The organism is Luteimonas colneyensis, assembly GCF_014836665.1.
Lineage (GTDB): Bacteria > Pseudomonadota > Gammaproteobacteria > Xanthomonadales > Xanthomonadaceae > Luteimonas > Luteimonas colneyensis.
The window spans coordinates 170229-227046 of sequence record NZ_JACSQJ010000001.1 but is presented as its reverse complement, the minus strand read 5'-3'; the positions used below and the strand labels follow the sequence as shown (position 1 = coordinate 227046).

General features: G+C 70.1%; 52 protein-coding genes and 1 pseudogene (2 of these 53 only partly in view). 22 read left to right on the top strand and 31 right to left on the bottom strand.

The features are described from left to right. From H9645_RS01030 to H9645_RS01010, 5 genes are all read left to right on the top strand, one after another. Positions 1 to 907, top strand: partial view of a hypothetical protein gene (locus tag H9645_RS01030; protein ID WP_191727878.1) — the 3' portion only. The gene continues 425 nt to the left of window position 1, outside the view; only the last 907 of its 1332 coding nucleotides appear in the window; its start codon lies off the left edge, out of view; it ends in the stop codon at positions 905 to 907. 99 nt (positions 908 to 1006) lie between these two features. Next, positions 1007 to 2135 (top strand): peptide chain release factor 2 gene (gene prfB / locus H9645_RS01025; RefSeq protein ID WP_191727877.1). Its coding sequence is split into 2 segments (ribosomal slippage): positions 1007 to 1081 and positions 1083 to 2135, totalling 1128 coding nucleotides; the frame shifts between segments, so codons are not numbered across the junction. Positions 2136 to 2232: 97 nt separating this feature from the next. Further along, positions 2233 to 3756 carry a lysine--tRNA ligase gene (lysS, locus tag H9645_RS01020; protein ID WP_191727876.1) on the top strand — a complete coding sequence of 508 codons (1524 nt, stop codon included), beginning with the start codon at positions 2233 to 2235 and terminating at the stop codon, positions 3754 to 3756. 97 nt (positions 3757 to 3853) lie between these two features. Then, positions 3854 to 4975, top strand: coding sequence for an HD domain-containing phosphohydrolase (locus H9645_RS01015; protein ID WP_191727875.1), 1122 nt, complete (start codon positions 3854 to 3856; stop codon positions 4973 to 4975). Positions 4976 to 4979: 4 nt separating this feature from the next. Continuing rightward, positions 4980 to 7115, top strand: a complete 2136-nt coding sequence (locus H9645_RS01010; RefSeq protein WP_191727874.1) for an ATP-binding protein — start codon at positions 4980 to 4982, stop codon at positions 7113 to 7115. Between the two features lie 12 nt (positions 7116 to 7127). Here H9645_RS01010 and H9645_RS01005 read toward each other — a convergent pair whose 3' ends face one another. After that, positions 7128 to 8045 (bottom strand): crotonase/enoyl-CoA hydratase family protein, encoded by a 918-nt coding sequence (locus tag H9645_RS01005; protein WP_191727873.1) that lies wholly within the window; start codon positions 8043 to 8045, stop codon positions 7128 to 7130. A gap of 178 nt (positions 8046 to 8223) precedes the next feature. After that, on the bottom strand, positions 8224 to 9906 hold the full coding sequence (locus H9645_RS01000; RefSeq protein WP_191727872.1) for a long-chain fatty acid--CoA ligase: 1683 nt from the start codon (positions 9904 to 9906) through the stop codon (positions 8224 to 8226). Between the two features lie 136 nt (positions 9907 to 10042). Here H9645_RS01000 and H9645_RS00995 point away from each other — a divergent pair, with 136 nt between their 5' ends. Then, entirely contained in the window at positions 10043 to 10504 is a 462-nt protein-coding gene (locus tag H9645_RS00995; RefSeq protein WP_225217900.1) for a nuclear transport factor 2 family protein, read from the top strand. 97 nt (positions 10505 to 10601) lie between these two features. Here H9645_RS00995 and acnA read toward each other — a convergent pair whose 3' ends face one another. Further along, positions 10602 to 13361 (bottom strand): aconitate hydratase AcnA, encoded by a 2760-nt coding sequence (gene acnA, locus H9645_RS00990; RefSeq protein ID WP_191727871.1) that lies wholly within the window; start codon positions 13359 to 13361, stop codon positions 10602 to 10604. Positions 13362 to 13527: 166 nt separating this feature from the next. Between acnA and H9645_RS00985 the strand changes: the two genes are divergently transcribed. From H9645_RS00985 to H9645_RS00970, 4 genes are all read left to right on the top strand, one after another. Further along, positions 13528 to 13824 carry an AbrB/MazE/SpoVT family DNA-binding domain-containing protein gene (locus H9645_RS00985; protein ID WP_191727870.1) on the top strand — a complete coding sequence of 99 codons (297 nt, stop codon included), beginning with the start codon at positions 13528 to 13530 and terminating at the stop codon, positions 13822 to 13824. Then, the gene (locus H9645_RS00980; protein ID WP_191727869.1) at positions 13821 to 14228 is read left to right on the top strand and encodes a type II toxin-antitoxin system VapC family toxin; all 408 of its coding nucleotides are present in this window, start codon (positions 13821 to 13823) and stop codon (positions 14226 to 14228) included. The genes H9645_RS00985 and H9645_RS00980 overlap by 4 nt, the downstream gene beginning before the upstream one ends. 50 nt (positions 14229 to 14278) lie before the next feature. After that, positions 14279 to 16873 (top strand): bifunctional aconitate hydratase 2/2-methylisocitrate dehydratase, encoded by a 2595-nt coding sequence (gene acnB, locus H9645_RS00975; RefSeq protein ID WP_191727868.1) that lies wholly within the window; start codon positions 14279 to 14281, stop codon positions 16871 to 16873. A gap of 99 nt (positions 16874 to 16972) precedes the next feature. Further along, complete coding sequence (locus tag H9645_RS00970) at positions 16973 to 17317, top strand: DUF3817 domain-containing protein (RefSeq protein ID WP_191728437.1); 345 nt, start codon at positions 16973 to 16975, stop codon at positions 17315 to 17317. Positions 17318 to 17384: 67 nt separating this feature from the next. On the opposite strand, the gene H9645_RS00965 is transcribed toward H9645_RS00970, so the two are convergent. The 4 genes from H9645_RS00965 to H9645_RS00950 all read right to left on the bottom strand — a co-directional run bounded on the left by H9645_RS00965 (position 17385) and on the right by H9645_RS00950 (position 20594). Further along, complete coding sequence (locus H9645_RS00965; protein WP_191727867.1) at positions 17385 to 18302, bottom strand: AEC family transporter; 918 nt, start codon at positions 18300 to 18302, stop codon at positions 17385 to 17387. A gap of 92 nt (positions 18303 to 18394) precedes the next feature. Next, a complete protein-coding gene (locus H9645_RS00960; protein ID WP_425490194.1) occupies positions 18395 to 18994 on the bottom strand; it encodes a lysogenization protein HflD in 600 nt (199 codons plus the stop codon). A gap of 5 nt (positions 18995 to 18999) precedes the next feature. Then, positions 19000 to 20115 carry a tRNA 2-thiouridine(34) synthase MnmA gene (mnmA, locus tag H9645_RS00955; protein ID WP_191727865.1) on the bottom strand — a complete coding sequence of 372 codons (1116 nt, stop codon included), beginning with the start codon at positions 20113 to 20115 and terminating at the stop codon, positions 19000 to 19002. Next, positions 20115 to 20594 (bottom strand): NUDIX hydrolase, encoded by a 480-nt coding sequence (locus H9645_RS00950; protein WP_191728436.1) that lies wholly within the window; start codon positions 20592 to 20594, stop codon positions 20115 to 20117. The genes mnmA and H9645_RS00950 overlap by 1 nt, the downstream gene beginning before the upstream one ends. A 153-nt stretch (positions 20595 to 20747) precedes the next feature. Between H9645_RS00950 and clpS the strand changes: the two genes are divergently transcribed. Then, the gene (clpS, locus tag H9645_RS00945) at positions 20748 to 21068 is read left to right on the top strand and encodes an ATP-dependent Clp protease adapter ClpS (protein ID WP_191727864.1); all 321 of its coding nucleotides are present in this window, start codon (positions 20748 to 20750) and stop codon (positions 21066 to 21068) included. 272 nt (positions 21069 to 21340) lie between these two features. Further along, positions 21341 to 23620, top strand: a complete 2280-nt coding sequence (gene clpA, locus H9645_RS00940) for an ATP-dependent Clp protease ATP-binding subunit ClpA (RefSeq protein ID WP_191727863.1) — start codon at positions 21341 to 21343, stop codon at positions 23618 to 23620. A gap of 131 nt (positions 23621 to 23751) precedes the next feature. Here the strand turns inward: clpA and infA are convergent, their stop codons facing one another. From infA to trxB, 4 genes are all read right to left on the bottom strand, one after another. Beyond that, a complete protein-coding gene (gene infA / locus H9645_RS00935; RefSeq protein WP_055248081.1) occupies positions 23752 to 23970 on the bottom strand; it encodes a translation initiation factor IF-1 in 219 nt (72 codons plus the stop codon). Between the two features lie 89 nt (positions 23971 to 24059). Continuing rightward, on the bottom strand, positions 24060 to 24827 hold the full coding sequence (gene aat, locus H9645_RS00930) for a leucyl/phenylalanyl-tRNA--protein transferase (protein ID WP_191727862.1): 768 nt from the start codon (positions 24825 to 24827) through the stop codon (positions 24060 to 24062). A 40-nt stretch (positions 24828 to 24867) separates the two neighbouring features. Continuing rightward, entirely contained in the window at positions 24868 to 26001 is a 1134-nt protein-coding gene (locus H9645_RS00925) for a GNAT family N-acetyltransferase (protein WP_318240469.1), read from the bottom strand. Positions 26002 to 26106: 105 nt separating this feature from the next. Further along, positions 26107 to 27060, bottom strand: coding sequence for a thioredoxin-disulfide reductase (gene trxB, locus H9645_RS00920; protein WP_191727861.1), 954 nt, complete (start codon positions 27058 to 27060; stop codon positions 26107 to 26109). 191 nt (positions 27061 to 27251) lie between these two features. On the opposite strand from trxB, the gene ald reads away from it, so the two are divergent. From ald to H9645_RS00895, 5 genes are all read left to right on the top strand, one after another. Continuing rightward, positions 27252 to 28322 carry an alanine dehydrogenase gene (ald, locus tag H9645_RS00915; protein WP_191727860.1) on the top strand — a complete coding sequence of 357 codons (1071 nt, stop codon included), beginning with the start codon at positions 27252 to 27254 and terminating at the stop codon, positions 28320 to 28322. 85 nt (positions 28323 to 28407) lie between these two features. Next, positions 28408 to 30750: a DNA translocase FtsK gene (locus H9645_RS00910; RefSeq protein ID WP_191727859.1), complete on the top strand. Its 2343-nt coding sequence runs from the start codon at positions 28408 to 28410 to the stop codon at positions 30748 to 30750. 168 nt (positions 30751 to 30918) lie between these two features. Beyond that, positions 30919 to 31548 (top strand): outer membrane lipoprotein periplasmic chaperone LolA, encoded by a 630-nt coding sequence (lolA, locus tag H9645_RS00905; protein ID WP_191727858.1) that lies wholly within the window; start codon positions 30919 to 30921, stop codon positions 31546 to 31548. A gap of 129 nt (positions 31549 to 31677) precedes the next feature. Continuing rightward, positions 31678 to 32394, top strand: a complete 717-nt coding sequence (locus H9645_RS00900) for a hypothetical protein (RefSeq protein WP_191727857.1) — start codon at positions 31678 to 31680, stop codon at positions 32392 to 32394. A 149-nt stretch (positions 32395 to 32543) separates the two neighbouring features. Beyond that, entirely contained in the window at positions 32544 to 33806 is a 1263-nt protein-coding gene (locus H9645_RS00895; protein ID WP_191728434.1) for a replication-associated recombination protein A, read from the top strand. 70 nt (positions 33807 to 33876) lie between these two features. Here H9645_RS00895 and H9645_RS00890 read toward each other — a convergent pair whose 3' ends face one another. The 16 genes from H9645_RS00890 to hemN all read right to left on the bottom strand — a co-directional run bounded on the left by H9645_RS00890 (position 33877) and on the right by hemN (position 49960). Next, positions 33877 to 34599: a sulfite exporter TauE/SafE family protein gene (locus tag H9645_RS00890; RefSeq protein ID WP_191727856.1), complete on the bottom strand. Its 723-nt coding sequence runs from the start codon at positions 34597 to 34599 to the stop codon at positions 33877 to 33879. Further along, positions 34589 to 34789, bottom strand: coding sequence for a cbb3-type cytochrome oxidase assembly protein CcoS (gene ccoS / locus H9645_RS00885; protein WP_191727855.1), 201 nt, complete (start codon positions 34787 to 34789; stop codon positions 34589 to 34591). Before ccoS ends, H9645_RS00890 begins: the two co-directional genes overlap by 11 nt. After that, positions 34786 to 37203: a heavy metal translocating P-type ATPase gene (locus H9645_RS00880; RefSeq protein ID WP_318240468.1), complete on the bottom strand. Its 2418-nt coding sequence runs from the start codon at positions 37201 to 37203 to the stop codon at positions 34786 to 34788. The genes ccoS and H9645_RS00880 overlap by 4 nt, the downstream gene beginning before the upstream one ends. Position 37204: 1 nt before the next feature. Further along, positions 37205 to 37711: a FixH family protein gene (locus tag H9645_RS00875; protein ID WP_191727854.1), complete on the bottom strand. Its 507-nt coding sequence runs from the start codon at positions 37709 to 37711 to the stop codon at positions 37205 to 37207. Continuing rightward, entirely contained in the window at positions 37711 to 39264 is a 1554-nt protein-coding gene (locus tag H9645_RS00870) for a 4Fe-4S dicluster domain-containing protein (RefSeq protein ID WP_318240467.1), read from the bottom strand. Before H9645_RS00870 ends, H9645_RS00875 begins: the two co-directional genes overlap by 1 nt. After that, on the bottom strand, positions 39261 to 39518 hold the full coding sequence (locus H9645_RS00865; protein WP_189495323.1) for a hypothetical protein: 258 nt from the start codon (positions 39516 to 39518) through the stop codon (positions 39261 to 39263). Before H9645_RS00865 ends, H9645_RS00870 begins: the two co-directional genes overlap by 4 nt. A 41-nt stretch (positions 39519 to 39559) precedes the next feature. Further along, a complete protein-coding gene (gene ccoP, locus H9645_RS00860; protein WP_191727853.1) occupies positions 39560 to 40495 on the bottom strand; it encodes a cytochrome-c oxidase, cbb3-type subunit III in 936 nt (311 codons plus the stop codon). Then, positions 40492 to 40635 (bottom strand): cbb3-type cytochrome oxidase subunit 3, encoded by a 144-nt coding sequence (locus tag H9645_RS00855; RefSeq protein ID WP_191727852.1) that lies wholly within the window; start codon positions 40633 to 40635, stop codon positions 40492 to 40494. Before H9645_RS00855 ends, ccoP begins: the two co-directional genes overlap by 4 nt. Beyond that, complete coding sequence (gene ccoO / locus H9645_RS00850; RefSeq protein ID WP_191727851.1) at positions 40632 to 41315, bottom strand: cytochrome-c oxidase, cbb3-type subunit II; 684 nt, start codon at positions 41313 to 41315, stop codon at positions 40632 to 40634. Before ccoO ends, H9645_RS00855 begins: the two co-directional genes overlap by 4 nt. A gap of 1 nt (position 41316) precedes the next feature. After that, on the bottom strand, positions 41317 to 42819 hold the full coding sequence (gene ccoN, locus H9645_RS00845) for a cytochrome-c oxidase, cbb3-type subunit I (RefSeq protein ID WP_191727850.1): 1503 nt from the start codon (positions 42817 to 42819) through the stop codon (positions 41317 to 41319). Positions 42820 to 43062: 243 nt separating this feature from the next. Then, on the bottom strand, positions 43063 to 43518 hold the full coding sequence (gene azu, locus H9645_RS00840; RefSeq protein ID WP_191727849.1) for an azurin: 456 nt from the start codon (positions 43516 to 43518) through the stop codon (positions 43063 to 43065). An 88-nt stretch (positions 43519 to 43606) separates the two neighbouring features. Next, positions 43607 to 44014, bottom strand: a complete 408-nt coding sequence (locus H9645_RS00835) for a SirB2 family protein (protein ID WP_191727848.1) — start codon at positions 44012 to 44014, stop codon at positions 43607 to 43609. 4 nt (positions 44015 to 44018) lie between these two features. Beyond that, on the bottom strand, positions 44019 to 45245 hold the full coding sequence (locus H9645_RS00830) for an NnrS family protein (protein WP_225217899.1): 1227 nt from the start codon (positions 45243 to 45245) through the stop codon (positions 44019 to 44021). 150 nt (positions 45246 to 45395) lie between these two features. After that, on the bottom strand, positions 45396 to 47672 hold the full coding sequence (locus tag H9645_RS00825; protein WP_191727846.1) for a nitric-oxide reductase large subunit: 2277 nt from the start codon (positions 47670 to 47672) through the stop codon (positions 45396 to 45398). A gap of 103 nt (positions 47673 to 47775) precedes the next feature. Then, positions 47776 to 48534 (bottom strand): helix-turn-helix domain-containing protein, encoded by a 759-nt coding sequence (locus H9645_RS00820; RefSeq protein WP_318240466.1) that lies wholly within the window; start codon positions 48532 to 48534, stop codon positions 47776 to 47778. Positions 48535 to 48556: 22 nt separating this feature from the next. Beyond that, positions 48557 to 49960 carry an oxygen-independent coproporphyrinogen III oxidase gene (hemN, locus tag H9645_RS00815; protein ID WP_191727845.1) on the bottom strand — a complete coding sequence of 468 codons (1404 nt, stop codon included), beginning with the start codon at positions 49958 to 49960 and terminating at the stop codon, positions 48557 to 48559. A 168-nt stretch (positions 49961 to 50128) separates the two neighbouring features. On the opposite strand from hemN, the gene H9645_RS00810 reads away from it, so the two are divergent. Further along, positions 50129 to 50749, top strand: a complete 621-nt coding sequence (locus H9645_RS00810; protein ID WP_191727844.1) for a hypothetical protein — start codon at positions 50129 to 50131, stop codon at positions 50747 to 50749. A gap of 131 nt (positions 50750 to 50880) precedes the next feature. After that, positions 50881 to 51231 carry a DUF4124 domain-containing protein gene (locus tag H9645_RS00805; RefSeq protein WP_191727843.1) on the top strand — a complete coding sequence of 117 codons (351 nt, stop codon included), beginning with the start codon at positions 50881 to 50883 and terminating at the stop codon, positions 51229 to 51231. Between the two features lie 24 nt (positions 51232 to 51255). Here H9645_RS00805 and H9645_RS00800 read toward each other — a convergent pair. Further along, positions 51256 to 52280 (bottom strand): annotated as a pseudogene (locus H9645_RS00800) (zinc-binding alcohol dehydrogenase family protein). 57 nt (positions 52281 to 52337) lie between these two features. Between H9645_RS00800 and H9645_RS00795 the strand changes: the two are divergent. Then, complete coding sequence (locus H9645_RS00795) at positions 52338 to 53939, top strand: EAL domain-containing protein (protein ID WP_191727842.1); 1602 nt, start codon at positions 52338 to 52340, stop codon at positions 53937 to 53939. A gap of 59 nt (positions 53940 to 53998) precedes the next feature. Further along, a complete protein-coding gene (locus H9645_RS00790) occupies positions 53999 to 54421 on the top strand; it encodes a YqaA family protein (protein WP_225217952.1) in 423 nt (140 codons plus the stop codon). Between the two features lie 52 nt (positions 54422 to 54473). Here the strand turns inward: H9645_RS00790 and H9645_RS00785 are convergent, their stop codons facing one another. The 3 genes from H9645_RS00785 to H9645_RS00775 form a co-directional block, all read right to left on the bottom strand. Further along, positions 54474 to 54644 carry a hypothetical protein gene (locus H9645_RS00785; protein ID WP_191727840.1) on the bottom strand — a complete coding sequence of 57 codons (171 nt, stop codon included), beginning with the start codon at positions 54642 to 54644 and terminating at the stop codon, positions 54474 to 54476. A 73-nt stretch (positions 54645 to 54717) separates the two neighbouring features. Continuing rightward, on the bottom strand, positions 54718 to 55074 hold the full coding sequence (locus H9645_RS00780) for a carboxymuconolactone decarboxylase family protein (protein ID WP_191727839.1): 357 nt from the start codon (positions 55072 to 55074) through the stop codon (positions 54718 to 54720). A 112-nt stretch (positions 55075 to 55186) separates the two neighbouring features. After that, positions 55187 to 55705: an adenine phosphoribosyltransferase gene (locus H9645_RS00775; RefSeq protein WP_191727838.1), complete on the bottom strand. Its 519-nt coding sequence runs from the start codon at positions 55703 to 55705 to the stop codon at positions 55187 to 55189. Positions 55706 to 55996: 291 nt separating this feature from the next. On the opposite strand from H9645_RS00775, the gene H9645_RS00770 reads away from it, so the two are divergent. Next, positions 55997 to 56818, top strand: the 5' portion of a protein-coding gene (locus H9645_RS00770) for a sialidase family protein (RefSeq protein WP_191727837.1). The gene runs 798 nt beyond the window's last position; the window shows 822 of its 1620 coding nt (coding positions 1–822); it begins with the start codon at positions 55997 to 55999; its stop codon lies off the right edge, out of view.

The window sequence follows — 56818 nt, the reverse complement described above, 5'->3', positions numbered from 1 at the left end:
GGCGACGATCACCGACTGGGCGCAGTCGCCGCGCACCATCCCGCTGCGGATCACCGAGCCCGGCATGTACCGCATCCGCATGGCGTCCGACGACTTCGACACCGTACTGTCGCTGGAGGGCGAGGGCGTGTCGCTGCGCAGCGACGATTCCGAAGGCAGCAACTCGATGCTGACCACGCAGCTCGCGCCCGGCACCTACCGCCTGCGCGCCTCCGGGTTCCAGGACAGCATCGACGGGCAGTACGAGCTTTCGGTCGCCAGCCATGCGCTGCCCGAGGGCGTGGGACCGGCCGTCGACGGTGAACTGGTGCCGGGGCGCGCGATCACCGCCCTCTACCAGGGCCAGCCGGTGACCTATCGCCTCCGCCTGGATGGCCGCCAGCTGCTGGAGCTCGACATGCGCAGCAGCGAGATCGATTCCGGCCTGGTGCTCCACGGCAGCGGCGTCGAACTCGAGGACGACGACTCCGGCGAACAGCTCGACGCGCGCATCGCCACCGTGCTGGAGGCAGGCGAGTACACCGTGCGCGCGTCGGCCTTCGATGCCGGCGCCGGCGTGTTCACCCTGTCCGCGACGCTGTCCGACGTGCCGGCGGATGCCGGCGGCGGCGCGCTGCGGGTCGGGCAGCCGCGCGACGCGCGACTGATCGCGGGGGCCTCGGACCGCTACACCTTCAGCATCCCGCGCGCCGGCGACCATCTGGTCGAGATGTCCGGCGGCGAGGGCATCGACAGCCACCTGCGCCTGTTCCGCGACGGCGAGGAGATCGCCTCGGACGACGACGGCGGCGGTGGCCTCGACGCGCGCATCGAACAGCACCTGCCGGCCGGCGACTACGTGCTCGAAGCGTCCTCGCTGGGCGGGGGCGAGGGCGGCCGCTACCGCGTTGGCGTGCGCCGGCGCTGAGCGCAGGACCGGCGACCCGCTGCAGCCGGCCGCGGAAATCCGCGGCCGGCAGGCGGAAATTGCTAGAATCCGCCTCTTTCCAAGCGGATACACAGGCAGATGATGGAGCTCAATCCCATCCGCCAGCGCATCGCCGACCTCAAGGGCCGGCTGGATGCGCTGAGGGGGTTTCTTTGACTACGACACGAAGCGCGAGCGCCTCGAGGAAGTAGAGCGCGAGCTCGAGAACCCGGACATCTGGAACGACCCCGAGCGCGCGCAGGCGCTGGGGCGTGAGCGCTCCCTGCTCGACAAGACCGTCAACGGCATCCGCGACCTGACCGATGGCCTGGTCGGCGCCGCCGAGCTGCTCGACCTGGCCGAAGCCGAGGACGACGCCGAAACCGTGGAGGCGGTCGAGGCCGACGTCGACCGCCTTGCGGGCCAGGTGGAGAAGCTGGAGTTCCAGCGCATGTTCTCCGGCCAGATGGACTCGACCAACGCCTACCTCGACATCCAGGCCGGCGCCGGCGGCACCGAGGCCCAGGACTGGGCCGAGATCCTGCTGCGCATGTACCTGCGCTGGGCCGAGAGCCGCGGCTGGAAGACCGAGATCATGGAAGCCAGCGGCGGCGACGTCGCCGGCATCAAGTCGGCCACCGTGCGCGTCGAGGGCGACTTCGCCTACGGCTGGCTGAAGACCGAAACCGGCGTGCACCGGCTGGTGCGCAAGTCGCCGTTCGACTCGGACAACCGCCGCCATACCAGCTTCACCTCGGTGTTCGTGTCGCCGGAAGTGGACGACTCGATCGACATCCAGATCAACCCGGCCGACCTGAGGACCGACGTCTACCGCTCGTCCGGCGCCGGCGGCCAGCACGTCAACAAGACCGAGTCCGCGGTGCGCATCACCCACGTGCCCACCGGCATCGTGGTGGCCTGCCAGACCGGCCGCAGCCAGCACTCCAACCGCGACACCGCGATGAAGATGCTGGCGGCGAAGCTGTACGAGCTGGAGATGCAGAAGCGCAACGCCGAGCGCGACGCGGTGGAGGCCACCAAGTCCGACATCGGCTGGGGCAGCCAGATCCGCAACTACGTGCTCGACCAGAGCCGGATCAAGGACCTGCGCACCGGCATCGAGCGCTCCGACACCCAGAACGTGCTCGACGGCGACCTCGACGAGTTCATCGAGGCCAGCCTGAAGTCCGGCCTGGAAGTCGGCGCGAAGCGGTCGGACGCGGTTTGATCGCGGAAGCGTTCGCGGCTACAGCTGCGACCCGTACCCGCGACACGCTCCCAGCCCTCCCCGATCCAACAGATCCCCCAGCCCCACCGAGACCCGCATGACCACCCCCGTCCAGCCCCTGCCCTCCGCCGACGACAACAGCCTCATCGCCGAGCGCCGCGGCAAACTGGCCGCGCTGCGCGGGCAGGGCGTCGCCTTCCCGAACGACTTCCGCCGCAGCGACCACGCCGGCGACCTGCAGTCCGAGTACGCCGACGCCGAGGCCTGGAGCGCCGAAGCGCTCGAGGCCAGCGGCCGCCGCGTCGCCGTGGCCGGGCGGCTGATGGCCAAGCGGGTGATGGGCAAGGCGGCCTTCGCGCAGATCCAGGACGTGAGCGGACGCGTCCAGCTGTTCCTGCAGTCCAATGCGCTGGGCGAGGCCTACGACGCCTTCAAGGGCTGGGACGTGGGCGACATCGTCGCCGCCGAGGGCGTGCTCACGCGCACCCGCACCGGCGAGCTGTCGGTGAAGGTCGACGTGCTGCGCCTGCTGACCAAGTCGCTGCGCCCGCTGCCGGACAAGTGGCATGGCCTGGCCGACGTCGAGCAGCGCTACCGCCAGCGCTACGTCGACCTGATCGTGAACCCCGAGGCGCGCGAGGTGTTCGTGGTGCGCTCGAAGGTGGTCGCGGCGATGCGCCGCTGGCTCGACGCGCGCCGCTTCCTCGAAGTGGAAACGCCGATGATGCATTACATCGCCGGCGGGGCCACCGCGCGTCCGTTCACCACCCACCACAACGCGCTCGACCTCGAGCTCTACCTGCGCGTGGCGCCGGAGCTGTACCTCAAGCGCCTGGTCGTGGGCGGCTTCGAGCGCGTCTACGAGATCAACCGCAACTTCCGCAACGAAGGCGTCAGCACCCGGCACAACCCCGAGTTCACGATGCTCGAGCTGTACGAGGCCTACGCCACGTACAACCAGGTCATGGACCTGACCGAGGCGATGATCCGCGACGTCGCGCTGGAGGCCACCGGCGGCACGCGCTTCGCCTGGGACGGGCACGACATCGACCTCGCGCCGGCCTTCCGGCGCTGGAAGATGGAGGACGCGGTGCGCGAGCTCAATCCGGAGATCAGCGCCGCCGACTGCCGCGACCGCGACGCGCTGGCCGCCCACTGCGAGCGCCTCGGTGTGCGCACGAAGCCGGGCTGGGGCTGGGGCAAGCTGCTGCTGGAGATCTTCGAGGCCACCGTCGAGGCAGGCCTGGTGCAGCCGACCTTCATCACCCACTACCCGGTGGAGGTGTCGCCGCTGGCGCGCGAGTCCGACGCCGAACCCGGCATCACCGACCGCTTCGAGCTGTTCATCGGCGGCAAGGAGATGGCCAACGGCTTCTCCGAGCTCAACGATCCCGAGGACCAGGCCGCGCGCTTCCGCGCCCAGGTCGAGGCCAAGGCCGGCGGCGACGACGAGGCCATGCACTACGACGCCGACTACATCCGCGCGCTCGAAGTGGGCATGCCGCCGACCGGCGGGCTCGGCGTCGGCATCGACCGCCTGGTCATGCTGCTGACCGGCTCGGCCTCGATCCGCGACGTGCTGCTGTTCCCCTACATGCGGCCCCAGGCTTCGCCCGAGTGACGCAGGGGGCCAGGAAGTGCGCGGCCGGGCCGGGAACTGACGTATCCTCGGTCGCGTGGGCCCCGCATCCGGGGCCGGGGGCGGGCACGGGGCCTGCATGCAGGGGTTCGGGGTCGCCCTGCGCGATGCGAGGAAACATGAACCGGTGAACATCGTCATCGTCGACGACCAGACCTCGGCACGCACGATGCTGCGGCACATCCTCGAGGACATCAGTCCGGAGCTGGAGGTGCTCGACTTCAGCGACCCGCAGGAGGCCCTGCGCTGGTGCGAGGACAACCGCGCCGACCTGCTGCTGCTCGACTACCGCATGCCGGTGATGGACGGGCTCGAGTTCGCGCGCCGCTTCCGGCGCCCGCTGCGCCACCGCGACGTGCCGATCGTGCTGGTGACCGTGGTCGGCGACGAACCCATCCGCCAGGCCGCGCTGGACGCCGGGGTGATCGATTTCCTGGTCAAGCCGGTGCGCCCGCGCGAGCTGCGCGCGCGCTGCCGCAACCTGCTGCAGCTCAGGCAGCAGGCCGAGTCGGTCAAGCAGCGCGCGCTGTCGCTGGAGCAGCGGCTGCTGTCGAGCATGCACGAGGTCGAGGAGCGCGAGCGGGAGACGCTGACGCGGCTCGCGCGCGCGATCGCCTACCGCGACGCCGGCACCAGCGCCAACCTGGCGCGCCTGGCGGCGATCGCCGGCATCATCGCCGAGGGCCTGGGGCTGGGCGAGGACGAGGTGCGCACCATCGAACTGGCCGCGCCGCTGCACGACATCGGCAAGATCGCCATCCCCGACTCCGTGCTACTCAAGCCGGGCGCGCTGGACGCGGACGAACTCGCGGTGATGCGCAGGCATCCGGAGATCGGCCACGAACTGCTCAAGGACAGCCAGAACCGGTTCGTGCAGATGGGGGCGACGATCGCGCTGCGCCACCAGGAACGCTACGACGGCAGCGGGTATCCGGGTGGGCTGGAGGGCGAGGCCATCCCGCTCGAGGCGCGGATCGTGGCGGTTGCGGACGTGTTCGACGCGCTGCTGTCCGAGCGGCCCTACAAGCGCGCTTGGAGCATGGACGAAACCATGGACTTCATCGTCGGCGAGAGCGGTCGCCTGTTCGATCCGCGCTGCGTGGACGCCCTCGTGGCCAATCGCGCGCGCGTCGAGGAGGCCTGCGAGCGCTATGCGGCCGATATCGTACTCGATGCCGATGCCGGGCCGGCGGGGAGCTGACGCCATGCCGCCGGTCGTGCCGTGGATCAGGGCCCGGCTGGCCAACCGGCCGGACACCGAGCACGGCCAGGCGCTGGTGCGCATGGCGATGCTGGTGCTCATCACCGCCTACCTGCAGCTGGTGGTCAGCGGCCGTCCGGAGGTGGCGCAGGAGCTGCGGCTGTCGCAGATCCTGATGGCGGTGGAGTTCGGCATCGGCCTGGTGATCCTGGGCTGGCTGCTGGCGCGTCCCGGCGTCTCCTATCCGCGCCGCGTGCTCGGCATGGTGGCCGACTACAGCCTGATGGGCGTCGGCCTGTACCTGCTCGGCGACCTGCTGGCGTGGATGTACGTGGTGATCCTGTGGGTCACGGTCGGCAACGGCCTGCGCTTCGGGCCGCGCTGGCTGTACCTGGCGATCGGCTTCGCGGCGGTGTCGTTCGGCAGCGCGCTGGCCACCACCCCGTACTGGCAGCAGAACCTGTGGCTGGGCGCCGGGCTGCTCGTCGGCCTGGCCGCGGTGCCGCTGTACCTGAGCTCGCTGCTGCGCCAGCTGGTCCAGGCCAAGGAGGCGGCGCAGGCGGCCAACCGCGCCAAGAGCCGCTTCTTGGCCAACATCAGCCACGAGCTGCGCACGCCGCTCAACGGCATCCTCGGCATGTCCGAACTGCTCGCGGCCACGCCGCTCAGCGCAGAACAGCGCGACAGCTCGGAGGTGATCCGGACCTCGGCGCGGGCGCTGCAGATGCTCGTGGACGAGGTGCTGGACCTGTCGAGCCTCGAGGCGGGCAAGTTCCGCCGCAGCGACGCCGACTTCTCGCTGCCCGAACTGATCCGCGGCATCGGCCTGATGCTGCAGCCCGGCGCGCATGCCAAGGGCCTGGCCTTCGACACGCGCCTGGGCGACGGCGTTCCGGCCCATCTGCACGGCGACGGCAACCACCTGCGCCACGTGCTGGTGAACCTGCTGTCGAACGCGATCAAGTTCACCGACGCAGGGCGGGTCTCGCTGGAGGTGGAGCGGCTGCCGCGCGACGACGCCCGCACCTGGCTGCGCTTCTCGGTGCGCGATACCGGCATCGGCATCCCCGCGCCGGCGCAGGCTCGGATCTTCGAGGCCTTCGAACAGGCCGACGATGGCCTGGAACGCCGCTACGGCGGCACCGGCCTCGGCACGACCATCGCCAAGGCCCTGGTCGAGCAGCTCGGCGGCAGCATCGGCCTCGAGAGCCACTCCGGCCTGGGCTCGCATTTCTGGGTGGACCTGCCGTTCGCGGCCGCGACGCCCGTAGCCGCGGGCGACGGCGGCAACGTCATCGCCTTCAGCGATCCGTTCGTCCGCCACCGTGCGCGGGTGCGTCCGATGCGGGTCCTGGTGGCCGACGACCAGGCCGCCAACCTGATGGTCATGCGCAAGCTGCTGGAGAAGGCGGGGCATCGTCCGCAGGTCGTCGACGATGGCGAAGAGGTGCTGGCCGCGCTCGAGGCGCAGGCTTTCGACGTGGTGATCATCGACCTGCACATGCCCGGCGGCAGCGGGCTCGAGGTGCTCAAGCAGGCCCGCTTCCTGGAGGCCGGGCGCAGGCGCACGCCCTTCATCGTGCTCACCGCCGACGCCACGCCCGAGGCGCGCGCGGACTGCGAGCGCGCCGGCGCCTACGCCTTCATGACCAAGCCGGTGATCGTGGACCGCCTGCTGGAGCGGCTGGCCGCGATCGCCGACGGCGAGGCTCCTGCGCCCGCCGGCGCCGCAGCGGCGGACGTCGTGGAGCAGGGGGATGGCAGCGTCATTTCCCAGCACATCCTCGACGAGCTGCGCGAGATGGGCCTCGGCGACGAATTCGTGCAGCGCTTCCTGGGCGAGTGCGCGCGCGACGCGCGCAAGTGCCTGGCCGACATGGAGGCCGCGGGCGCCGCCGCTCGGTGGGATGACTTCAGGGATGCCTGCCACGCGCTGAAGGGCGCGGCCGGCAACATGGGCGCGGTGCGGGTATCCGAAACCGCGTCCGACGGCATGCGCATGCCCACCGACGGACTGCTCCGCGAGTGGAATGGCATGGTCCGGCTGATGCGCCAGCAGCTGGAGCAGGCACTGGCGGCGCTGCGCGCGCGCGGCGACCTGGCCCGGGGCGATGCCGCCACCGGGCCCGACAGCGCCTGAAGACCCGCCCGATCAGCGCGCCTTGGCCACCGCGGCGTCGAGCGCGGCGGGCCGCTGCAGCTGGGCGTGCACCAGGCGTTCCATCATCCTGAGCTGGCGGTCGCCCAGCTGCAGCGCGGTGTCCACCCAGATCCGCGTGGTGTCCATCAGTTCGGCGTGCGGGATCGGGTCGATCACATCGCGCACCCGGTGCAGCGCCAGCCGCGCGGCGGCGATGCGGCGGTTCTGCCGGATCACCTCGTTGACCGCGCGCACGCCCTCGCCGGGCTCGGCCAGCACGTCGACGATGCCCATGTCGTGCAGCGCCTCGCTGCTGTACATCACGCCGTCGAGCATCATCTGCTCGGCGCGCTTCGGGCCGACCCGGCGCGACAGGAGCGAGTAGGCACCCATGCCCGGGAAGAGGCCGAACAGGACCTCCGGGAAGCCCATCTGCACGCCGCGCTCGGCCACGATCGTCTGGCACGCCAGCGCGAGCTCGAAGCCGCCGCCCAGCGCGTCGCCCTGGACCAGCGCCACGGTGTGGGCGTCCGGATGCAGGCGGGTGTGCAGCAGGTGGATGCTGTCGACGCATTCGGTGGCGTAGCGGAGCAGGCCTTCGCGGTCGCGCTGGCGGATCAGGCCCGCAAACAGCTCGAGGTCGCCACCGAGGTTGAAGACGTGCGCATCCGAGCCGATGACGATGTGCGACAGGGCCGGAGCCGGGCCCTCGGCCGCCGCGGACGCGGCCTGGCAGCCCTCGATCGCCTCCCGCGCGAACAGTCGGAGTTCACGCAGCAGCCGCGGGGAGAAGCATGGCCGGTACGAGGCGTCGCTGAAGGCCTGGCGGGCGTGCATGTGGCACCAGTGCGAGGCGTTGGACGGGTCGTGGGTGATGCGGAGCGTGGCCAGGTCCGTGGCGGTGTTGCCGTGAAGAAATTCGACGTTCATGTGGAGGTCCCCTGACGTGCAGGACGCCTCCGGCCGGGCCTGCCGGCGGAGTCCTGGAAAGATGGTGAATGCCCGTTGCCGGGCATCTATGCGCCCATTTCCCCGCTTGGGCAAGCGGAGCGGAGCCGTCCGGGCAGGGGAGCCGGACGGTCAGGGCAAAAGCGTGAACGGAGTCACATTAATGCGGGGGTGTTTCATCCCTCAGCTCGCGACGCAGGATCTTGCCCACATTCGTCTTGGGCAGCTCGTCACGGAACTCGATATAGCGCGGCTGCTTGTAGCCGGTGAGCTCGTTGCGGGCGTGGGCCTTGACCTGCTCGGCGGTGAGCGACGGGTCCTTCTTCACGATGACCAGCTTCACCGCCTCGCCCGACTTGTCGTCGGGTACGCCGACGGCGGCGACCTCGAGCACGCCGGGCATCATCGCGATCACGTCCTCGATCTCGTTCGGGTACACATTGAAGCCCGACACCAGGATCATGTCCTTCTTGCGGTCGACGATGTAGAAGAAGCCGCCTTCGTCCATGCGCGCCATGTCGCCGGTGTGCAGCCAGCCGTCGGCATCGATCGCCGCGGCGGTGTCCTCGGGGCGCTGCCAGTAGCCGCGCATGACCTGCGGGCCCTTGATGCACAGCTCGCCCACTTCGCCGACGGGAAGCATGCGGCCTTCCTCGTCCTTGATGCAGGCGTCGGTCGACGGGATCGGCAGGCCGATGGCGCCGTTGTACTCGGCCAGGTCCATCGGGTTGATGCAGGCCGCGGGCGAGGTCTCGGTCAGGCCATAGGCCTCGACCAGGGTCACGCCGGTCACCTTCTTCCAGCGATCGGCCACCGAACGCTGCACGGCCATGCCGCCGCCCAAGGTCAGCCGCAGCTGCGAGAAATCGACGTCCTCGAAGCCGGGCGTGTTGAGCAGGCCGTTGAACAGCGTGTTGACGCCGGTGATGGCGGTGAAGGGCTCACGCTTGAGCTCCTTGACGAAGCCGGGCATGTCGCGCGGGTTGGTGATCAGGATGTTCTTGGCGCCAAACTTGGTGAACACCAGTCCATTCGCCGTCAGGGCGAAGATGTGGTACAGCGGCAGCGCGGTGACGATCACTTCCTGGCCCGGCTTGGCCTGCTTGCCGACCCAGGCCGAGGCCTGCTGCATGTTGGCCACCAGGTTGCGGTGGGTCAGCATGGCGCCCTTGGCCACGCCGGTGGTGCCGCCGGTGTACTGCAGGAAGGCGATGTCGCCGCTGTCGATCGCGACGTCCGGCATCGCGTGCGCCGCGCCCGCCTTCAGCGCGTCGCGGAAGCGGATCGTCCCGGAAATCGCGTAGTCGGGCACCATCTTCTTCACGTGCTTGACGACGAGGTTGACGATCGCGCCCTTGGGGAAGCCGAGCATGTCGCCCAGGCCGGTGGTGATGACCTTCTCGACCTTGCTGTCGGCCAGCACCTTCTGCACCACGTGGCCGAAGTTGTCGAGCACCAGGATCGCGCGCGCGCCGGAGTCGACCAGCTGGTGGCGCAGCTCGCGCGCGGTGTACATCGGATTGGTGTTGACCACCGCCAGCCCCGCGCGCAGCGCGCCGAAGGTGGCGATCGGGTACTGCAGGCAGTTGGGCATCATGATCGCGATGCGATCGCCCTTCTTGAACTTCAGTTCGCCGAGCAGGTAGGCCGCGAACTGCCGGCTCAGCGTGTCCAGCTCACCATAGGTGATGGACACGCCCATGTTGGAGAACGCGGGCTGGTCGCGGTACTTGTCGATCGCCTCCTGCAGCAGCGCCGGGATGGAGGGGTACTCGTCGGCGTCGATCTCGGCGGGAATCCCTTCCGGATAGTTCGCCAGCCACGGCCGTTCAGTGCTGCTCATTCATTCCCCCTCGGACTATTGGCCGCCAGGTTCCGTGCCCGGCGTATCGACTCGATTGGATCACAGGGCTCCGCGGCGCGGCAAGGCGCAGTGCAGCTATGCTGGGCGCGGATCACGGGCGGAACGGGGCACGGACATGACGGCACGCGGGCACTTCGATCACGCGCCATGGTGGCGCACGGCCGCGGTGCTGCTGATCGTCGTCGTGATCGCGGCCTGCGCACGCCCGCAGCCCGAGGAGGCGCTGCGGAACGCGCTGGAAGGCGTGCAGGCGGCGATCGAGGCGCGGGACGCGGGCGGGCTCGCGGATTACCTCGGCGACGACTTCATCGGACCCGGCGGACTTGACCGGGACGGCGCGCGACGCCTGGCCGCGCTGCACTTCATGCGCCACGGTGACGTGGGCGTACTCCCCGGGCCGCTGGATATCGAACTCCAGGAAGGGCACGCCCGCGTCCGCTTCAGCGCGGTGCTCTCCGGCGGCAGCGGCCGCCTGCTGCCCGACAGCGCCCAGGCCTGGCAGGTCGACACCGGCTGGCGCCTGGTCGATGGCGAGTGGCGGATGAGCAGCGCGCACTGGACGCCGGTGATGCGCTGAGGCGGGGAAGCTGCCTGCAGGAGCAGCTACACCCTCGACCCGCGCATGCCGGGCTGTCGGGTCGCAGCTGTAGCTGCTCCTACGGGGGCAGGGCCGGTTATGCGGCCTGCTTCGCGGCCAGCTGCCTGAGCACGTAGTGCAGCAGTCCGCCGTTGCGGAAGTACTCGACCTCCTTGGGCGTGAGCAGCATCACCGCGACCTCGAAGTCCTTGCAGCTGCCGTCGGCCGCGGTGGCGGTGACGGTCGCGCGCTTCGAGGCGCCGTCCTCCAGGCCGGTGATGGCAAACGTCTCGGTGCCGTCCAGGCCCAGCGACTCCGCGTTCTGGCCGTCGACGAACTGCAGCGGCAGCACGCCCATGCCGACCAGGTTGGAGCGGTGGATGCGCTCGAAGCTTTCCGCGATCACCGCCTTCACGCCCAGCAGGTTGGTGCCCTTGGCCGCCCAGTCGCGCGACGAGCCGGTGCCGTACTCCTTGCCGGCGATCACCACCAGCGGCGTGCCGTCGGCGCGGTACTTCATGGCAGCGTCGTAGATCGGCATCTTCTCCGGCGGGTTGCTGCCGAAGTAGAGCGTGTTGCCGCCTTCCTCGCCGCCGAAGAAGCGGTTCCTGATGCGGATGTTGGCGAAGGTGCCGCGCACCATCACGTCGTCGTTGCCGCGGCGCGAGCCGTAGCTGTTGAAGTCGGCCGGCTGCACGCCGCGCGACTGCAGGTACAGGCCCGCGGGCGAGTCCTTCTTGATCGAGCCGGCGGGCGAGATGTGGTCGGTGGTGATCGAATCGCCGAACAGGCCGAGCACGCGCGCGCCGTGGATGTCCTCGATCGCGCCGACCTCCATGGTCATGCCGTCGAAATAGGGCGGGTTCTTGATGTAGGTCGAGGCCCCGTCCCAGCCGTAGAGCTCGCTGTCGGTGGAGTCCATCGAGTTCCAGCGCGCATCGCCCTTGAACACGTCGGCGTAGTTCTGCGCAAACAGCTCCGGGCCCACGGTGGCGGCGATCATGTCGCCGATCTCCCTGTTGGAGGGCCAGATGTCGCGCAGGTACACGTCCTGGCCATCCGCGCCCTGGCCCAGCGGCTCCTTCGTCAGGTCGATGTCGACGGTGCCGGCGATGGCATAGGCCACCACCAGCGGCGGCGAGGCGAGGTAGTTCATCTTCACCTCGGCGTGGATGCGGCCCTCGAAGTTGCGGTTGCCAGAGAGCACCGAGGCCACCGCCAGGTCGTTCTCGGCGATGCCCTTCGACACGGCCTCGGGCAGCGGGCCGGAGTTGCCGATGCAGGTGGTACAGCCGTAGCCGACGACGTAGAAGCCGAGCTTCTCGAGGTCGTCCATGACGCCGGCCTTCTTCAGGTAGTCGGTGACCACCAGCGAACCCGGGCCGAGCGAGGTCTTCACCCAGGGTGCGGCCTTCAGGCCCTTCGCCACTGCGTTGCGTGCCAGCAGGCCCGCGCCCAGCATCACCGCCGGGTTGGAGGTGTTGGTGCAGGAGGTGATCGCGGCGATCACCACCGAGCCGTCGGTGAGCTGGTGTTCGCCGTCGTCGATCGTGATGTTCGAAACCGGCTTGGCCGCAAGCCGCTCCGCCTGCGGCTGGCCGCCGCCTTCCTTCTCGAAGCGGTTGACCTGCAGGTCGCGCGACTTGCCGCGCTGGGCGGTCATCGGCCCGACGTTGTCGTTGAAGTTGCGCTTCATGTCGGCCAGCAGCACGCGGTCCTGCGGACGCTTCGGGCCGGCGAGCGAAGGTTGCACGGTGCCCATGTCGAGCTCGACCACCGAGGAATAGGACGCCTCCGGCTGGCCCGGCTCGTGCCACATGCCCTGTGCGCGGGCGTAGGCCTCGACCAGGGCGATCTGCTCCTCGCTGCGCCCGGACAGGCGCAGGTAGCGCAGCGCTTCGGCGTCGACGGGGAAGATGCCGCAGGTCGCGCCGTACTCGGGCGACATGTTGCCGATGGTGGCGCGGTCGGCCAGCGGCAGGTGCTGCAGGCCGTCGCCGAAGAATTCGACGAACTTGCCGACCACGCCGTGCCTGCGCAGCATCTCGGTCACGGTCAGCACCAGGTCGGTCGCGGTGGCGCCCTCGGGCAGCTTGCCGGTGAGCTTGAAGCCCACCACCTGCGGGATCAGCATCGACGACGGCTGGCCGAGCATGGCCGCTTCCGCCTCGATGCCACCGACGCCCCAGCCAAGCACGCCGATGCCGTTGATCATGGTGGTATGGCTGTCGGTGCCGAAGACGGTGTCCGGGAAGGCCCAGGTCTCTCCCTCGATTTCCCGTTCCATGACCACGCGGGCCAGGTGTTCCAGGTTCACCTGGTGGACGATGCCGGTGTTGGGCGGCACCACCTTGAAGTTGCCGAACGCGTTCTGGCCCCAACGCAGGAAGCCGTAGCGCTCCTTGTTGCGTTCGAACTCGATCCGGCCGTTGAGGTCCAGCGCATCGCGGCGGCCGAACACGTCCACCTGCACCGAATGGTCGATCACCAGCTCGGAGGGGATCTGCGGATTGATCTGGTCCGGCCGGCCGCCCAGGCGCGCGACCGCGTCGCGCATCGCCGCGAGGTCGACCACGCAGGGCACGCCGGTGAAGTCCTGCAGCACCACGCGCGCGGGCATGAAGGCGATCTCGGTGTCGGGCTCGGCCTTCGCGTCCCAGCGCGCCACGGCCTCGATGTGCTCGCGACCGACCGTGGCCCCGCCGTCCTCGTGGCGGAGCAGGTTCTCCAGCAGGATCTTCATGGAGTAGGGCAGGCGGGCGAGGTCGAATTGGCGGCCCAGCTTCTCGAGGCTGGCGTAGGCATAGGTCTTGCCGTTGACCTCGAGGCGGTCGCGGGTGGAGAAGGAATCGGCCATGGCTGGGCTCCCTGTGTGGATGGCGTGGCGGGCAGGCAGACCGCCAGTGTAGTGATGAATGCGTTACCGCTGCGTTCCCGGTATGGGGACTCGGGTATGCGCGCGGAAGTATGTATAATGCGCACATACCGTCCCAGCCATGCCCGATCGGGCAGGAGGTCGCCCCATGGAAGCCACCGTCGCCGAACGCGGCCAGATCACCCTGCCCAAGGCAGTGCGCGATGCCCTGGGCCTGACCAAGGGCACCACCCTGAAAGTGGAGCTGGACGGGGGGCGCATCATCCTGCGCAAGGACGTGAGCGATGCCCTGCGCAAGCTTCGCGGCAGCCTCAGGCTTGCCGAAGGATTCACCGGTACGGACGAGGCCATGCGTGCCATCCGGGGTCGGGCCCCCGACGACCCGCTGGAGCCGTTCGAGGTGCTGCGCGATCCCTCGGACTGGACGCCGGACGCCGACCGTTGATCGCCCTGGACTCCAACGTCCTGATCGACCTGCTGATCGGCGATCCGCGGTTCGCGGAGGCCTCGGAGGCCTGCATCGGCGACGCGCTGGCGCATGACGACGTGGTCGTCTGCGAGGCCGTCGTGGCCGAAGTGCAGGCCATGCTCGACACGTCCGCCAACCTCATGGAGCTGCTGTCGCCCCTGGGCGTCCGCTACGAGCCGCTCTCCGAGACCGCCGCCCTGCGCGCCGGCCACATGGGCAGGCGTTTCCGCGCCCGCGGGGGCAGGCGCGAGCGGGTGGTGGCCGACTTCCTGGTCGGTGCGCACGCGCTGCAGCAGTGCGATGCCCTGATCACCCGCGACGCGGGCTTTTTCCGCGACTACTTCAAGGGTCTGAAGGTCATCGTGCCCAGGACCGTCTGATCGAACACCCGCCACACATCCACCGCGACACTCCCGGAGTACCCCCCACCATGTTGGAAGCCTATCGCCACCACGTGGCCGAACGCGCAGCGCTCGGCATTCCCGCGCTGCCGCTCGGCGCGCAGCAGACCGCAGACCTCATCGAGCTGCTGAAGCAGCCGCCGGCCGGCGAGGAGCAGTTCCTGCTCGACCTGCTGACCCATCGCGTGCCCGCGGGCGTGGACGATGCCGCCAAGGTCAAGGCCTCGTACCTCGCCGCGCTCGCCTTCGGCAGCGAGCAGAATGCGCTGATCAGCCGCGAGCGCGCCACGGAGCTGCTGGGCACCATGCTCGGCGGCTACAACGTGGCCCCGCTGGTCGAGCTGCTGGATGACGCGCAGCTGGGCGCGGTCGCCGCCGATGGCCTGAAGCACACGCTGCTGGTGTTCGATGCCTTCCACGACATCGAGGAGAAGGCGAAGGCCGGCAACGCCAATGCGCAGGCCGTGCTGCAGAGCTGGGCCGACGCCGAATGGTTCACCTCCAGGCCGGAAGTGGCGGAGTCGATGACCATCACCGTGTTCAAGGTGCCGGGCGAGACCAACACCGACGACCTGTCGCCCGCGCCCGACGCCACCACGCGCCCGGACATTCCGATGCACGCGCTGGCGATGCTGAAGAACAAGCGCCCCGACGCGCCCTTCGTGCCCGAAGAGGACGGCAAGCGCGGCCCGATCCAGGAGATCCTGTCGCTCAAGGCCAAGGGCCACCTGGTCGCCTACGTCGGCGACGTGGTCGGCACCGGCTCCAGCCGCAAGTCGGCCACCAACAGCGTGCTGTGGTGGACCGGCGAGGACATCCCCTACATCCCGAACAAGCGCTTTGGCGGCGTCTGCCTGGGTTCGAAGATCGCGCCGATCTTCTACAACACCATGGAAGACGCCGGCGCGCTGCCGATCGAACTCGACGTGTCGAAGATGGAGCACGGCGACGTGGTCGAGCTGCGTCCCTACGAGGGCAAGGCGCTGAAGGGCGGCGAAGTGATCGCCGAATTCGAAGTGAAGTCCGAGGTGCTGTTCGACGAGGTGCGCGCCGGCGGCCGCATCCCGCTGATCATCGGCCGCGGCCTGACCGCGCGGGCGCGCGAGTCCCTGGGCCTGCCGGCCACCGACCTGTTCCGCCAGCCCGCCGCGCCCGCCGACACCGGCAAGGGCTTCACGCTCGCGCAGAAGATGGTCGGTCGTGCCTGCGGCCTGCCGGAAGGGAAGGGCGTGCGCCCGGGTACCTACTGCGAGCCGAAGATGACCACCGTGGGTTCGCAGGACACCACCGGCCCGATGACCCGCGACGAGCTCAAGGACCTGGCCTGCCTGGGCTTCTCGTCCGACCTGGTGATGCAGTCGTTCTGCCACACCGCCGCCTACCCGAAGCCGGTGGACGTGAAGACCCACCACACCCTGCCGGAGTTCATCTCCACGCGCGGCGGCGTCTCGCTGCGCCCGGGCGACGGCATCATCCACAGCTGGCTCAACCGCATGCTGCTGCCCGACACCGTCGGCACCGGCGGCGACAGCCACACGCGCTTCCCGATCGGCATCTCGTTCCCGGCCGGCTCGGGCCTGGTCGCCTTCGCCGCCGCCACCGGCGTCATGCCGCTGGACATGCCGGAGTCGGTGCTGGTGCGCTTCAAGGGCCAGCTGCAGCCGGGCGTGACCCTGCGTGACCTGGTGCACGCCATCCCGCTCTATGCGATCAAGCAGGGGCTGCTGACGGTCGCCAAGCAGGGCAAGAAGAACATCTTCTCCGGCCGCATCCTCGAGATCGAGGGCCTGCCGGAGCTCAAGATCGAGCAGGCCTTCGAGCTCGCCGACGCCTCGGCCGAGCGCTCCGCCGCCGGCTGCACCGTGCGTCTCGACAAGGCCCCGATCATCGAATACCTCACCAGCAACATCGTGCTGCTGAAGTGGATGATCGCCGAAGGCTACGCCGACGCCCGCACCCTGCAGCGCCGCATCGCGAAGATGGAGCAGTGGCTGGCCGATCCGCAGCTGCTCGAGCCCGACGCCGACGCCGAGTACGCCGCGGTGATCGAGATCGACCTCGCCGAGATCGTGGAGCCCATCGTGTGCTGCCCGAATGATCCGGACGACGCGAAGACGCTGTCCGACGTCGCCGGCGACAGGATCGATGAGGTGTTCATCGGCTCGTGCATGACCAACATCGGCCACTTCCGCGCCGCGGCGAAGCTGCTGGAAGGCAAGCGCGACATCCCCACGCGCCTGTGGGTCGCGCCGCCGACCAAGATGGACGCCAGCGAACTGACCAAGGAAGGCCACTACGGCACCTTTGGCGCGGCCGGTGCGCGCATGGAGATGCCGGGCTGCTCGCTGTGCATGGGCAACCAGGCCCAGATCCGCGAGGGCGCCACGGCGATGTCGACCTCCACCCGCAACTTCCCCAACCGTCTGGGCCGCAACACCAACGTGTACCTGGGCTCGGCGGAGCTGGCGGCGATCTGCTCGCGCCTGGGCCGGATCCCGACCCGCGCCGAGTACATGGAGGGCGTGGGCGTGATCAGCGACAAGGGCGCCGAGATCTACCGGTACATGAACTTCGACCAGATCGAGGAGTACCGCGAGGTGGCGGAAGGGGCGTCGGCGGCCTGACCGGCACGTCGCGTCGACTGCGGAAACGCCCGGCATTGTCGGGCGTCTTCCGATCAGCGTTCCAGTCTGGAGATTCACATGCGTGAAGGGCAACGGCGGATGTCAGCGGCCGGCAAACTCTTTTCCGTCGTCGCCCTGGTCGAAGCCTTTACCTGGGCGGGGCTGCTCGTGGGCATGTACCTGAAGTACGTCAGCGGTACGACCGATGCCGGCGTCTGGCTGTTCGGCCGCCTCCACGGCGGCGCGTTCCTGCTCTACGTGGTCGTCGCGCTCGCCGCGGGTGTCAGGCTGCGTTGGCCGATGTGGGCCTTGCTAGTCGCGGTGCTTGCGGCGATCCCGCCGCTGGTGACCCTGCCACTCGAGTACTGGTTCCGCCGCCGCGGCCTGCTGTCGCAGGTGGTGATTGCAAGGAACCCCGGCCCAGAACTCACGGGAAAGGCCTGACGGAAACCGGGCTGCGCAGCGGCTTCGCGCTGCAGGCAGCATGAAACGCGCAGTTGCCAGGCTGCGCTCAGCCGGAAACCTGCAGCAGCACCAGCCGCCACAGCGGCAAGGTCACCAGCGACAGCACGATCCCGTACCCCACGATCGCAGCCGCCAATCGCGGCGCCAGCCCATGCGTGATCGCCAGCGCGGCGGCGGTGATCATCGGCGGCATCGCGGTTTCCAGCACGCCCACCTGCAGCACGTCGCCACGCATGCCCAGCAGCCAGGCCACCGGCAGCGAAAGCAAAGGCAACAGCACCAGCTTCAGCGCCAGCCCGGTCGCCAGCGGCGCGATCTCGTCGCGCGGCAGGCGAAGCTGGATGCCCAGGCCCACGGCCAGCATCACCAGCATCACCAGTACGCCGGACAGGCGCTCCAACGCGAGGGCGATCCACTGCGGCGGCTGCTCCGGCATCAGCGTGAGTCCGAACACCAGCGCCCAGGTCGGCGGGAAACGGACGATGCGCAGCACGATCGCCCGTGCCGACGGCGCGCTGTCGCCGCTGCCGCGCGCCAGCACGATCATGCCGACGGTGGACAGCAGCAGGAAGGTGCCGAACTGGTCGTAGACCACGGCATAGGGCAGGGCCTGTGGACCGAGCAGGGCCTCGATCATCGGGAAGCCGACATAGCTGGTGTTGCCGAGCATCGTCAACAGCACCAGCACGACCGCTTCGTCACGCCGGAAGTGCAGCCGGCGTGACAGCAGGCGCACCGCGGCCCAGGCCAGGCCCGCGACCAGCCAGGGCAGCGCCGCCAGCGCCAGCAGCGATACGTCGAAGCGCAGCTTCGGTACGTTGAGAAGGATCGCCGCGGGCAGGCAGACGTACAGCACGACCAGGTTCAGCGTTTCCGCCGAGTTGGCCGGCAGCACGCGCAGCCGCGCGAACAGCATGCCCAGTGCGAGCATCGCCAGCATCAGGGCAAAGGCATCGAAAGCCATTGGCAGGCGGCAATCCTGGTTAGGGACGGAAGTCTAGTGGTCCGGGCCGCGGCATCGCTGGCGCTGGGGCCATCGGCAGGGCGCGCCCGCCATCAGCCCAGCAGGTCGTCCACCGCCCGCGCCATCGCCCCGCGCTGGAGCAGGAAATCCCACGGGCTTCCACCGAACTGCCGCCACAGCACCGCCGAGCGCAGCGCCGCCAGCAGCATCGCGCGGATTTCCGCCACGATCGCGGCCTGCCCGAGGTAGTGCGGATTTCCCTGCACCAGCACGCGCGGCCGCAGCTGGCTGACGGTGTCGGCGTAGAGCGCGCCGAGCTTCGAAAGCACGTCCGGATGCGCGGTGCCCAGGCGCGCCGCGTCGTGGCGGGCGGCGAGGATGCCTTCGTGCACGCGACCGGCGATGTCCTCGTCCCGGACGAAGCGGCGTTCGAGCTGGGTCACCGCCAGGGCCAGCTTCGGCAGCAGCGGATCCTGGCCCTTGTTGGCCAGGTAGTCGCGCACCAGCATCAGGCCGGGCCGCACGTTGGGCACGCCGCCGTAGACCTCGGCGGCGGAATCGGCGTCGATGCGGAACACGCTGCCCAGCGCGGTCTCGAGCACGGTGCCCTCGGCCTGGCCGGTCTCGGCGACGCGGCGCACCTGGCGCAGGGCCTGGGCGAGGCCGGCCAGCGCCAGCATGCGGTCGTGCATGTCGCTCATGCCGGGACCCCCGTGGCGCGGGCGGCGGGCGCATCGGTGGACGCGATCACCGCGCCGCCCAGGCAGGCGTCGCCCAGGTACAGCACCACGGACTGGCCCGGGGTCACGGCGCGCTGGGGGCGCTGAAAGGCGACCCGCAGGGTCCCGGTATCGTCAACGGTCACTTCGCATGGCTCCTCTGGCTGCCGGTAGCGCGTCTGCGCGGTGCAGCTGAAACGGGTGGACGGCGGCGCGCCGGCGATCCAGTGTGCGGGTTCGCTGCGCAGGCTGCGTGACATCAGGTATGGGCTGTCATGGCCCTGGTCAACCGTGAGCACGTTGGCGGCGACGTCCTTGCCGACCACGTACCAGGGCTTGTCGTCGAAGCCGCGGCGGCCGCCGATGTGCAGGCCCTCGCGCTGGCCGAGGGTGTAGTAGAACACGCCCGGGTGTTCGCCCACGACCTGGCCGTCGGGCGTGCGGATCTCGCCGGGCCGGGCCGGCAGGTACTGGCCGAGGAATTCGCGGAAGTCGCGCTCGCCGACGAAGCAGATGCCGGTCGAATCCTTCTTGGCGGCGGTCGGGAGCCCGGCGGCGGCGGCCATCGCGCGCACCGCGTCCTTGCGAAGCTCGCCGAGCGGGAACAGGGTGGCGGCCAGCTGCTCCTGCCCGAGCTGGTGCAGGAAATAGCTCTGGTCCTTGCCGCGGTCCGCGGCGCGCAGCAGCCGCCAGCGGCCGTCGCACTGGTCGACGCGCGCGTAGTGCCCGGTGGCGATACGGCCGGCGCCGAGGTCGCGGGCGGCGTCCAGGAAATGCCTGAACTTGATCTCGCGGTTGCAGAGCACGTCCGGGTTGGGCGTGCGGCCGGCGGCGTACTCGGCCAGGAAGTGTTCGAACACGCCGGCCCAGTACTCGCGGGAGAAGTCGCGGAAGTGGATCGGGATGCCGAGCCGGCCGCAGACCGCGACGGCGTCGCGACGGTCCTCGTCGGCGCGGCAGTGGCCGCTGCCGTCGTCGGCCCAGTTGTCCATGAACAGTCCGGCGATCGTGACCCCGGCATCGCGCAGGACCAGCGCGGCGACCGATGAGTCCACGCCGCCGGACATGCCGACGATGACCTCCGGCGCCGCCATCAGCGCACCGAGCGCAGCAGCGACAGCGGCTGCCGGCTGCCGGCCAGATGGTCGGCGACGACCTGCCAGACCAGCGGGCTGCGGTGGCGGGCGGCCTCGGCCTGCAGTTCCGCCGGCGTCAGCCAGAGGGCGCGGACGATCCCTTCGTCCAGCGCGCGGGCCGGATCGTGCGACAGCGGGCGCGCGGCGAAGGCGAAGCGCAGGTAGTGCCGTCCGGGGCTGCCGTCGGGCAGGGTGGGCGAGGTCCACTGGTAGGCGCCGATGAACGCGGTGGGCTCGACCGTCCAGCCCGACTCCTCCAGCGTTTCACGCACGGCGGCGTCGACCAGGTTCTCGTCCGGTTCCAGATGGCCGGCGGGCTGGTTGAGCACGACGCGGCCGCCGGAGCGCTCCTCCACGCACAGCACGCGACCGCCATCGACCACGACCGTGGCGACGGTGACATCGGGCTGCCAGAACCGACCCTGCCGGTAGGTCATGGACGGCATGGCCCGGGCGCCGGGCAGCGTGCTGCGCGGCGGCGGTGGATCGGCATCGGGCGGGCAGGGTGCATGCGGCAACCGGTCTGGAATGGCTCATTTTCGCCCGCCGGCATGGGGCCGTCCACCGGGCGCACCGGTATAATCACGGCCATGAGCCACAACGCAGGACATGAGCGCGACCACGGCGTCGCCGTCGAGGCCGGCCGGCCCGAGCTGGCGCGGCCGCCGCTGTATTCGGTCCTGCTGCTGAACGACGACTACACCCCCATGGATTTCGTGGTCGAGGTGCTCGTCCGCTTCTTCGGCATGGACATCGAGCGCGCCACCCAGGTGATGCTGCACGTCCACACCCGCGGCCGCGGCGTCTGCGGGGTGTTCACCCGCGACGTGGCCGAGTCCAAGGTCGCCCAGGTCAACGAGTACTCCCGCCTGAACCAGCATCCGCTGCTGGCGACGGCCGAAAAGGCCTGACGCGCGGCGGACCGCACGCCGCGCCCCACGCCTGCCGCGGCGGACAGCGGCGCCGCTGTCCGGTGTCCCTGCGTCCACCACCCGATCCTCATGCCCGCATCGTCAGGATGCCTGCGGACCCGTGTCGAGGGCGCCGCGCTGGGCTGGCGGCAAGGTCCAACGGCGCTTGCCAAGCCCGCGCGGAAAGGCCTACAACGGATGCACCGGCCGGCATGGAAACCGCTCCCCGCGCCCCCATGTGATCCATAGTGAAATCCGGAGGCAGACGCCCCATGTTCAGCAAGGATCTCGAGTACAGCATCGGCCAGTGCTACAAGCGCGCCCGCGAGGCGCGCGACGAGTACATGACGGTCGAACATCTGCTGCTGGCACTGCTCGACAACCCGTCCGCGGAAACCGTGCTCAAGGCCTGCGGCACCGACTTCCATCGCCTGCGCTCCGACCTGGAGCAGGCGATCGCCAGCTCCGTGTCGCGCCTGGCCGAAGACGACGGCCGCGACACCCAGCCCACGCTCGGCTTCCAGCGCGTGCTGCAGCGCGCCGTCTACCACGTGCAGTCCTCGGGCAAGAAGGAGGTCAGCGGCGCCAACGTGCTGGTCGCCATTTTCGGCGAGAAGGACTCGCACGCGGTGTACTTCCTCAACCAGCAGGACGTGACCCGGCTGGACGTGGTGAACTACCTGTCGCACGGCATTGCCCGCGCGGGCGAGGAACCTTCGCCGGAGTCCGGTGACCCCGAGGCCAAGGCCGAGGGCGGCGAGGGCGACGGCAAGGGCGATGCGCTGGCCGAGTTCGCCACCGACCTCAACGCGCTGGCGCGCCAGGGGAAGATCGACCCGCTGGTGGGCCGTGCCGACGAGATCGAGCGCACGATCCAGGTGCTGTGCCGCCGCCGCAAGAACAACCCGCTGTACGTGGGCGAGGCCGGCGTCGGCAAGACCGCGATCGCCGAGGGCCTGGCCAAGCGCATCGTCGACGGCGAGGTGCCCGAGGTGCTGGCGCACGCGACCATCTACTCGCTCGACCTGGGCGCGCTGGTGGCCGGCACCAAGTACCGCGGCGACTTCGAGAAGCGCCTGAAGGCCGTGCTGGCCGCGGTCGGCAAGCACGAGGGCGCGATCCTGTTCATCGACGAGATCCACACCATCATCGGCGCCGGCTCGGCGTCGGGCGGCACCATGGACGCGTCGAACCTGATCAAGCCGGCGCTCGCCTCGGGCGAGTTGCGCTGCATCGGCTCGACCACCTTCCAGGAGTACCGCGGCATCTTCGAGAAGGACCGTGCGCTGGCGCGGCGCTTCCAGAAGATCGACATCGTCGAACCCACCGTGGGCGAGACCTACGAGATCCTGCAGGGCCTGAAGCCGAAGTACGAGGCCCACCACGACGTCACCTACGCCGACGAGGCGCTGCGCGCGGCGGTGGACCTGTCGGTCAAGCACATCGGCGACCGCCTGCTGCCTGACAAGGCCATCGACGTGATCGACGAGGCCGGCGCCCGCCAGCGGCTGCTGCCCGTCGACGCGCGCAAGTCGCTGATCGACGTCGAGGAGGTCGAGGCGATCGTGGCGAAGATGGCGCGGATCCCCGCCAAGCAGGTCAGCGCGTCCGACAAGGACGTGCTGCAGCACCTCGAGCGCAACCTGAAGATGGTGATCTTCGGCCAGGACCCGGCGATCGGCACCCTGACCAGCGCGATCAAGCTGGCCCGTTCCGGGCTCGGCAATCCCGACAAGCCGATCGGCAACTTCCTGTTCGCCGGCCCGACCGGCGTCGGCAAGACCGAGGTCACGCGGCAGCTCGCGCTGCAGCTGGGCATCGAGCTGGTGCGCTTCGACATGTCCGAGTACATGGAGCCGCACTCCGTGAGCCGCCTGATCGGCGCGCCCCCGGGCTACGTCGGCTTCGACCAGGGCGGGCTGCTGACCGAGAAGATCGTCAAGACGCCGCACTGCGTGCTGCTGCTCGACGAAGTGGAGAAGGCGCACCCGGACATCTTCAACATCCTGCTGCAGGTGATGGACCGCGGCATCCTGACCGACACCAACGGGCGCGAGGCCAACTTCCGCAACGTGGTGCTGGTGATGACGACCAATGCCGGCGCCTCGCAGGCGGCCCGCCGCACCATCGGCTTCACGCAGCAGGACCACAGCACCGACGCGATGGAGGTGATCCGCAAGGCCTTCACCCCGGAGTTCCGCAACCGCCTGGACGCGATCGTGCAGTTCCAGCCGCTGGGCTTCGAGCACATCCTGCGCGTGGTCGACAAGTTCATCATCGAGCTCGAGGAGCAGCTGCACGAGAAGGGCGTGAGCCTGGCGGCGACGCCGGCGGCGCGCGAGTGGCTGGCGCAGCACGGCTTCGATCCGCTGATGGGCGCGCGGCCGATGGCGCGCGTGATCCAGGACCGGGTGAAGCGGCCGCTCGCCGACGAGCTGCTGTTCGGGAAGCTGGTGGGCGGCGGCCGGGTGTCGATCGACGCGGTCGACGGCGAACTGGTGCTCGACGTGCAGGCCGAGCCGGAGAAGCTGCTGCCCGCCACCGTCGACTGATCCCGGGCCGAACCTGTGGGAGCCGCTACAGCGGCGATTGGTGGCCATCGCGGCCATGGCCGCTCCCACAGGCAGCGGGTACGAAAAAGGCGGCCGTTTGGCCGCCTTTTTTCATCGCGGCGCTGCGCGCCTTACTTCATCCGGTAGGTGATGCGACCCTTGGTGAGGTCATAGGGAGTCATCTCCACCTTGACCCGGTCGCCGGTGAGGATGCGGATGTAGTTCTTGCGCATGCGCCCGGAGATGTGCGCGATGATCTCGTGCCCGTTCTCCAGCTTCACGCGGAACATCGTGTTCGGAAGGGTTTCCGACACCGCTCCCTCGAATTCAATGACGTCGTCTTTCGCCATGCGTCCTGTACTGACCATTGCTGTGGGTCGGGCGCAAGGCCCGCAAGACGGCAATTGTCGCACGGACCGCGGCTGCGCGCAAAAGTTCCTCAGCCCGGGCGCGGCCGTGGCGCGCCCCGCGCCTCCCGCAGGGCCGCGACCGGCAGCTGTCCGAAGGCCTCCGTCCATGGCCCGGGACGCCCGGGCTGGGCGGTGAGCCGGCGGACCTCGGCGAGGAAGCGCGCCCGCGGCCAGGAGGCCGCGCCCAGGCTGACCAGGTGCGGATTCTCGACCTGGGCATCGACCAGCGGCCAGTCCCAGCCGCGCAGCACGTGGGCGAGTGCCGCCAGCGCGACCTTGGAGCCGCCGCTGCGGGCGCTGAACATGCTCTCGCCGAAGAACATCCGGCCCAGGGCCACGCCGTACAGCCCGCCGGCCACGCGTCCTTCGCCGTCGCGCACTTCGATGGAATGCGCGTGCCCCAGCCGGTGCAGCCGGCCGTAGGCCTCGCGCATGGCATCGGTGATCCAGGTCCCGTGCTGGCCGACGCGCGGGGCGCGGGCGCAGGCCAGCATGACCGCGTCGAAGTCGCGGTCGGCGACCACCGTCCAGTCGCTGCCGCGCAGCTGCCTGCGGAAGCGCGAGGACAGGCGCACGCCGTCGGTCGCGAACACCGTGCGCGGATCCGGCGACCACCAGAGCAGCGGCTGGCCCTCGGAGTACCAGGGGAAGATACCGTTGGCGTAGGCGTTCAGCAGGCGGGTGGCGGAGAGGTCGCCGCCGATGGCCAGCAGCCCGTCGGGTTCGCGCAGCGCGGACTCCGCCGGAGGGAACGGCGACTCCGGATCGTGGCCCAGCAGCGGCGGCAGGAACTGCATGCGCCGATTGTATGGAGTCCAGCCCGCCGGGAGACCCGGGTCAGGCGCGGAACGGCGAGCGCCGCGCCAGCCACGCCGCCTGCTGGCGGGTGGCGTCGGCCTCTTCCGCGCACCAGTCGCGCAGTGCGCCGCGGAAGCCCGCGTCGGCGATCCAGTGCCGGCTGCGCACGAACTCCGGCAGGAACCCGCGCGCGATCTTGTGCTCGCCCTGGGCCCCCGGCTCGAAGCGGCGCAGGCCTTCGCGCAGGCAGTACTCGATGCCCTGGTAGTAGCAGGTCTCGAAGTGCAGCCCGGGCATCTGCCGGCTGGCGCCCCAGTAGCGGCCGTACAGCGTGTCCGCGCCGCGCAGGCAGAGCGCACCGGCGATGGCCTCGCCGTCCAGGTCGGCCAGCACCAGCACCAGCGCGCGCGGCATCGCGGCGGCGAGGTGCCGCAGGAATTCCAGGGTCAGGGCCGGCGCGTTGCCGTAGTCGGCGAAGGTCGCCAGGTAGAAGCGGTGCATGGCTGCCAGGTCGCGAGCGTCGGCCTCGTCGCCGTGCAGCACCCGGAAGCCGACGCCGGCGCGCCGTACCTTCGCACGCTCCTGGCGGATGTTCTTGCGGTGGCGGTGGTCCATGTCGGCGAGGAAGGCGTCGAAGTCCGGCCAGCCGGCCGCGTTCTGCCAGTGGTACTGGACGTCGGTGCGCGGCAGCCAGTCGTCGCCGAAGGCGGCGTCCTCGTGCGCGGCATGGAAGTTGACGTGCGCGGACGACAGGCCGAGGGCCGTCGCGTCATCGATGATGGCATCGAGCAGCGCGCGCCGCGCGACATCGTCGCGCGCCAGCAGGCGCGGCCCGGTCACGGGCGAGTAGGGCACCGCACCCAGCCACTTCGGGAAGTAGTCGAGCCCGTGCCGCGCGTACGCATGCGCCCAGGCATGGTCGAACACGAACTCGCCGTGCGAGTTGGTCTTCAGGTAGCCCGGCGCCGCGGCGACCAGCGCGTCGCCCTCCCACAGCGTCAGGTGCCGCGGCGTCCAGCCCCACTGCGGGCGCAGGCAGCCGTGCCGCTCCAGCCCCTCCAGGAACGCATGTGCGACGAAGGGGTTTGCGCCGTCGTGCAGCCCGTCCCAGGCCGGCGCGGAAACCTGCGCCAGCGAATCGTGGACATGTGCATGAAGCGCTCTTCCGGTCACGGACTTACGCGGATCCAGGCGAACCAGGACAATGGCCAGGCGAGGGGCAATGCATCGTCCTGTTCGCGCTGTCCGCGTTCATCCGCGTGGATCCGTGGCGGAAGATCAGCTTTCCTTGTCGAGGAAGCGCTCGGCATCCAGCGCCGCCATGCAGCCGAAGCCGGCCGAGGTGATGGCCTGGCGATAGACCTGGTCGGCGACGTCGCCGGCCGCGAACACGCCCTTGACCGAGGTCTCGGTGGCGCCGCCGGCAAGGCCCGAGCGGATCTCCAGGTAGCCGTTGTTCATCGCCAGCTGGCCCTCGAACAGCGAGGTGTTGGGCGTGTGGCCGATGGCGACGAAGAAACCGTGCACGTCGATCTCGCGGGTGCTGTCGTCCTGCACCGACTTCAGGCGCAGGCCGGTCACGCCGGCCTCGTTGCCCAGCACCTCGTCGACGACGTGGTGCCAGACCGGCACGATCTTCCCGGCGTCGATCTTCGCCTGCAGCTTGTCCTGCATGATCTTCTCCGCGCGCAGGGTGTCGCGGCGGTGCACCAGGTAGACCTTGCGGGCGATGTTGGACAGGTACAGCGCTTCCTCCACCGCGGTGTTGCCGCCGCCGACCACGGCCACGTCCTGGTCCTTGTAGAAGAAGCCGTCGCAGGTGGCGCAGGCGGAGACGCCGCGACCCTTGAACTTCTCTTCCGATTCCAGCCCCAGGTACTTGGCCGTGGCGCCGGTGGCGATGATCAGCGCGTCGGCGGTGTAGTCGCCGTTGTCGCCCTTGAGGCGGAAGGGACGCTGCGAGAGGTCGGCCGAGTGCACCTGGTCGAACACCACTTCGGTCTCGAAGCGCTCCGCGTGCGCCTGCATCCGCGCCATCAGGTCCGGGCCCATCAGGCCGTGGGCATCGCCCGGCCAGTTGTCGACTTCGGTCGTGGTCATCAGCTGGCCGCCCATCTGCAGGCCGGTGACGACCACGGGCTTGAGGTTGGCGCGGGCGGCGTAGACGGCGGCGGTCCAGCCGGCGGGGCCGGAACCGAGGATCAGCAGGCGGCAGTGCTTGGAAGTGCTCATGTATACTCGCGAGCCATGGAATCACGGCGTTGGGAAGCCCATAGCTTGGCGGCGCCGGCGCGGCAAGACAAGGCGCACGCGGGCGCGGGCGGTGCAACGCAGGGTTCCCGACAGCACCAGAACGAAACGCCGCGCATGCGGCGTTTTTTTGTGCGGAAACGGAGAGCGGGATCGAAGACGGAGAACGGCTGATGCGCATCGGTGTCCCGAAGGAAACCAAGCCGCAGGAAGGTCGCGTGGCCCTGGTGCCAGCGGCCGCGGGCGACCTGGTCAAGCGCGGCCACGAGGTGTGGCTGGAGCACGATGCCGGCGCGAAGTCCGGCTTTGCCGACGACGACTACAGCGCCCTGGGCGTGCACATCGCCCCCGACGCCGCGGCCCTGTACGAACGGGGCGAGCTGATCGTCAAGGTCAAGGAACCCATCGCCGGCGACCTCGGCCACCTGCGTCGCGACCACCTGCTGTTCTGCTACCTGCACCTGGCCGCCGAGCCCGCGCTGACCCGCCGGCTGCTCGACATCGGCCTGACCGGCGTCGCCTTCGAGACCGTCGAACTGCCCGGCGGCGAGCTGCCTTTGCTGGCGCCGATGTCGGTGATCGCCGGGCGCATCGGCGTCCAGGTCGGCACCCAGCTGCTGCACACGCCCATGGGCGGCAAGGGCAAGCTGCTCGGCGGACTGCCGTCGACCGGACGCGGCAGCGTCGTGGTCTTCGGCGCGGGCAGGGCCGGCGGGGCCGCCGCGGCGCTGGCCGCGGCCGGTGGCGCCAACGTGACCGTCTTCGAGATGCGGCCCGACCGCATGGAGCAGATGACGCAGCTGGGCCACAACGTCACCGCGCTGTATCCGTACCACGACGTGGTCGCACGCGCGGTCGCGCACGCCGACCTGGTGGTCGGCGCGGTGCTGGTGACCGGCGCGAAGGCGCCCAAGGTGCTGACCCGCGACATGGTTGCCGGCATGGAGCCCGGCAGCGTGCTGGTGGACATCGCCATCGACCAGGGCGGCTGCTTCGAGACCTCGCGCCCGACCACCTGGGAGGCGCCGACCTACGTGGAGGAGGGCGTGACCCACTTCTGCGTCACCAACATGCCCGGCGCCGTGCCGCGGACTTCGTCGCAGGCGATCTGCGCGGCGATCCTGCCCTGGGTGGACCGGCTGGCGAGCGGTCGCGACCCGGCCGCCGATCCCGCACTGACCCGCGGCGTCAACGTGGCCGATGGCAGACTGGTGCATCCCGCCCTGCTCGAGATGTTCCCCTGAGCACGCATGCAAGTGGAATATGAGTAGAATCATTCCATTGCGAGCATTTCTTAAGGTCTGATCACACGTGGCAGCACGCCCCGCAATGGAACGCGGCTCACGCCGCAAGCGCAAGGCGGCGCCCGCGGCGGCCGCAACGGCCCCCAATCCCCGCCGGCAGAAGCTGCTGCGCGACATCGCGCTGATCGCGATCGCGCCGCTGCTGGTGTACCTGCTCGCCTGCATGGTGACCTACTCGCCGAGCGATCCGGGCTGGAGCAACGCCGGCAGCCTCACCGCGCCGCTCAACAACGCCGGCGGCCGCGTCGGTGCATGGGTGGCCGACGTGCTGCTGGGCCTGTTCGGCCACGTGGCCTTCGTGCTGCCGCTGATCCTGGGCGCGGTGGCGTGGATCGCGCTGTTCGGCATGGACGCCGACGGCGACGGCCAGGCCGACCTCGGCCCGGCGCTGCGCCTGGTCGGCATCGTCGGCTTCATCGTGTCCTCGACCGGCCTGCTGTACCTGCGCATCGGCGCGGTGGAGGGCTATTCGGCCGGCAGCGGGGGCATCCTCGGCCGCCTGGTCGGCAACTCGCTGTATTCCGCGTTCGGGCCGGTGGGCGGCAACCTGTTCCTGCTGGCGCTGCTGCTGGTCTCGGTGACCCTGGCCACGGGCCTGTCCTGGTTCCGGGTGATGGACGTGATCGGCGGCTGGGTGATGAGGCTGCCGGCGCTGTTCCGCCGCGGCAGCAAGCAGGCCAGCGAGTGGCAGGAGGCGCGCAGCCGCCGCGAAGAGCGCACCGAGGTCCGCAAGATCGACACCGAGCTGCGTGCCAAACGCGAGAAGGTGAAGATCGAGCCGCCGCCGGCGCCGGTGGTGGAGAAGAGCGACCGGGCGAAGCGCGAGCAGCAGATCCCGCTGTTCAACGTCGGCGACGGCAGCGGCATCCCGCCGCTGGCCCTGCTCGACGATCCCAAGCCGCAGCCCAAGGGCTACGACGAGGAGACGCTGGAAACGCTGTCGCGGCAGATCGAGTTCAAGCTCAAGGACTTCCGCATCGACGCCCAGGTGGTCGGTGCCTATCCGGGCCCGGTGATCACGCGCTTCGAGATCGAGCCGGCGCCGGGCATCAAGGTCAGCCAGATCAGTTCGCTGGACAAGGACATCGCGCGCGGCCTGAGCGTGAAGTCGGTGCGTGTGGTCGACGTGATCCCGGGCAAGTCGGTGATCGGCCTGGAAACGCCGAACACGCACCGCGAGATGATCTACCTGTCGGAGCTGCTGCGTTCGAAGGAATACGACAAGGCATCCAGCCTGCTGACCCTGGCCCTGGGCAAGGACATTGCCGGCCGGCCCACGGTGGCGGACCTTGCGCGCATGCCGCACCTGCTGGTGGCCGGCACCACCGGCTCGGGCAAGTCGGTGGCGGTCAACGCCATGGTCCTGAGCCTGCTGTACAAGGCGTCCGCGAAGGACCTCAGGATGCTGATGATCGACCCGAAGATGCTGGAGCTCAGCGTCTACCAGGGCATCCCGCACCTGCTGGCGCCGGTGGTCACCGACATGAAGGAGGCCGCGAATGGCCTTCGCTGGTGCGTGGCCGAAATGGAGCGCCGCTACAAGCTGATGAGCGCGGTGGGCGTGCGCAACCTCGCGGGTTTCAACAAGAAGGTGCGCGACGCGCAGGACGCCGGCCAGCCGCTGCTGGACCCGCTGTTCAAGGCGAACCCCGAAATCGACGAGGTCGCCCAGCCGCTCGACACGCTGCCCTTCATCGTCATCTTCATCGACGAATTCGCCGACATGATGATGATCGTCGGCAAGAAGGTCGAAGAGCTGATCGCGCGCCTGGCGCAGAAGGCCCGCGCCGCGGGCATCCACCTGATCCTGGCCACGCAGCGGCCGTCGGTGGACGTGATCACCGGCCTGATCAAGGCCAACATCCCCACGCGCATCGCGTTCCAGGTCTCGTCGAAGATCGACTCGCGCACCATCCTCGACCAGTCCGGCGCGGAAACGCTGCTCGGCCACGGCGATATGCTCTACCTGCCGCCGGGCACGGCGATGCCCGAGCGCGTGCACGGCGCCTTCGTCTCCGACGAGGAAGTCCACCGCGTGGTTGAGAACCTCAAGCAGTCCGGCGGCGGCCCCGACTACATCGAGGGCGTGCTGGAGGAAGTGCAGAGCATGGGCGACGGCGTGGTGGTCGGCGCGACCGGCCTGCCCGAGTCCAGCAGCAGCGGCGACGAGAGCGACCCGCTGTACGACGAGGCCGTGCGCGTGGTGACCGAGACCCGGCGCGCGTCCATCTCCGGCGTGCAGCGCAGGCTCAAGATCGGCTACAACCGCGCCGCGCGCCTGGTCGAGGCCATGGAGGCCGCAGGCGTGGTCTCGGCACCCGAGCACAACGGGGACCGCAGCGTGCTGGCGCCTCCGCCGCCGCAGTAATCCGCATCCCCCTTCACCCTGTCGTGGGAGCGGCTACAGCCGCGATCGGGATGCCAGGCGGCACGTCATCGCGGCTGTAGCCGCTCCCACAAGTGTTGCGTGTGATCCCGCATTCAGCAGGCGCGCCGCACACTCGCCACTGCACGTCCACGCGATGGAGTTACGCCGATGATCCGCATGCGCTACTGGCTGGCCGCGCTGGCCCTGGCCTCCACCCTCGCCGGCACCGCCTTCGCCGGGGCACGCGACGACCTCGACGCCTTCAGCAAGGGGCTGAAGGGCCTCGACGGCAGCTTCGAGCAGAAGCTCTACGACCTCGACGGGCGCCTGAAGGAGACCTCGAAGGGCCGCATCGCGCTGTCCGCGCCGCGCCTGTTCCGCTGGGAGTACGCCACTCCCTACGAGCAGCTGATCGTGGCCGACGGCGAGAAGGTCTGGGTGTTCGATCCCGACCTCGACCAGGTCACCGTGCGCCCGCAGGGCCCCGAGGAGCAGAACAGCCCGCTCGCGGCCCTGGTCGATCCGGCGCGCCTGGAGCGCGACTTCAACGTCCGTGAAGGCGACGAGGCGGATGGCCTGTCATGGCTGCTGCTGTCGCCGCGCGACTCCCAGCAGGCCAGCTTCAGCAGCGCACGACTGGGCTTCAGGGGCCAGGCGCTGGTGCGCATGGAAGTGGTCGATACCCTGGGCCAGCGCACCGAGGTGGTGTTCAGCGGCTGGAAGCGCAATCCGGCCTTCGATCGGGGGACCTTCCGCTTCGTCCCGCCCGCCGGCGTGGACGTGGTCGGCGAAGGCTGACGTCGGCGTCAGCGTCGGCGGCGGCTCCGGCCCGCCGCTGGACTTCAACGACACGAACGGCGCGGCGGGTGGCCCCCTCCGCGCCGTTCGCGCGTTACAGGAAACGTACCTGCTACCAGCGTCGTGTCCATGCCGGCAGTCCACCACGCCCCGCTGTTGCTCCTGGCCATGCTGTCCGCCATCGTCGCCCCGGGCGCGCTGGCAGACACGGGGGAGGGCGCGGCCAGGGACGGGGGGGCTGCCGACACCATCTCCACGCCCGTGCCGGCGGGCGACCAGGCCCAGGCCGCGGTGGCCGCGGTGCTGGTGGCCACGCTGGGCGAGCGCTTCGACGACCCCATGCTGGAGCTGCGACTCGGGCCGGCGTCGCTGGAACCGGGCGCCGCGGGCGAGCAGGTCGTGCAGGGCGCAGGCCAGCTGCGCCTGGGCGGCAGCGGGCAGGACTGGCTTGCCTTCCACTATCGCAGCCGCTACGACGCCGGCTTCGGCACCGCCGGCTATCCGGACATCACCCTGGGCGGTGACGGCGAGGGTGAGGGCGAGCGTTTCGTCCCCAACGACGCAGCCCTGATGGCCGAGCTGGAAGCGCGCCTGGCCAGCGGGCTCGAGGCGCTTCCCGGCGCCGGCCGCGTGTACCTCCAGTTCGACGACATCAGCAGCCTGCAGTCGGGCCAGCGCTTCCTGCGCATCGACGCCCGCGGCATCGCCGACTTCGGGCCCGGCGGCAGCACCGCGGCCAGCGTGGATGCCATCTACGACCTGCAGGGGCGTCGATGGCTGAGCATCGAGCACACGCTCGCGCCCAACATCGTCGCGCACGACGACGGCGGCACCGCGGGCTACTGAGCGGTCAGCGCGGATCGTGGCGCGCCTTGGTATCGTGGCCGGCCCGATCCCGTGGACGCGACGTGCCCCGCAAGCCCGCCCCGGATGCCGGCCCCGGCCTCCTGCCCCCAGACACCGACGCCCTCGCGCTGCGCCCACTGGCCGAGCGCATGCGTCCGCGCACGCTCGACGAGATGGTCGGGCAGCAGCGGCTGCTCGCCCCGGGCTCCGCGCTGCGGCGCGCGGTGGAGTCGGGGCGCGTGCACTCGATGGTGCTGTGGGGACCGCCGGGCTGCGGCAAGACGACGCTGGCGCTGCTGCTGGCCGAGTACGCCGAGGCCGAGTACCGCGCGATTTCCGCCGTCCTGACCGGGCTGCCCGACGTGCGCAAGGTGCTGGCCGAAGCCGAACACACCTTCGCCGGAGGACGCCGCACGGTGCTGTTCGTCGACGAGGTGCACCGCTTCAACAAGGTGCAGCAGGATGCGTTCCTGCCGCATATCGAGCGCGGCACGATCATCTTCGTCGGCGCCACCACCGAAAACCCTTCGTTCGAGCTCAACTCGGCGCTGCTGTCGCGCTGCCGCGTGCACGTGCTGGAAGCGGTGTCGGCCGGGGACATCGAGGTGGCGCTGCGCCGCGCGCTGGATGACGACGCCCGCGGACTGGGCGGGCGCGGCATCGCGATCGGCGACGGACAGCTGCGCCTCATCGCCACCGCCGCCGACGGCGACGTGCGTCGCGCCCTCACCCTGCTGGAGATCGCCGCGGAGCTCGCCGGCGACGGCGGCACCATCACCGACGAGACCCTGGGCCAGGTGCTGGCCGACCGCAGCCGCCGCTTCGACAAGGGCGGCGACCAGTTCTTCGACCAGATCTCGGCGCTGCACAAGTCGGTGCGCAGCTCCAACCCGGACGCGGCGCTGTACTGGCTGGCGCGCATGCTCGACGGCGGCGCCGATCCCGCCTATCTCGCGCGCCGCCTGACCCGGATGGCGGTCGAGGACATCGGCCTGGCCGACCCGCGCGCGCTCACCATGGCGCTGGAGGCCTGGGACGCCTACGACCGCCTGGGCAGCCCCGAGGGCGATCTCGCGCTGGCGCAGCTGGCGGTCTATCTGGCCAGCACGGCGAAATCGAACGCCGCCTACAAGGCGTTCGGCGAAGCGAAGCGCGACGTGGCGGAATACGGCAGCGCCGAGGTGCCGATGCACCTGCGCAACGCGCCGACGAAGCTGATGAAGCAGCTTGGCCACGGCGCCGGCTACCAGTACGACCACGACGCCGAGGGCGGCGTGGCGCTGGGCCAGACCGGTTTCCCCGATGCGATGGGCGAGCGCGTCTACTATCGTCCGGTCGAGCGCGGCCTGGAGATCAAGCTGCGCGAAAAGCTGGAGCGCCTGCGCGCCGCCCGCCACCAGGACCCCCCGTAGGAGCAGCTACAGCTGCGACCACCCGCAACCTGCCGTTGGCCGCGGCCATGGCCGCCCCCGCAGCCGGTTTTCAGGGCGGAGGCAGGCAACCCAGCGCCGCCAGCGGCCCCGCCAGCGCCGGAATGTGCATCAGCCACGGCGCCGCGATCACCAGCAGTCCCGCCGCCAGCACCACCCCACCCACGGCCATCCGCCACGGGCCACGCTGCAGCCACTGCCCCAGGCGCGCGCCCGACCAGGTCAGCGACACCATCAGCGGCAATGTGCCCAGCCCGAACGCCGCCATGGTCAGGGCGCCGTTGCGCGCGTCGGCCTGCAGCCAGGCCGCGGCCAGCATGGTGGTGCTGAGGCCGCATGGCATCCATCCCCAGAGCACGCCGAGCGCGATCCGCTTCGCCGCGGTGTTGGCGGGCAGCAGCGGCGCCTGCAGCCTGCGCAGGCGCTGCCAGAGCGCCGTGCCCGGACGGCCGAGGAAGGACAGCCGGCCGCTGCGATCGAGCAGCCGCAGCGCCGCCAGCACCAGCACCGCGCCCACCAGCATCCGCGCGCCGAAGGCGAGCCAGGGACTGCGCGCAGCCGCCAGGATGCCGCCGCCGATGCCGCCGGCGACCGCGCCCGCGAGCACGTAGCCGCCCACGCGGCCGAGGTTGGGCTGCATGGCCGTCCACCAGCCGCGGCTGCCGCCCATGGCCGAGAAGCCGGTGGCGATGCCGCCGCACATGGCGGCGCAGTGCACGCCGCCCATCAGGCCGGTCAGCAGCGCGGCGCCGATGGCGAGCCAGTCAATCGGCATGGTCGGGCCCAGGATCGACGGGGCCGCGCGGGACGTCCGGCGCTTGGTCGGCGCTGTCGTCGCGCAGGATGTCGATCGCGGCCGCGTCCAGGTTCTCGAACTGGCCCTTGCGCACCGCCCAGCGGAAGGCCCAGATCGCGAGCAGCAGCAGGCCGAGGCTCATCGGGATGAGGAAGAGCAGGATGTTCATGGGGCCGGGACCCGCGCCAGGCGCAGCGCATTGACGGTGACGATCAGCGACGACAGGGCCATGCCCAGCGCCGCCACCCAGGGCGTCACCAGGCCGGCCGCCGCCAGCGGGATGGCGACGAGGTTGTAGCCCAGCGCCCAGGCCAGGTTCTGGCGCACGACCGCGCGGGTGCGCCGCGCCAGCGCGACCGCGGCCGGGATGCGAAGCAGCGAGGGTGCGGTCAGCACCAGGCTGGCGGCGCGGTGGGCGAGGGCGGCGCCGCTGCCGATCGCGATCGAGACGTCGGCGCCGGCCAGCACCGGCGCGTCGTTGAGGCCGTCGCCGACCATCGCGACCACGCGGCCGCCGGCCTGCAGCCCGCGCACGCCGGCGAGCTTGTCCTCGGGCGACTGGCGCGAGGCGGCGCGGTCGATGGCTAGCCGGTCTGCGAAGGCGGTCACCGGGCCCGCCGCGTCGCCGCTGGAGAGATGCACGTCGATGCCCTGGCCGCGAAGCGCGGCGATCGCGGCCGCGGCATCGGCGCGAGGGGGTTCCTCGAGCACGAAGCGCGCGGCGGCTTCCGCGCCGTCGCCCAGCCAGAGCGCGCCGTCGTCGGCGCGACCGGCGGCGAACTCGGCGCGCCCGAGGCGCCAGCCGCGTCCTTCGACCGTACCCGCGATGCCCTGGCCCGGATGCTCCTCGACATCGACGGCACCCAGGCCCGCGTCCTGGCCATCGAACGCGCGAGCGATCGGATGCAGGCTGTCGCGCTCCAGCGCCGAGGCGATGGCCAGCACGTCCTCGACGTCCAGGCCGCCGAAGGCCTCCACGCGCGCCAGCGTCGGCCGGCCGCTGCCGAGCGTGCCGGTCTTGTCGAAGACGATGTCCGTGGCCGCGGCGAGCGAGCCGAGGGCGTCGGCGTCGTTGGCCAGCACGCCCAGCTTCGCCAGCGCACCGTGGGCGACGGTGATCGCGGTGGGCACGGCCAGCGACAGCGCGCAGGGGCAGCTGATCACCAGCAGCGCCAGCGTGACCTCCAGCGCCCGCGACGGATCGTGGAAGCGCCAGCCGATGTAGACCAGGACCGCCACCACCAGGATCCCGGCGACGAAGCGGCCGGAGATCGCGTCGGCCAGCTGCGCGACGCGCGGGCGGTGCGACTGCGCGCGCTCGACCAGGGTCTCGAGCTCGGACAGCCGGGTGCCGGCGCCCACGCGCTCGACGAGGATGCGCGCCGGCGCCTCGCGGCAGACCGTGCCGGCGTAGATGGTGTCGCCGGGCTGGTGAAGCACCGGATGGGCTTCGCCGGTCAGCAGCGCTTCCTCGAAGCGCGCCGGGGCGTCGAGCAGGCGTCCGTCGGCGGGCACCGCGTCGCCGGCCGCGACGCAGGCGATGTCGCCGGCAACGAGCGACGCGGTCGGCACGACCTCGCGGCTGCCGTCGGCCAGCTCGCGCGTCGACAGCGCCGGTCGCGCGCGCGCCAGCGTATCGACCTGGGCTACCGCGATGCGGCGCGCACGCTGTTCGAGCATGCGCGCGCCCAGCAGCAGGAAGACGAACATCACCGCCGCGTCGTACCAGACGTGGGTGCCGCCGCGCAGCGTCTCCCAGACGCTGGCGAAGTAGGCCAGCAGGGTGGAGCTGGCGATCAGGGTGTCCATGCCCGGGTGGCGGTTGCGCAGCTCGCGCAGCATCCCGGCGATGAACGGCCAGCCGCACCAGAACACCACCGGCGTCGACACCAGGAAGGTGATCCAGCGCAGGAAGTCGCGGGTGGCGACCGGCATCTGCTGGTGGATGTCCAGGTACAGCGCCTCGGCGAACATCATCGCCTGCATCGAGGCCAGGCCGGCGATGCCGATGCGCACCAGGTCGCGGTTGCGCTGCGCGCGGCGCTCGCGCTCGCGGTCGGTGCCGGTGGCAAGCCAGGGCACGTAGCCGAGCGCGGCCAGGCGCCGCAGCGGGCCCGACAGCGCGGTGGCCGACTGGTCCCAGGTGATGCGCACGCGGCCGGTCACGGCGTTGGCCACGACCTCCACCACGCCCGGCTCGCGGGCCACGGCGCGGTCGATCAGCCAGGCACAGGCGGCGCAGCGCATGCCGTCGGTGAGCACGGTGATCTCGCGGCCGCCGTCGACGTCGCGGACGTGGCCGGCCTGGATGTCGTCGCGGTCGAACGCGGCCAGCTGCGCCTCGAGGTCCACGGCGGCGCGGCCGGCGGGCTGCGAGCGCAGCCGGTAGTAGTCGACGAGGTTGGCGTCGCGGATCCACTGCGCGGCCGCCGCGCAGCCGTCGCAGCAGAAGCGGCGGGACTGGCCGTCGACGTGCGCGGTGGCGGGTGCCGCGGGCAGCGGCTCGCTGCAGTGGAAGCAGCCGGCCTCGACACCCTGCGCGTCGCGCACGGCGGCGGCCGTGGCGACCGCGCCCGCGCTCACCTCACTCCTGCTCGCCGGAGAGGGCCGGCTTCACGTGGGCGGCGCGCTGGCCTGCCGGCAGGCGGCCCTGCAGGCGCCACGGCATGCCTTCCGGCATCACTTCCAGCTTCCAGTCGTGGTCGAGCGGAAGCTCGACCTCGGCCCGCCAGCCATTGTCCGCGGCCTCGGCGCGCAGCTCCAGGTCGGAAGCGGCAAGGGCGGGGTGGCGCAGCACGAGTCGCAGCGGCTGCCCACGTTCGAAGTCGCCGGTCACCGGCAGCACCTCGACGAAGCCTTCGTCGACGCGCACGATCGCGCTCAGCCGCAGGTCGCGGGCGCGCGCGTCCGGGCTGAGGTCGGAGACCTGGATCTGCGCGGTGCGCGTGACCACGTCGCCGACGGAGTCGCTGGAATCGCGCGCCGCGAGGCTCACCAGGATCACGCCGGCGACCACCGAGGCCGCGGGCAGGCCCAGCACCAGCCACATCATCGGCTCGCGCCAGAAGGGGCGTTTCTTGTCTTCCGTCATCACATCGGTCCGAAAAAGCTGCTGTCGACCGTCTCGCTGGCCCCGCCGTCGACCCTCTCGACGCGGAAGGTCAGCGGCTGGCGGCCCCTGAAGGAGTCCGGCGCGGCGACGATCACCGGGACGCTGATCACCTGCTGCGCATCGGCGTGCACGGCGTCGAGTCCGGCGCCGCGCAGCTCGATGCCCGCGGCGACGTCCTCGATGAAGATGCGGTAGGTGGCCGCGTCGTCGCTCTTGTTGACCACCTTGATGGTGTAGTCGTTCTCGACCTCGCCGCCGCCGACCGCGCGATAGAGCGCGTTGCGGTCGCGCAGCACCTCGACGATCAGCGGGCTGCGCGTATTCACGCCGACCACCCAGGCCACGACCAGCGCCAGCAGCAGGGTGCCGTAGACGAAGACGCGCGGACGCGCGATGCGGGTGGGCTTGCTGTCGATCGCGTTCTGCGTGCTGTAGCGGATCAGGCCGCGCTCGAAGCCCATCTTGTCCATCACCGCGTCGCAGGCGTCGATGCAGGCGCCGCAAGCGATGCACTCGTACTGCAGGCCGTTGCGGATGTCGATGCCGGTCGGGCACACCTGCACGCACATGGTGCAGTCGATGCAGTCGCCGAGTTCCTCGGGCGCGAACTTCGGCAGCGGCTCCGCGACCTGGCCGGCCTCGCCGAGCGTGATCGTGCCCGCGGCCTGCACGCGGTTGTCGGCCGCGGTCGGGTGCAGGGCGGAGCGGAACACGTAGTCGTAGGCGGTGACCTGGTCGAGCAGGGCGCGGCCGCGCGCGGCGATGCTGCCCAGGCCGCGCTTGCGCGGGCCGCGCGGTTCGCCGCGCATCGGGTCGTAGGCGATGATCAGCGTGTTGCGGTCGAACATCGCGCTCTGGAAGCGCGCGTAGGGGCACATGTACTTGCAGACCTGCTCGCGCAGGAAGCCGGCGTTGCCCCAGGTGGCCAGCGCGTAGAACAGCACCCAGAAGGTTTCCCAGCCGCCCCATTCGAAGGGCACCAGGCGCGCGCCCAGCTCGGTGATCGGGGTGAAGAAGCCGACGAAGGTGAAGCCGGTCCACAGCGCGAACACCGCCCACAGCGCGTGCTTGGCGCCCTTGCGCAGCACTTTCTCGCGCGTCCACGGGCCGGCGTCGAGCTTCATGCGCTTGTTGCGGTCGCCCTCGGTCCAGCGCTCCATCCACAGGAACACTTCGGTCCACACCGTCTGCGGGCAGGCGTAGCCGCAGAACAGGCGTCCGGCCAGGGCGGTGAAGAAGAACAGCGCCAGCGCCGCGATGATCAGCAGCAGCGCCAGGAACAGGAAGTCCTGCGGCCAGAAGGTCAGCCCGAAGACGTGGAACTTGCGCGCCGGCAGGTCGAACAGCACCGCCTGGCGGCCGTCCCAGCGCAGCCAGGGGAAGACGTAGAACATGCCCAGCAGCCAGAACACCGCGGCCACGCGCAGGGTGTTCAGGCGGCCGGAGACCTCGCGCGGATAGACCTTGCGCTCGCTGACGTACATCGAGCCGCCGGTGTCATCGGCCAGCTCCAGGGGAATGCGACGGCTCACTGCTTGTCCGGGGGGAGTGCCCTGTTGAAGCGGCTCGAGGGCCGCAGGAGGATCCAGGTGAACAGGCTCGAGGCCGCGGTCGCGACCCAGAACATGAAGAAGGCAATCGAGTAGCCCAGGCTGCGGCTCATCTGCAGCTCGGGGAAGGTGATGTCACGCAGCGCGAGCGGGTCGACGAAGGCCGAGAAGACCATCGTCGACACGCCCGCGGCGAAGAAGCTGGGCCACAGGATGGCGCCGACCCGCTGCGCCATGGGGCGCGGCGGGTGGTCGAAGCCGGGGCCGGGGGCGGCGCTCACTGGGCCTCCGGCGACTGCTCCCGGCCGGCGGTGTTGCTGGACAGCGACCAGACGTAGGACGCCACCAGCCGCGAGCGGGTCTCGCCCAGCAGGTCGCGGTGCGCCGGCATGACGCCGTGGCGGCCATTGCGGATGGTCTCCATGATCGACTCCACGGAGTTGCCGTACATGGCGTAGCCGTCGGTCAGGTCCGGGGCGCCCAGGTCCTGGTTGCCCTTGCCGTCGATGCCGTGGCAGGCCACGCAGACGCCTTCGTACAGGCCCTTGCCCTGCGCGGCGAAGAAGTCGTTCTCGGGCACTTCGCCGGCCAGCGAGCGGACGTAGGTGGCCACCGAGAGCACGGCGTTCTCGCCGCCCATGCCGGTGAGCACCGTGCCCCACTCGGGCATCACGCCCTCGCGGCCGTCGAGCACGGTCTGCAGGATCTGCTCCTCGGAGCCGCCCCAGTGCCAGATCTCATCGGTCAGGTTCGGGTAGCCGATCGCACCCTGCGCGGACGAGCCGTGGCAGGTGGCGCAGGTGTTGGCGAAGATCGCGCGGCCCAGCTCCACCGCGCGCGGGTCGCCGGCGAGCTCGGAGATCGGGCGGCCGTCGTAGGGACGGAAGGTCTCGGCCAGCACCGCGTCCTGCTTCGCCTTGTCCGCGTCGTGCTCGGCGGCCGACGTCCAGTTGCCGAAGCCCTTGAAGTTGCCCAGGCCCGGATACCACAGCAGGTAGGCGACCGAGTACACCATGGTCAGGTAGAAGCCGATGATCCACCAGCGCGGCAGCGGCTTGTTGTACTCGGTGATGTCACCGTCCCAGACGTGGCTGGTGTCTTCGGGCTTGGGATCACCCGGGCGACGGCGGCTGGTCCAGGCGAGGAGGGCCCAGAGGCCGACCAGGTTCAGCACCACCAGCGCGATGACGTAAATGCTCCAACCGGTGCTCATTGCCGGGGCTCCTCGGCGTCGTCCTCAAGGGGCAGCCTGGCGGCTGCGTCGAACATGGCCTTGTGCGAAGGCCTCCAGATGAATGCCCAGCCGCCGACGAACAGCAGCAGCAGGAACAGCGTGATGATGCCTCCGGTCATTGCGCGGCCTCCTGCCCGCCAGTGGCGGACGCGGCGGCAGCGGCGGCGGTCGGCGCGTGCCGGCCCAGGCCCTGCAGGTAGGCGACCACGGCGTCGAGCTCGGTCCTGCCGGCCACCGCGTCGGCCACGCCGGCGATGTCCTCGTCGGTGTAGGGATCACCCAGGCGGCGCAGGTTGCCCATGTTGCGGGCGACCTTGGAGGCATCCACCTCGGTCTCGGCCAGCCACGGGAAGGACGGCATGTTGGATTCGGGGACCACCGCGCGCGGGTCGATCAGGTGCACGCGGTGCCAGTCGTCGGAGTAGCGGCCGCCGACGCGGGCCAGGTCCGGGCCGGTGCGCTTGGAACCCCACTGGAACGGCCGGTCGTAGACCGACTCGCCGGCCAGCGAGTAGTGGCCGTAGCGCTCGGACTCGAAGCGCAGCGTGCGCACCATCTGCGAGTGGCAGTTGTAGCAGCCTTCGCGGACGTAGATGTCGCGGCCGGCCAGCTCCAGCGCCGGATAGGGCTCGACGCCGTCCAGGGGCTCGATCGCCTCGGCCTGGTACATCAGGGGCACGATCTCGGCGAGGCCGCCGAAGGACACGGCGATCGCGACCAGGATGATCATCAGGCCGACGTTCTTCTCGACCTTCTCGTGGGCGTTCGGCGGCGGGGGGGGGGTCTTGTGATCGCTCATGTCAGGCTGCCTGGGTCGAAGCGCGGGCGCTGGAAGGGTCGGGCGGCATCACCGGATGCGCGACGGGGGCCTTGGCCATCTGGAAGGTCTTCCAGGTGTTGACCGCCATCAGGACCATGCCGGAAAGGACGAGCACGCCGCCGCCGAGACGCACGAGGTAGTACGGATAGGTGGCGTTGAGGGCCTCGACGAAGCTGTAGGTCAGCGTGCCGTCGGCGTTGGTGGCGCGCCACATCAGGCCCTGCATGACGCCGGCGATCCACATCGAGGCGATGTACAGCACCACGCCGATGGTGTGCAGCCAGAAGTGCACGTCGATCCACTTGACCGAATGCATCTCCTTCAGGCCGAGCACGCGCGGCATCAGCGAGTAGATCGAGCCGACGGTGATCATCGCCACCCAGCCGAGCGCGCCGGCGTGCACGTGGCCGACGGTCCAGTCGGTGTAGTGCGACAGCGAGTTGACCGTCTTGATCGACATCATCGGACCCTCGAAGGTCGCGATCATGTAGAACGACAGCGCCACGATCAGGAACTTCAGGATCGGGTCGGTGCGCAGTTTGTACCAGACACCCGACAGGGTCATGATGCCGTTGATCGCGCCGCCCCAGCTGGGCGCCAGCAGGATCAGCGAGAACACCATGCCCACCGACTGCACCCAGTCGGGCAGGGCGGTGTAGTGCAGGTGGTGCGGGCCGGCCCACATGTAGACCGCGATCAGCGCCCAGAAGTGCACGATCGACAGGCGGTAGGAGTAGATCGGGCGCTCGGCCTGCTTGGGCACGAAGTAGTACATCATGCCGAGGAAGGCGGTGGTCAGCAGGAAGCCCACGGCGTTGTGGCCGTACCACCACTGCACCATCGCGTCGACCGCGCCGCTGTACACCGGGTAGGACTTCTCCAGGCCCGACGGGATGGCGATGTTGTTGACGATGTGCAGGATCGCGATGGTGATGATGTACGCGCCGAAGAACCAGTTCGCCACGTAGATGTGGCTGACCCGGCGCTTGGCGATCGTGCCGAAGAACAGCACCGCGTAGGCCACCCAGACCACCGTGATCGCCCAGTCGATGGGCCACTCGAGCTCGGCGTATTCCTTGCCCTGGGTCATGCCCAGCGGAAGGGTGATGACCGCGGCCACCAGGATCGCCTGCCAGCCCCAGAACACGAAGGACGCGAGCCGGTCGGAGATCAGGCGCACGTGGCAGGTGCGCTGCACCACGTACAGGCTGGTCGCGAACAGCGCCGAGACGCCGAAGGCGAAGATCACGCCGTTGGTGTGCAGCGGGCGCAGGCGGCCGTAGCTGAGCCACGGAATGCCTTCGCCGAGGGTGGGCCAGTACAGCTGCGCGGCGATCAGGACGCCGACAGCCATGCCGACGATGCCCCAGATCACGGTTGCGATCGTGAACTGGCGCACCACCTTGTCGTTGTAGTAGCCGGACCTGGCGGCGTCTTGGACGCTGGGAGCGGCTGTTGCCACCGTGGCTGGGGTCGAGGACATGGGCAGATGACCTTGGTTTGCGTGTGTGGATTCTCCGGCTCCGGACTGCGTCCCGGATTGATCGTGGTCAATTCAGGAACCGGTCCGGGCAACGCCCGCTGTAAAAGGCGTTCGGGCCGGACGGCCAGGCGGGGCAGGGAGTGATGTTGCGCTGCACATTATAGGCCCGTGAACGCGAAAGGGCGCGCCGGAGCGCGCCCTCGGAGGGCATCCGCGCCGCTGCACGCGGCGCGGTCCCGTGCCTCAGGGGGTGACGACCAGCTTGCCCTTCATCAGCGCGGCATGGCCGGGGAAGGAGCAGAAGAAGGTGTAGTCGCCACCCGCCTTCAGCTTGCTGCCGGGGAAGGAGGCCTTGGTGCTGGCGCCGCCGCCGATCATGTCGGTGGCACCCAGGACCTTGGCGTCGCCGGCGGGCAGGTAGCCCGCGGCGGCACCGGCCTTGGCGCCCGCGGCGTTGATCGCCTGGACGTCCGCCGTTGCGGCCACGACAACGTTGTGTCCCATCGCCGCGGCCGGCAGCTTGCCGGTGTGCTCGAGCTCGATGCTGATGGTCTTGCACGCCGCCGAGACCGTGATTTCCTTCTGGTCGAACTGCATGCGGTCGTCGCCCTTGAGCTTGATCGTGCAGTTGGACGCCATCGCGGTGCCGCCGAAGGCGAGCAGGCCGAGGCCGAGGGTGGCGATGATGAGCTTCTTCATGGGGGTTCTCCTGTGGGACTGGATGGGGTGGGTGTCCACCGCATGGACACAGTATCGGCGGCCGGGCGGTTCCCGGCCATGACATGGGTCAAGCGGCCAGCATCAGCCAGGCGATGCCGCCGGGGTGGTGGGCGCGGGCGACGGAGTACATGAAGCCGAACACCGCCAGGGCGCCGACGTAGCAGGCCAGGCGCGTGCCTGCGCCGCGACCCGGACGCAGCGCCATGAACCCGAGCACGATGTAGACGACGAGCAGCACGATCTTGACCGCCAGCCAGCCGTTGGCGAACAGCGCACCGGGCAGGATGGTGACCGGCATCAGCGCCGCCGTGAGCAGGGTGGTGTCGATGGTGTAGCTCAGGTAGCGCACCGGCGCGGCCAGCGCCAGGCGCTGCTGCCCGACCTGGGCCAGCAGGCCGCGCAGCGCGAACAGCAGCCCGCTGGCCATGACCGCGGCGACGTGGACCCACTTGATGTGCGGATAGAATTCGATCATGGCCTCAGCCCTGCTTGCCGTCGGCGCGGGGCGAGAGGTAGATCCGGCCGATCCGCGCCACCCAGGGCGAGAGCGCCACCAGCCAACCGGCTGCAGCCACCGCCCACCACAGGCCCGGATCGGCGGAGACGTCGGCGAGGATGCGCGCCACCGTCACCAGCTGGATCGCCGCGAACGCGAACCATGCCACGGCCGGCATCTCGATCTTCCTGCCCGAGTGGCCCTGGGTGACCCGCGTGACCATGGCCACCAGCAGGCTGCCGAAGAAGCCCACGAACAGCGCGTGCGCCGGCGCGCGCCCGAGGATGAAACCCTCGCCCGCGAAGTAGGCCAGGCTCTGCGCGGAATAGAGCGCGAACGTGACCGGCAGCCAGGCCAGGCCGAGGAACAGGACCGCCAGGATCCCCGGCTTCGGCCCGCGCGGCCACCAGCGCCACAGCGCCAGCAGCGACAGCGCCAGCAGCGGCAGGTCGGCCAGCCACAGCCAGGCATAGGCATGCACGAGCTCCAGGCCCAGATGCAGCACGCACAGCGCCCAGAACGCGGCCAGCAGCCACATCGGGCGCCACGCCACGTAGCCCTTCACCACGTTGCCCGCGAAGAACGGGAACATCCGGTGCGCCACCGTCAGGTACACCGGCAGCAGCAGGCCGAAGGTGCCGATCTTGATGCTGGCGAAGATCCACTGCGGACTGCCCGTGAGCAGGCCGGCGCCGAACGCCGCCAGGCCCAGCCAGCCCAGCACCAGCGCGGCGAAGCAGGAGCGCGCATGCCAGGTGCGGTTGCGATCGCGGAGCACCAGATCGCCGAGGAAGCACAGCCCCGCCAGCCAGCCCGCGAGCGTCATCGCCACGCCCACTTCGATGCCGGCCGGCGCGCCCAGCGCACCGAGCAGCACCGCGACCTGGCCACCGAACATGCCCAGGCCCACCGGCACGTAGTGCCAGCGCACCGCATCGGGCAATCCCATCCAGCGCGGAAAGGTGGTCAGCAGGAAGCCGAAGATGAAGCTCGGCAGCATCTGGTACTGCATGACGATGGCATGCAGCCAGCCGGCGTAGGGCTCGGGCTGGTGCATCGACAGCAGGTCCGGCCAGCGGTTGGCCAGCAGCCAGGCGGTCCACCAGGCCATCGCCAGCAGCACGTTGCCGGCACCGACGAAGAACATGATGCGGTGGGGGGCGGCGGCGAGCAGCCGCGGGGAGAGGCGGGCGTCAGGGCGTGTATCCATGGCGCAAGTGTGGGCCATCGGGCTTTGCGAGGGCCTTGATCCAGGTCACCGCAGCCGCGGCTTGCCGCCGGCGGTCGCCGCTGCTGCACGAAACAGGAAAAGGGGGCGGACTTTCGTCCGCCCCCTCGGGTCACGCATCGCCTGCAAGGATCAGGCTTCGTTGGCGACCGTGCCTGCCGGGAGCTTTTCGCGGCGGCCCGGCGACAGCCAGAGCGAGGCCACGAACAGGCCGATCAGCAGCGCGCCGCAGGCGAAGACCACGTCGCCCGGCGTGCGCATCCACACCAGCACGTCGATGATCGGACGGCCCATGAACTCGGCCGAACGCGCGAACCAGTAGCCGTCGTTGATGCTGGCTTCCAGCTGCAGCACGCCCAGCGGCAGCAGGGTCAGCACGGTCATCAGGGCCAGGCCGATGTTGAGCGCCCAGAAGCCCGAGCGCAGCAGGCCCTCGCGCCAGACCAGGTCGGGCTTGAGGCCACGCAGGCAGTACAGCATCAGGCCGATGCCGAGCATGCCGTACACGCCGAACAGCGCGGTGTGGCCGTGGGCCGCGGTCAGGTTGGTGCCCTGCATGAAGTACAGCGCGATCGGCGTGTTGATCAGGAAGCCCAGCAGGCCGGCACCGATGAGGTTCCAGAAGCTGACCGCCAGGAAGCACATGATCGGCCACTTGTAGCGTTCCATCCACTTGGTGGCGCGGCCGTTCTGGAAGGTCTCGTAGGCCTCCCAGCCGATCAGCGCCAGTGGCACCACTTCAAGCGCCGAGATGCTCGCGCCCACCGCGATCACCGCCGTGGTCGTGCCGGCGAAGTACAGGTGGTGGAACAGCCCCAGCACGCCGCCGGCCATGAAGATGATGGTGGCGAACAGCACGCTGTTGGTCGCCGTCCTACCGCGCACCAGGCCCAGCTTGACGAAGATGAAGCTGATCACCGCCACCGCGAAGACCTCGAAGAAGCCTTCCACCCACAGGTGCACGATCCAGAAGCGCCAGTAGGTGATGATCGAGATGTGCGAGTGCTCGCGCCACATCAGGCCGGCCGCGTACAGCAGCCCGATGGCGACCACCGACAGGAACAGCAGGCCGGCGATCGAGGACATTTCGTCACGGCGCTTCAGCGCAGGCCACAGGGCACGCCCCATCAGCGTCAGCCACAGCAGCAGGCCGATGAAGAGGTAGATCTGCCAGAAGCGGCCGATGTCGGTGTACTCCCAGCCCTGGTGGCCGAACCAGAAGTTCTTGTCCAGGCCGAGCTTGTTCATCACCGCCATCCACTGGCCGGCGAAGGAGCCGACGACGATCAGGATCAGGCTGATGAAGAGGAAGTTGACCCCGAAGCGCTGGAACTTCGGCTCATGCCCCGAGATCGCGGGCGCGAGGTACAGGCCCGTGCCCAGCCAGGCGGTCGCGATCCACAGGATCGCCAGCTGCGTGTGCCAGGTGCGGGTGAGCGTGTAGGGCAGGTATTCCGCCAGCGCGAAGCCGTAGGCGGCCTGGCCTTCGACCTGGTAGTGCGCGGTGGTCGCGCCCAGCAGGATCTGCACCAGGAACAGCGCCACCACCAGCCAGAAGTACTTGGCCACCGCGCGCATCGACGGCGTCACCGCGATCGACAGCGAGGGGTCGGTCTTCGGCGGCACCAGCGGCGTTTCCTTGCCGTGGTTGACCGCGTAGTGCCAGACCAGCAGCGCGATGCCGGCGATCATCAGCAGGATGCTGAAGAGCGACCACATCAGGCTGGTCGAGGTCGGCGTGTTGCCCACCAGCGGGTCGTGCGGGAAGTTGTGGGTGTAGCTGATTTCGCTGCCCGGACGCTCGGTGACCGTGGCCCACGACGCCCAGAAGAAGAAGCCCGACATCAGGCGCCGGTGCTCGGCGTCCGGGATCGGGTTCTCGCGCAGGGCATAGGTCTCGCGCAGGTGTGCGCTGGCCGGATCGTCCGAGAACACGCTGTCGTAGTGCGCGCTCACCACCTCGATGGCGCGGGCGCGCTCGTCGCTGATGACGATGACGTCGCCGAGCGCGTCGTAGGTGTTGGCGCGCAGGGCGGGGCGCAGCTGCGTTTCCAGGCGCGCCTGGTCGTCCGCCGGCAGGGCGTCGTACGCGCGGCCGTACTGCGCCTGCGCACGGGCGTCCAGCATCGCCAGCGCCTCGCGGTGCAGCCATTCGGCCGACCAGTCGGGAGCGAGCAGGGCGCCATGGCCCCAGATCGAACCGATCTGCTGGCCGCCGAAGCTCTGCCAGACCTGGCGGCCGGTCTCGAGCTCTTCCTTGGTGAAGACGACCTGGCCGCTCTCGGTGACGATCTTCGAGGGAAGCGGTGGCGCCTTCTGATGGATCTCGCGACCCATCCACAACATGACGGCAAAGGTGACTATCAGCAGGGCCGACAAGCCCCACCACAGCCGTTTGGTGGTATCCATTCAACCTCTCCAGGGACACGGATGTGTGCCGCGCAATCCTGACGATCGGCTGAAGAAAACTAACTGACGTGGGTCAAGCCGCCTGCGGGTCGGCGGCCACGGCCTACTGCTTCCAGAGGACCGGGGCGGCCAGCGCGCCCAGGCGGGCCTGGTCGAGGATCTCCAGCTCGCGGCGGTCGACGTTCAACAGGCCGTCGGACTGGAAGCGCTTGAGCACCCGGCTCACGGTTTCGGGCGCCAGCCGCAGGTAGTTGGCGATGTCGGTGCGCGCCATCGTCAGCTGGAAGCGGTCGGCCGAGAAGCCACGGGCGGCCAGGCGGCGGGACATGGTGACCAGGAAGGCGGCCATGCGCTCGTCGGCGGTCCAGTCGCCCGAGAGCAGGGCGGCGCGCCCGATGTCGCGGCTGAGCAGGCGGAACAGGTGCTGCTGCAGGCCGGGCAGGCGGCCGGCGAGCACCGAGATCTTCGGGAACGAGAAGCGGCACAGCATCACGGTGTCCAGCGCCACCGCGTTGCAGGGATAGGTGTCGCCGTCGATGCCGTCCAGGCCGATGACCTCGCCCGGGAAGTGGAAGCCGAGCACGTGCTCGCGTCCGCCCGGATCGATGATGTAGGTCTTGACCGTGCCCGCGCGCACCGCCGCGATCGCCTCGAAGGGATCGCCGACGCGGAAGACGTGGTCGCCGGCGTGCAGCGGGCCGACGTGCTCGACCAGCATGTGCAGCTCGCCCAGCGAGGCCTTGTCCATGCCCTGGGCCATGCACGCCTGCGAGAACGCGCAGGTGGAGCAGAAATGGAACGCGTCCCCGTCGTCGGCCAGGATGCTGGGATCGACGCGCGGAAACGCGACCTTGTCGTTCACCACGCCGTGGCCTCCCGGGGCGTCAGATCGCGCGGGAGAAGCGGGGCCGGCTGTCGGATTCGGCGGGGGCGGGGGTGAGGTAGCGGTCGAAGCACATGGCAATGTTACGCAAGAGCAGGCGTCCGCGCCCAGTCACCTTGATGCGATCGTGCTCGACGCGGACCAGGCCGTCCTCCTCGAGCGGCTTCATGCTGGCCAGCGAGTCGGCGAAATAGTCCCGGAAATCAATGGCGTGCCGACGCTCCAGTGCGCCCATCGGGACCTCGGCCTGGCACATCAGCTGCTGGATCAGGTCGGCGCGGATCACGTCGTCCTCGTCGAGCTGCATGCCGCGGAACACCGGCAGCCGGCCCTCGTCGATGGCGAACTGCCACGAGGGCAGGTCGCGCGGGTTCTGGCTGAAGGTGTCGCCGATGTGGCTGATCGCGCTCACGCCCATGCCGATCAGGTCGCTGTCGGCGTGGGTGGTGTAGCCCATGAAGTTGCGGTGCAGGCTGCCGCGGGCCTGGGCCATGGCCAGGTCGTCGTCGGGCAGCGCGAAGTGGTCCATGCCGATGTACTCGTAGCCACCGGCCGAGAGCCTGGTGATCGCCAGCTCCAGCAGGCCGAGCTTCTGCTCCGCGCTGGGCAGGTCCTCGGCCTTGATCTGGTTCTGCGGACGGAACACGTCGGGCAGGTGCGCATAGCCGTAGACGGCCAGGCGGTCCGGGCGCATCTCCAGCACCGTGTCGAGCGTGCGCGCGAAGCCCTCCGGATTCTGCTTCGGCAGCCCGTAGATCAGGTCGACGTTGACCGAGCGGAAGCCGTTGGCGCGGCAGGCGTCGACCACCGCGCGGGTCTCCTCGACCGACTGGATGCGGTTGACCGCCTGCTGCACCACCGGATCGAAGTCCTGCACGCCGAAGCTGGCCCGGTTGAAGCCGATGCGGCCGAGTTCGGCGATGTCGGCCGGCGACACGAAGCGCGGGTCGAGCTCGATCGAGATGTCGCTTTCCTCCGGGCGCGCGAAGTGGAACTGGCGGCGCAGCGCGTCCACCAGCTCGCCGATCTGCGACGGATCCATGAAGTTCGGCGTGCCGCCGCCCAGGTGCAGCTGCACCACCTCGCGGTCGCGGTCGAACAGCGCCGCGGTCATGTCGATCTCGCGGTACAGGCGCGCCAGGTAGGTCTCGGCGCGCGACTTGTCGCGGGTGATGATGCGGTTGCAGCCGCAGTAGAAGCAGGGACTGACGCAGAACGGAACGTGCACGTACAGCGATAGCCGGCGCGGGATCGGATCGCCGTTGCTGGCGGCCGCCGCCTCGCGCAGCTGCGCCTCGCCGAACGCGTTGCTGAACTGCGGCGCGGTGGGGTAGGAGGTGTAGCGCGGCCCCGGCCGGTCGTAACGGCGGAGCAGCTCGGCGTTGAAGGGCAGGGAGGCGTCCATGGGATGGAATACTGCCGCAGCCCCGGGGGGCATGCCTTGACTCGGGTCAAGCCCTGCGCCGCGCGGTGGCGTTTCCCGACGCCGTGCGCTTGCGCTGGCTCAATGCCGTGCGCGCCGGGCTGGGCTAGCATTCGCGCTCCCAGCATCCGCGATGGCACCGGAGCCACGATGAACACCACAGCACGTCTTGTCCGATCGATCCCCGCCACCGCCGCGCTCGCGCTGGCCATCGGCGCCTTCGCCGGCACTGGCGCCGCCCTGGCATCCGGGCAGGACGCCGGCAGCCGCGTCGAAACCGTGGTCCAGGCCGAGATCGCCGTGCGCGGCGAGGTGACCGCCATCGACCGCGACGCACGCCTGGTCACGCTCGAGACCGGCACCGGTTCGCGCATCCTGCCGGTGGATCCGCGCGTGGCCGACTTCGAACACCTGCGCGTGGGCGACGTGATCGACGTCCGCTACCACCGTTCCGTCCTGTTCGACATCCAGCCCGCGGGCTCTGCCGAGCCCGGCGCCTACATCGCCGAGGAAGGCCGCCGGGCCGATCGCGACCTGGGCGTGCCCGCGCGCATCGGCGAGCAGGAAGTGACCGTCCTGGCCGAGGTGGTCGAGGTCGACGCCGAGCGCGGGAATTTCTCCGTCCAGGGCCCGGATGGCAGCGTGCGGACGCTGCATGCGGAGAAGCCGGATCACCGCGCCGCCGTCGCCAGGATCCGCGTCGGCGACCTGCTGCGCGTGCGCTTCCGCGAGGGCCTGGCGGTGTCGCTGGCGAAGGTGGAGATGCACTGAGGCAAGCCGTGGCCGGAGCCTCCGGCCGCGACCAGCGTGACGGGATTCGCCGACGGCAGGGAGGCCGCATGCGCGAGCGATGCAGGAACAGGACGCGTCTGGCGCGGGTGTGCGCCGGCGCGATCCTCGCGATGACGGCCGTGCCCGCGTCGGCGCAGACCGTGCAGAAGTGCGTCGCCGTCGACGGACACGTCACCCTCACCAGCGGTGCCTGCGGGGCAGGGCAGCGGCTGGCCGCCAGCTACGGCGCCGTGCCGGAACCTGTCGTGAAGGCTGCCGCCCGCCCGCGGCCGGTGGCGGAGTCGCGGACGCCGCGAGTGGCAGCGCGTAGCGGTGGGTCGACCACCCGGACAAAGCGCACGCCCGACCGCTGCCAGGCCGCGCGCGACCGCCGCGAACGCACCCTGCAACGGGTCGGACTGAAGCGCACGTTCGACCTCCTGCGCAGGCTCGACGACGAGGTCTGGCAGGCCTGCCGCTGAGCGCCGGCGGGACATGCCGCGGGCTCAGCCGGCGGCGAAGCCCTCCGCCACCAGCTTGCCGATCACCGTGCCGCTTTCCAGCAGCCGGTGCGCTTCCATCAGCGTGGCCGCATCGATCGTGCCCAGTCGGCGGCCGAGCGTCGTGCGCAGCGTGCCCGCGTCGACCAGCCGCGACACGTCGTCGAGCAGCGCGCCCTGCGCCCCGATGTCCGGCGTGTCCGACATCGAGCGGGTGAACATGAATTCCCAGTGCACCGACACGCTCTTGCGCTTGAACAGGCCGATGTCGAAGCTGGCCGGGTCGTCGATCAGCACCATGCGACCCTGCGGCGCGATCAGCTCCGCGATCTGCGCCAGGTGCCGGTCGGTCTGCGTGGTCGAGAACACGAAGGCCGGGGCGCCGAGGCCGAGCGCGGCCACCTGCGCCGCGAGCGGCTGGCGGTGGTCGACGACGTGGTGCGCACCGAGGCCGCGGACCCAGTCGGCGGTCTCTGGCCGCGAAGCCGTCGCGACCACGGTCAGTCCGGTCAGCCGGCGGGCCAGCTGGATCGCCATGGAACCGACGCCGCCGGCGCCCCCGACGACGAGGATCGCCGGCGCCGCGCCCGGCACCTCGCGGCCGCGGACGTCGAGGCGGTCGAACAGCGCCTCCCAGGCCGTGATCGCCGTGAGCGGCATGGCCGCCGCCTCCGCCCAGTCGAGCGAGCGCGGCTTGCGGCCGACGATGCGCTCGTCGACGAGATGGAACTCGGCATTGGTGCCGGGGCGGGCGAGGCGCCTGCGTAGAAGACCTCGTCACCGGCACGGAAGCGCCCGGCGTCGGGACCGGCATCCACCACCACGCCGGCCGCGTCCCAGCCCAGCACCTTCCAGTCACCGGGCTCCGGCGCGGCGGTACGGCGAACCTTGGTGTCGACGGGGTTCACGGAGACCGCGCGGACCTCCACCAGCAGGTCGCGTCCCGTCGCCACCGGGCGGGGACGCTCGATGTCGACCAGCGCATCCGTGGCATCGATGGGGCCTGGTGTCCGGTAGCCGACGGCACGCATGGCGCATATCCTCTGGAACGGAGCGGAAATCCTACTCCGGATCGCCGAAGGAACCGCTTGGACAGGCTGCGCTACTGGTTGCTGCTGACGATCTCCAGGAGGCCGAAGGCCTTCGTGCGGGGGGCTGGCGTCCTGGTCGCCGTGCTGCTGGTGGCGGGCGCGCTGGCCGCCATGGTGATGGTGGACCACGGCCGCACGGCGCAGCGCCACGCCGAAGCCCTGCGCATCTTCGAGGGCATCACCGCCGAAAGCACCGCGCTGCTGGACGATCTGTCGCGCGACGACGGCCTGGACTGCAGCTACGAAAGCCTGGCCTACCTCAACACCCGGCTGCTCGAATCCCGCTACCTGCGCGAGATCGGCCTGCTGGACGCCGACCGTCGGCTGGTCTGCTCGACCGCGCTCGGCCGCCTGGCGGAGCCCGTCAAGGGCGACTACCCGGTGCACGTCTCGCGATCGGGGCTGGAACTGCTGGACGACATCCCGCTGACGATGGCCGGCAAGAAGCTGAAGGCCACCATCATCCAGCGCCCCCCGGTCAACGTCGTGGTGAGCCCCTATGCCACCGACGACCTCAACGCCCGCGCCGACGTCCTGTGGCTGCGCACGACGGAGGGCCTGGTCGCGCTCCACGCCGGCGTCGAACCCCGCCTGTTGCCGGCCATGCGGGCGCGGGCAGGGCGCCTGGCCGCGTCCGGCGCCTCGCCGCGCGGGCTGGGCTATGAGCTCGTCACCATGTCCGAAGGGCAGGACCTGGTGCTGCAGACGCAGCGCGGCCTCCCGGCGATCCTGATGCGCGGCGGCGCGCTGTTCCCGCTGCTGCTGGCGGGCTCGCTGCTGATCGCCGCGCTGGCGGCCGGGACCATCGCCCCCTACGTGGCCAGGCTGGGCCACCTGCGCAACCGCATCGGCTTCCTGTGCGACGAAGCCCACCTGGCCCTCGTCTACCAGCCCTTGTTCGAGCTTGCGACGGGGCGTCCCGTCGGCTGCGAAGTCCTCGCACGGCTGAAGGAGGGAGATAGCCAGTGGCTGCCATCGGTCATGATCCCGGCCATCCTCGGCGCAGGCCTGGAGCGGCGCTTCGACCACGCGGTTGCCCGCAAGGCGATCGCCGAACTGTCGGCGCACCTGCCGTCGATCGACGAACGCTTCGGCATCGCCCTGAACTGCTTCCCGCCGAGCGTCGATGCGGCCACCCTGGCACCGGTGCTGCAGGGCGCGCTGCAGGCGTCGGGACGCCGCGATCTGGACGTGTGCGTCGAGATCACCGAGCACAGCCTGGCCAGCGACCTGGTCAAGGAAGTGCAGGGACTGCAGGCCCTCGGCTTCCTGGTCGCGGTGGACGACTTCGGCACCGGCTACTCCAACCTGAAGTCGGTCACCCGGCTCTCGCCGGACCTGCTGAAGATCGACGGCTCGTTCGTCTATGAGCTCGAGGACGCGACGCTGCGCGCCAGCCTGATCCCGGAAATCGTCCGCATCGCCAAGGCCGTGGACGCGGAGACCGTGGCCGAGGGAATCCAGAACGCGCGGCAGATGCAGCTGTTGCTGGCGGAAGGCGTGCGCTATGGCCAGGGGTTCGGGCTGGGGATGCCGATGCCGGTGGAGGAGTTCGTGGGTTTTGTTGCGGAGCGGTTGGCGGATGGACATCGCGAATGACATAATGTGCATTATGCGAAGTCATGGACAGGTCAGGCCAAGGGTCCATGGGTGAACTTCTGGCCTATCTGACGCTGTTCGTCATCGCCTTCGGCGCCGCGACCCTGCTTCCACTGCAGTCGGAGGCCGTGCTCGTCGGCCTGCAGCTTTCGGGCTATCCGGCGGTACCGCTCGTACTCGTCGCCGGCGTGGGCAACGTGCTCGGCTCAACCGTCAACTGGTGCGTCGGTCGCGCGATCGAACGCTTCCGCGGCCGGCGCTGGTTCCCTGCGACCGATGCCCACCTCGAGCGCGCCCAGCGCAGCTACCGCCGCTATGGCAGATGGTCCCTGTTGCTGAGTTGGGCCCCGGTGATCGGCGACCCGATCACCCTGGTCGCAGGCGTCATGCGCGAGCCGCTCCCGCGGTTCCTCCTGCTGGTCGGCATCGCCAAGTTCGGCCGCTATGCGGTCCTGGCGTTCACAGTGCGCGCGTCCAGCTGACCTGCCCCGCTCAATGTCCGCTCTCGGCCAGAAGCGGACGTTAGCTCTTGCTTCAAACTCTGAAGCTGTTCTCGAAGACAGCAATGGGCGAGAAGTCGATCTGCCCGGAGGCGTGCCGCAATGTCAGGATCACGATCCCTGTCCAGACAAGAACACGGAAGCCGATATCTAGAAAAAGATTGCCCTTGAGCCGATCGTCAAACCAGGTCTTGTCAGTTGCCACCACTACTCCATTACCAGATGCCCCTGCCTAGCTGCCGGCGTGATCATTCCGGCGAACCTTGGCCGTGGCTCCCTCAGTCACCCGCCCCCTGCTGCTCCGGATGCGCAGCCACCGCATCCATCACCCGCGCCGAGTACACCAGCGCGGCACCCGCGTTCAACGCCACCGCGACGCCGAGCGCCTCCGCGATCTCCTCGCGGGTCGCACCATGTTTCAGCGCGGCGTCCACGTGCAGGGTGATGCAGCCGTCGCAGCGCGTCGTCACGGCGACCGCCAGCCCGATCAGCTCACGGGTCCTGGCATCCAGGTGCTGCGTCCTGGCGCCCGCACCGCTGAGCGTGGCGTAGCCGCGCACGGTATCCGGCGACAGCTTGCCGATCTCGCCGATCCGGCCCTTGAGTTCGTCCCGATATGCGTTCCAGTCGAGCATGGCAGGTCTCCGTCGGTGCGCCATCCGGCGCGGATTGACGTCCGCAAGATACGCCCCTCATCGGGCGCGGTGATCCACGCCCTCCCCCACCGCAACGACTTCGCCGGCGGCGTCAGTACGCCGCGGCCGCCAGCAGCGGCACGGACTCATCCCAGTGCGCCCGCCCGCCCAGCGCCAGCATCTCGAACAGCACCGTCGCACCCGCCACCTCCGCGCCCTGCCGGCGCATCAGCGAGCGCGCGGCCAGCAGGGTGCCGCCGGTCGCGAGCACGTCGTCCACCAGCAGCACGCGGGCGCCCGCCGGCAGGGCATCCACGTGCACTTCCAGGCGGTCGGTGCCGTATTCGAGCGCGTAGTCCTGCGACAGGGTGTCGGCCGGAAGCCGCCCCGGCTTGCGCACCGGGACGAAGCCGGTGCCGAGCGCCTGCGCCAGGGCCGCACCGAGGATGAAGCCGCGGGATTCGATACCGACCACCGCGTCCAGCCCGGCCTCGCGCCAGGGTTCGACCATCGCCGCGACCGCGGCCGCGAAGCCTTCGGCATCGGCCAGTACCGGGGTGATGTCCTTGAACAGGATCCCGGGCCGGGGAAAGTCGGGAATGTCGCGCACCAGGGCCTGCCACTGCTTCATCTGAACTCTCCGTCCCGCGGCCGGCGAGTTTGAGCCTCCCCGGCCCCGAAGCCAAATCGTCGCCGGTGGCGTGAGGGTGGCCGTTCGGAGAGCTGAAATATTGGCGTCATATGATCAGGCGTTGCCCCAGGCCAGCAGGTCGCATCGATGCCACGGAACCCGCGAATCGCCCCGGTCGCAGCCGCGATCACCACCGCCATGCTCATGGCAGCTGCGCCCGCGACGGCGCAGCCGGCTCCCGGCGTCGCTGCCGGCAGCGCAGCCCCAAGCTGCACGCTGACCGCGTTCCGCATGCGTTCGGACTTCGAGTCTCTTCTCAACGACAGCACCGACTGGGCCGGCGCCACCAACGAGGCGTTGGCGGTCAGCGCCGACCAGCCCTTCCGCCTGCGCCTCGAGCTTGAGGCGGAAGGCCCGGCCGGGCAGCCGCGGAGGTTCTGGCTCCAGTACCGCCACAACGGCGGCGAATGGACCGACCTGCAGGCCGCCGACTTCCCCTACCCGCTGGTCACGCCGCCGATCAGCGTGGTCGCCAACGGGGAATACGCGCCGGGCGAGGCCACCCTGGACCTGCTGTCCGGTTCCCGGGCGCCCTTCCATCCCGGCGCCGGGATCGTGGCGGAAGCCGCGACGCCGTCCTGGACCGGCGGCAGCGCACACGGCGAGTGGGAATGGCCGCTGGTGGTCCGTCGCTTCTCCGACCAAGCACGCACCAATGACACCGGCGACACCTATGAGCTGCGCGTCGCCGACGCCTTCGGCATCTGCAGCAGCACGGTCGTGCCGACGCTCACGGTCACCGTTCCCGACGGGCTGCTCGGCGGCACCTTCGTCGAGACCCCGGGCCCCATCGGCCCCTGGCAGGCCGGCAACGGTGACCTGTACTTCCTGATGGAGCCGGCCGAAACCAGCAACGTGCTGATGGTGGTGAAGTCCAGCGACGGCGGCCGCAGCTGGCGCGAGGTCGACGGCGGCCACCGCCCGGCCACGGGCGACCTCGAGGGCTTCGCCACCGTGCTCGGCGGCGACACCGTGCACATGCTCCACCAGACCTCGGAGGCGGTCTTCCACCACGCCTTCCGCACCTCCGACCATCCGACCGCACCCGACGCC

Coding starts and splice junctions, on each gene's coding strand:
- H9645_RS00855 (WP_191727852.1), bottom strand. CDS start 40,635: ATGACCGGAGGCATCATCACGCTGTTCCTGCTGCTGCTGTTCGTCGGC.
- H9645_RS00805 (WP_191727843.1), top strand. CDS start 50,881: ATGACGGCCGTGCCCGCGTCGGCGCAGACCGTGCAGAAGTGCGTCGCC.
- ccoP (WP_191727853.1), bottom strand. CDS start 40,495: ATGAGCACCGGTTGGAGCATTTACGTCATCGCGCTGGTGGTGCTGAAC.
- H9645_RS00830 (WP_225217899.1), bottom strand. CDS start 45,245: ATGGATACACGCCCTGACGCCCGCCTCTCCCCGCGGCTGCTCGCCGCC.
- H9645_RS00960 (WP_425490194.1), bottom strand. CDS start 18,994: ATGCACGACCGCATGCTGGCGCTGGCCGGCCTCGCCCAGGCCCTGCGC.
- lysS (WP_191727876.1), top strand. CDS start 2,233: ATGACCACCCCCGTCCAGCCCCTGCCCTCCGCCGACGACAACAGCCTC.
- aat (WP_191727862.1), bottom strand. CDS start 24,827: ATGCAGTTCCTGCCGCCGCTGCTGGGCCACGATCCGGAGTCGCCGTTC.
- ccoO (WP_191727851.1), bottom strand. CDS start 41,315: ATGAGCGATCACAAGACCCCCCCCCCGCCGCCGAACGCCCACGAGAAG.
- H9645_RS00985 (WP_191727870.1), top strand. CDS start 13,528: ATGGAAGCCACCGTCGCCGAACGCGGCCAGATCACCCTGCCCAAGGCA.
- H9645_RS00780 (WP_191727839.1), bottom strand. CDS start 55,074: ATGCTCGACTGGAACGCATATCGGGACGAACTCAAGGGCCGGATCGGC.
- infA (WP_055248081.1), bottom strand. CDS start 23,970: ATGGCGAAAGACGACGTCATTGAATTCGAGGGAGCGGTGTCGGAAACC.
- ccoN (WP_191727850.1), bottom strand. CDS start 42,819: ATGTCCTCGACCCCAGCCACGGTGGCAACAGCCGCTCCCAGCGTCCAA.
- H9645_RS01015 (WP_191727875.1), top strand. CDS start 3,854: ATGCAGGGGTTCGGGGTCGCCCTGCGCGATGCGAGGAAACATGAACCG.
- azu (WP_191727849.1), bottom strand. CDS start 43,518: ATGAAGAAGCTCATCATCGCCACCCTCGGCCTCGGCCTGCTCGCCTTC.
- trxB (WP_191727861.1), bottom strand. CDS start 27,060: ATGAGCACTTCCAAGCACTGCCGCCTGCTGATCCTCGGTTCCGGCCCC.
- clpA (WP_191727863.1), top strand. CDS start 21,341: ATGTTCAGCAAGGATCTCGAGTACAGCATCGGCCAGTGCTACAAGCGC.
- H9645_RS00825 (WP_191727846.1), bottom strand. CDS start 47,672: ATGGATACCACCAAACGGCTGTGGTGGGGCTTGTCGGCCCTGCTGATA.
- H9645_RS00810 (WP_191727844.1), top strand. CDS start 50,129: ATGAACACCACAGCACGTCTTGTCCGATCGATCCCCGCCACCGCCGCG.
- ccoS (WP_191727855.1), bottom strand. CDS start 34,789: ATGAACATCCTGCTCTTCCTCATCCCGATGAGCCTCGGCCTGCTGCTG.
- H9645_RS00865 (WP_189495323.1), bottom strand. CDS start 39,518: ATGGCGCAGCGGGTCGGCGCCATCCTGTGGCCCAGCTTCTTCGCCGCG.
- H9645_RS00875 (WP_191727854.1), bottom strand. CDS start 37,711: ATGACGGAAGACAAGAAACGCCCCTTCTGGCGCGAGCCGATGATGTGG.
- acnA (WP_191727871.1), bottom strand. CDS start 13,361: ATGGCCGATTCCTTCTCCACCCGCGACCGCCTCGAGGTCAACGGCAAG.
- H9645_RS00995 (WP_225217900.1), top strand. CDS start 10,043: ATGACGGCACGCGGGCACTTCGATCACGCGCCATGGTGGCGCACGGCC.
- H9645_RS00890 (WP_191727856.1), bottom strand. CDS start 34,599: ATGCCGATTGACTGGCTCGCCATCGGCGCCGCGCTGCTGACCGGCCTG.
- H9645_RS00910 (WP_191727859.1), top strand. CDS start 28,408: ATGGAACGCGGCTCACGCCGCAAGCGCAAGGCGGCGCCCGCGGCGGCC.
- H9645_RS01005 (WP_191727873.1), bottom strand. CDS start 8,045: ATGAACGTCGAATTTCTTCACGGCAACACCGCCACGGACCTGGCCACG.
- ald (WP_191727860.1), top strand. CDS start 27,252: ATGCGCATCGGTGTCCCGAAGGAAACCAAGCCGCAGGAAGGTCGCGTG.
- H9645_RS00895 (WP_191728434.1), top strand. CDS start 32,544: ATGCGTCCGCGCACGCTCGACGAGATGGTCGGGCAGCAGCGGCTGCTC.
- mnmA (WP_191727865.1), bottom strand. CDS start 20,115: ATGGCGGCGCCGGAGGTCATCGTCGGCATGTCCGGCGGCGTGGACTCA.
- H9645_RS00835 (WP_191727848.1), bottom strand. CDS start 44,014: ATGATCGAATTCTATCCGCACATCAAGTGGGTCCACGTCGCCGCGGTC.
- H9645_RS00965 (WP_191727867.1), bottom strand. CDS start 18,302: ATGGCTTTCGATGCCTTTGCCCTGATGCTGGCGATGCTCGCACTGGGC.
- H9645_RS00970 (WP_191728437.1), top strand. CDS start 16,973: ATGTCAGCGGCCGGCAAACTCTTTTCCGTCGTCGCCCTGGTCGAAGCC.
- H9645_RS01010 (WP_191727874.1), top strand. CDS start 4,980: ATGCCGCCGGTCGTGCCGTGGATCAGGGCCCGGCTGGCCAACCGGCCG.
- hemN (WP_191727845.1), bottom strand. CDS start 49,960: ATGGACGCCTCCCTGCCCTTCAACGCCGAGCTGCTCCGCCGTTACGAC.
- H9645_RS00775 (WP_191727838.1), bottom strand. CDS start 55,705: ATGAAGCAGTGGCAGGCCCTGGTGCGCGACATTCCCGACTTTCCCCGG.
- H9645_RS01000 (WP_191727872.1), bottom strand. CDS start 9,906: ATGAGCAGCACTGAACGGCCGTGGCTGGCGAACTATCCGGAAGGGATT.
- H9645_RS00950 (WP_191728436.1), bottom strand. CDS start 20,594: ATGACCTACCGGCAGGGTCGGTTCTGGCAGCCCGATGTCACCGTCGCC.
- clpS (WP_191727864.1), top strand. CDS start 20,748: ATGAGCCACAACGCAGGACATGAGCGCGACCACGGCGTCGCCGTCGAG.
- acnB (WP_191727868.1), top strand. CDS start 14,279: ATGTTGGAAGCCTATCGCCACCACGTGGCCGAACGCGCAGCGCTCGGC.
- H9645_RS00900 (WP_191727857.1), top strand. CDS start 31,678: ATGCCGGCAGTCCACCACGCCCCGCTGTTGCTCCTGGCCATGCTGTCC.
- lolA (WP_191727858.1), top strand. CDS start 30,919: ATGATCCGCATGCGCTACTGGCTGGCCGCGCTGGCCCTGGCCTCCACC.